Source organism: Amycolatopsis sp. NPDC114484 (genome assembly GCF_055633755.1).
Genome location: NZ_JBVKDQ010000036.1, coordinates 1 through 55,647, shown reverse-complemented (window position 1 = coordinate 55,647; position 55,647 = coordinate 1). Strand labels below are relative to the sequence as shown.

52 protein-coding genes and 1 riboswitch are annotated in these 55,647 nt (G+C 69.2%); of the genes, 25 read left to right on the top strand and 27 right to left on the bottom strand.

All coding sequences use genetic code 11. The features are described 5' to 3' along the window. Nucleotides 1-139 precede the first annotated feature (139 nt). Nucleotides 140-691 (bottom strand): helix-turn-helix domain-containing protein, encoded by a 552-nt coding sequence (locus ACZ7SW_RS42905; protein ID WP_470236116.1) that lies wholly within the window; start codon nt 689-691, stop codon nt 140-142. Nucleotides 692-792: 101 nt separating this feature from the next. Between ACZ7SW_RS42905 and ACZ7SW_RS42900 the strand changes: the two genes are divergently transcribed. After that, nucleotides 793-1,761 (top strand): hypothetical protein, encoded by a 969-nt coding sequence (locus ACZ7SW_RS42900; RefSeq protein ID WP_470236115.1) that lies wholly within the window; start codon nt 793-795, stop codon nt 1,759-1,761. Here ACZ7SW_RS42900 and ACZ7SW_RS42895 read toward each other — a convergent pair. Next, nucleotides 1,727-2,566, bottom strand: coding sequence for a LysR family transcriptional regulator (locus tag ACZ7SW_RS42895; protein WP_470236114.1), 840 nt, complete (start codon nt 2,564-2,566; stop codon nt 1,727-1,729). The two genes, ACZ7SW_RS42900 and ACZ7SW_RS42895, sit on opposite strands and share 35 nt — an antisense overlap. Nucleotides 2,567-2,636: 70 nt before the next feature. Here ACZ7SW_RS42895 and ACZ7SW_RS42890 point away from each other — a divergent pair, with 70 nt between their 5' ends. Beyond that, nucleotides 2,637-2,954 (top strand): hypothetical protein, encoded by a 318-nt coding sequence (locus tag ACZ7SW_RS42890; RefSeq protein ID WP_470236113.1) that lies wholly within the window; start codon nt 2,637-2,639, stop codon nt 2,952-2,954. Beyond that, nucleotides 2,951-3,682 (top strand): SDR family NAD(P)-dependent oxidoreductase, encoded by a 732-nt coding sequence (locus tag ACZ7SW_RS42885; RefSeq protein WP_470236112.1) that lies wholly within the window; start codon nt 2,951-2,953, stop codon nt 3,680-3,682. The genes ACZ7SW_RS42890 and ACZ7SW_RS42885 overlap by 4 nt, the downstream gene beginning before the upstream one ends. Nucleotides 3,683-3,685: 3 nt before the next feature. Here ACZ7SW_RS42885 and ACZ7SW_RS42880 read toward each other — a convergent pair whose 3' ends face one another. The 3 genes from ACZ7SW_RS42880 to ACZ7SW_RS42870 are packed head-to-tail and all read right to left on the bottom strand — an operon-like array spanning nt 3,686 to nt 6,412. Then, complete coding sequence (locus ACZ7SW_RS42880; RefSeq protein ID WP_470236111.1) at nt 3,686-4,456, bottom strand: alpha/beta fold hydrolase; 771 nt, start codon at nt 4,454-4,456, stop codon at nt 3,686-3,688. Between the two features lie 24 nt (nt 4,457-4,480). Then, entirely contained in the window at nt 4,481-5,572 is a 1,092-nt protein-coding gene (locus tag ACZ7SW_RS42875; RefSeq protein ID WP_470236110.1) for an NADH:flavin oxidoreductase/NADH oxidase, read from the bottom strand. A gap of 45 nt (nt 5,573-5,617) precedes the next feature. Further along, nucleotides 5,618-6,412 (bottom strand): IclR family transcriptional regulator, encoded by a 795-nt coding sequence (locus tag ACZ7SW_RS42870; RefSeq protein ID WP_470236109.1) that lies wholly within the window; start codon nt 6,410-6,412, stop codon nt 5,618-5,620. Between the two features lie 56 nt (nt 6,413-6,468). Between ACZ7SW_RS42870 and ACZ7SW_RS42865 the strand changes: the two genes are divergently transcribed. Beyond that, a complete protein-coding gene (locus ACZ7SW_RS42865; protein WP_470236108.1) occupies nt 6,469-7,359 on the top strand; it encodes a polysaccharide deacetylase family protein in 891 nt (296 codons plus the stop codon). On the opposite strand, the gene ACZ7SW_RS42860 is transcribed toward ACZ7SW_RS42865, so the two are convergent. Further along, nucleotides 7,307-8,518, bottom strand: a complete 1,212-nt coding sequence (locus ACZ7SW_RS42860; RefSeq protein WP_470236107.1) for an MFS transporter — start codon at nt 8,516-8,518, stop codon at nt 7,307-7,309. The genes ACZ7SW_RS42865 and ACZ7SW_RS42860 overlap by 53 nt on opposite strands. Nucleotides 8,519-8,662: 144 nt before the next feature. On the opposite strand from ACZ7SW_RS42860, the gene ACZ7SW_RS42855 reads away from it, so the two are divergent. Together ACZ7SW_RS42855 and ACZ7SW_RS42850 are read left to right on the top strand one after the other, a co-directional pair. After that, nucleotides 8,663-9,994, top strand: coding sequence for a sensor histidine kinase (locus ACZ7SW_RS42855; protein ID WP_470236106.1), 1,332 nt, complete (start codon nt 8,663-8,665; stop codon nt 9,992-9,994). An 11-nt stretch (nt 9,995-10,005) separates the two neighbouring features. After that, on the top strand, nt 10,006-10,653 hold the full coding sequence (locus ACZ7SW_RS42850) for a response regulator (RefSeq protein WP_470236129.1): 648 nt from the start codon (nt 10,006-10,008) through the stop codon (nt 10,651-10,653). Between the two features lie 33 nt (nt 10,654-10,686). Here ACZ7SW_RS42850 and ACZ7SW_RS42845 read toward each other — a convergent pair whose 3' ends face one another. Further along, the gene (locus tag ACZ7SW_RS42845) at nt 10,687-11,379 is read right to left on the bottom strand and encodes a response regulator transcription factor (RefSeq protein ID WP_470236105.1); all 693 of its coding nucleotides are present in this window, start codon (nt 11,377-11,379) and stop codon (nt 10,687-10,689) included. Next, nucleotides 11,376-12,578, bottom strand: a complete 1,203-nt coding sequence (locus ACZ7SW_RS42840; RefSeq protein ID WP_470236104.1) for a sensor histidine kinase — start codon at nt 12,576-12,578, stop codon at nt 11,376-11,378. Before ACZ7SW_RS42840 ends, ACZ7SW_RS42845 begins: the two co-directional genes overlap by 4 nt. A 221-nt stretch (nt 12,579-12,799) precedes the next feature. On the opposite strand from ACZ7SW_RS42840, the gene ACZ7SW_RS42835 reads away from it, so the two are divergent. Continuing rightward, nucleotides 12,800-14,998, top strand: a complete 2,199-nt coding sequence (locus ACZ7SW_RS42835; protein ID WP_470236103.1) for an MMPL family transporter — start codon at nt 12,800-12,802, stop codon at nt 14,996-14,998. A gap of 51 nt (nt 14,999-15,049) precedes the next feature. On the opposite strand, the gene ACZ7SW_RS42830 is transcribed toward ACZ7SW_RS42835, so the two are convergent. Beyond that, a complete protein-coding gene (locus tag ACZ7SW_RS42830) occupies nt 15,050-16,738 on the bottom strand; it encodes a 2-isopropylmalate synthase (RefSeq protein WP_470236102.1) in 1,689 nt (562 codons plus the stop codon). Nucleotides 16,739-16,941: 203 nt separating this feature from the next. Here ACZ7SW_RS42830 and ACZ7SW_RS42825 point away from each other — a divergent pair, with 203 nt between their 5' ends. Further along, nucleotides 16,942-17,871, top strand: coding sequence for a LysR family transcriptional regulator (locus ACZ7SW_RS42825; RefSeq protein ID WP_470236101.1), 930 nt, complete (start codon nt 16,942-16,944; stop codon nt 17,869-17,871). 1 nt (nt 17,872) lies between these two features. Here ACZ7SW_RS42825 and ACZ7SW_RS42820 read toward each other — a convergent pair whose 3' ends face one another. Together ACZ7SW_RS42820 and ACZ7SW_RS42815 are read right to left on the bottom strand one after the other, a co-directional pair. Next, a complete protein-coding gene (locus tag ACZ7SW_RS42820) occupies nt 17,873-18,586 on the bottom strand; it encodes a GNAT family N-acetyltransferase (protein WP_470236100.1) in 714 nt (237 codons plus the stop codon). 28 nt (nt 18,587-18,614) lie between these two features. After that, the gene (locus ACZ7SW_RS42815) at nt 18,615-19,346 is read right to left on the bottom strand and encodes a DUF2786 domain-containing protein (protein WP_470236099.1); all 732 of its coding nucleotides are present in this window, start codon (nt 19,344-19,346) and stop codon (nt 18,615-18,617) included. Nucleotides 19,347-19,481: 135 nt separating this feature from the next. Here ACZ7SW_RS42815 and ACZ7SW_RS42810 point away from each other — a divergent pair, with 135 nt between their 5' ends. Further along, nucleotides 19,482-20,915 (top strand): phytoene desaturase family protein, encoded by a 1,434-nt coding sequence (locus ACZ7SW_RS42810; protein ID WP_470236098.1) that lies wholly within the window; start codon nt 19,482-19,484, stop codon nt 20,913-20,915. Here the strand turns inward: ACZ7SW_RS42810 and ACZ7SW_RS42805 are convergent. The 4 genes from ACZ7SW_RS42805 to ACZ7SW_RS42790 form a co-directional block, all read right to left on the bottom strand. Next, on the bottom strand, nt 20,882-21,532 hold the full coding sequence (locus ACZ7SW_RS42805) for a response regulator (protein WP_470236097.1): 651 nt from the start codon (nt 21,530-21,532) through the stop codon (nt 20,882-20,884). The two genes, ACZ7SW_RS42810 and ACZ7SW_RS42805, sit on opposite strands and share 34 nt — an antisense overlap. Beyond that, on the bottom strand, nt 21,529-22,671 hold the full coding sequence (locus ACZ7SW_RS42800) for a sensor histidine kinase (RefSeq protein WP_470236128.1): 1,143 nt from the start codon (nt 22,669-22,671) through the stop codon (nt 21,529-21,531). Before ACZ7SW_RS42800 ends, ACZ7SW_RS42805 begins: the two co-directional genes overlap by 4 nt. A gap of 213 nt (nt 22,672-22,884) precedes the next feature. Further along, nucleotides 22,885-23,454 (bottom strand): TetR/AcrR family transcriptional regulator, encoded by a 570-nt coding sequence (locus ACZ7SW_RS42795; RefSeq protein ID WP_470236096.1) that lies wholly within the window; start codon nt 23,452-23,454, stop codon nt 22,885-22,887. Then, a complete protein-coding gene (locus ACZ7SW_RS42790) occupies nt 23,451-24,236 on the bottom strand; it encodes an SGNH/GDSL hydrolase family protein (RefSeq protein ID WP_470236095.1) in 786 nt (261 codons plus the stop codon). Before ACZ7SW_RS42790 ends, ACZ7SW_RS42795 begins: the two co-directional genes overlap by 4 nt. 73 nt (nt 24,237-24,309) lie before the next feature. On the opposite strand from ACZ7SW_RS42790, the gene ACZ7SW_RS42785 reads away from it, so the two are divergent. Genes ACZ7SW_RS42785 through ACZ7SW_RS42775 form a run of 3 tightly spaced genes read left to right on the top strand, consistent with a single transcriptional unit; the run spans nt 24,310 to nt 26,654 of the window. Continuing rightward, nucleotides 24,310-24,852, top strand: a complete 543-nt coding sequence (locus tag ACZ7SW_RS42785; protein ID WP_470236094.1) for a hypothetical protein — start codon at nt 24,310-24,312, stop codon at nt 24,850-24,852. Continuing rightward, on the top strand, nt 24,849-25,718 hold the full coding sequence (locus ACZ7SW_RS42780) for a YwqG family protein (RefSeq protein ID WP_470236093.1): 870 nt from the start codon (nt 24,849-24,851) through the stop codon (nt 25,716-25,718). The genes ACZ7SW_RS42785 and ACZ7SW_RS42780 overlap by 4 nt, the downstream gene beginning before the upstream one ends. Before the next feature lie 24 nt (nt 25,719-25,742). Then, nucleotides 25,743-26,654 (top strand): NAD-dependent epimerase/dehydratase family protein, encoded by a 912-nt coding sequence (locus tag ACZ7SW_RS42775; RefSeq protein WP_470236092.1) that lies wholly within the window; start codon nt 25,743-25,745, stop codon nt 26,652-26,654. A 4-nt stretch (nt 26,655-26,658) separates the two neighbouring features. Here ACZ7SW_RS42775 and ACZ7SW_RS42770 read toward each other — a convergent pair whose 3' ends face one another. Further along, entirely contained in the window at nt 26,659-28,131 is a 1,473-nt protein-coding gene (locus ACZ7SW_RS42770; protein ID WP_470236091.1) for a helix-turn-helix domain-containing protein, read from the bottom strand. 106 nt (nt 28,132-28,237) lie between these two features. Between ACZ7SW_RS42770 and adh the strand changes: the two genes are divergently transcribed. The 4 genes from adh to ACZ7SW_RS42750 all read left to right on the top strand — a co-directional run bounded on the left by adh (nt 28,238) and on the right by ACZ7SW_RS42750 (nt 31,370). Beyond that, a complete protein-coding gene (adh, locus tag ACZ7SW_RS42765) occupies nt 28,238-29,761 on the top strand; it encodes an aldehyde dehydrogenase (RefSeq protein ID WP_470236090.1) in 1,524 nt (507 codons plus the stop codon). Then, nucleotides 29,761-30,132 (top strand): DUF779 domain-containing protein, encoded by a 372-nt coding sequence (locus ACZ7SW_RS42760; RefSeq protein ID WP_470236089.1) that lies wholly within the window; start codon nt 29,761-29,763, stop codon nt 30,130-30,132. Before adh ends, ACZ7SW_RS42760 begins: the two co-directional genes overlap by 1 nt. Before the next feature lie 165 nt (nt 30,133-30,297). After that, nucleotides 30,298-30,654, top strand: coding sequence for a hypothetical protein (locus ACZ7SW_RS42755; protein WP_470236088.1), 357 nt, complete (start codon nt 30,298-30,300; stop codon nt 30,652-30,654). A 26-nt stretch (nt 30,655-30,680) separates the two neighbouring features. Next, on the top strand, nt 30,681-31,370 hold the full coding sequence (locus ACZ7SW_RS42750) for an MOSC domain-containing protein (protein ID WP_470236087.1): 690 nt from the start codon (nt 30,681-30,683) through the stop codon (nt 31,368-31,370). On the opposite strand, the gene ACZ7SW_RS42745 is transcribed toward ACZ7SW_RS42750, so the two are convergent. Both ACZ7SW_RS42745 and ACZ7SW_RS42740 read right to left on the bottom strand, forming a co-directional pair. After that, entirely contained in the window at nt 31,347-32,921 is a 1,575-nt protein-coding gene (locus tag ACZ7SW_RS42745) for a beta-N-acetylhexosaminidase (protein WP_470236086.1), read from the bottom strand. The two genes, ACZ7SW_RS42750 and ACZ7SW_RS42745, sit on opposite strands and share 24 nt — an antisense overlap. Nucleotides 32,922-33,095: 174 nt before the next feature. After that, on the bottom strand, nt 33,096-34,979 hold the full coding sequence (locus ACZ7SW_RS42740; protein WP_470236085.1) for a propionyl-CoA synthetase: 1,884 nt from the start codon (nt 34,977-34,979) through the stop codon (nt 33,096-33,098). A 217-nt stretch (nt 34,980-35,196) separates the two neighbouring features. On the opposite strand from ACZ7SW_RS42740, the gene ACZ7SW_RS42735 reads away from it, so the two are divergent. Next, nucleotides 35,197-36,912 carry a serine/threonine-protein kinase gene (locus ACZ7SW_RS42735; protein WP_470236084.1) on the top strand — a complete coding sequence of 572 codons (1,716 nt, stop codon included), beginning with the start codon at nt 35,197-35,199 and terminating at the stop codon, nt 36,910-36,912. On the opposite strand, the gene ACZ7SW_RS42730 is transcribed toward ACZ7SW_RS42735, so the two are convergent. Then, nucleotides 36,901-37,473, bottom strand: coding sequence for a class I SAM-dependent methyltransferase (locus ACZ7SW_RS42730; protein WP_470236083.1), 573 nt, complete (start codon nt 37,471-37,473; stop codon nt 36,901-36,903). The genes ACZ7SW_RS42735 and ACZ7SW_RS42730 overlap by 12 nt on opposite strands. Before the next feature lie 55 nt (nt 37,474-37,528). On the opposite strand from ACZ7SW_RS42730, the gene ACZ7SW_RS42725 reads away from it, so the two are divergent. Next, entirely contained in the window at nt 37,529-38,308 is a 780-nt protein-coding gene (locus ACZ7SW_RS42725) for an AraC family transcriptional regulator (protein WP_470236082.1), read from the top strand. On the opposite strand, the gene ACZ7SW_RS42720 is transcribed toward ACZ7SW_RS42725, so the two are convergent. Continuing rightward, nucleotides 38,259-39,827: a dolichyl-phosphate-mannose--protein mannosyltransferase gene (locus ACZ7SW_RS42720; protein ID WP_470236081.1), complete on the bottom strand. Its 1,569-nt coding sequence runs from the start codon at nt 39,825-39,827 to the stop codon at nt 38,259-38,261. The genes ACZ7SW_RS42725 and ACZ7SW_RS42720 overlap by 50 nt on opposite strands. Before the next feature lie 54 nt (nt 39,828-39,881). Here ACZ7SW_RS42720 and rsmI point away from each other — a divergent pair, with 54 nt between their 5' ends. Next, a complete protein-coding gene (gene rsmI / locus ACZ7SW_RS42715; protein ID WP_470236080.1) occupies nt 39,882-40,721 on the top strand; it encodes a 16S rRNA (cytidine(1402)-2'-O)-methyltransferase in 840 nt (279 codons plus the stop codon). A 135-nt stretch (nt 40,722-40,856) separates the two neighbouring features. On the opposite strand, the gene ACZ7SW_RS42710 is transcribed toward rsmI, so the two are convergent. Continuing rightward, on the bottom strand, nt 40,857-41,834 hold the full coding sequence (locus ACZ7SW_RS42710; protein WP_470236079.1) for a TolB-like translocation protein: 978 nt from the start codon (nt 41,832-41,834) through the stop codon (nt 40,857-40,859). A gap of 9 nt (nt 41,835-41,843) precedes the next feature. After that, nucleotides 41,844-42,320, bottom strand: a complete 477-nt coding sequence (locus tag ACZ7SW_RS42705) for a QsdR family transcriptional regulator (RefSeq protein WP_470236078.1) — start codon at nt 42,318-42,320, stop codon at nt 41,844-41,846. Between the two features lie 172 nt (nt 42,321-42,492). Between ACZ7SW_RS42705 and ACZ7SW_RS42700 the strand changes: the two genes are divergently transcribed. Beyond that, nucleotides 42,493-43,452: a quinone oxidoreductase family protein gene (locus ACZ7SW_RS42700; RefSeq protein WP_470236077.1), complete on the top strand. Its 960-nt coding sequence runs from the start codon at nt 42,493-42,495 to the stop codon at nt 43,450-43,452. Nucleotides 43,453-43,486: 34 nt separating this feature from the next. Here ACZ7SW_RS42700 and ACZ7SW_RS42695 read toward each other — a convergent pair whose 3' ends face one another. The 5 genes from ACZ7SW_RS42695 to ACZ7SW_RS42675 all read right to left on the bottom strand — a co-directional run bounded on the left by ACZ7SW_RS42695 (nt 43,487) and on the right by ACZ7SW_RS42675 (nt 47,934). After that, nucleotides 43,487-44,725, bottom strand: a complete 1,239-nt coding sequence (locus ACZ7SW_RS42695; RefSeq protein WP_470236076.1) for an aminodeoxychorismate synthase component I — start codon at nt 44,723-44,725, stop codon at nt 43,487-43,489. 62 nt (nt 44,726-44,787) lie between these two features. After that, on the bottom strand, nt 44,788-45,402 hold the full coding sequence (locus ACZ7SW_RS42690) for a glycoside hydrolase family 25 protein (protein ID WP_470236075.1): 615 nt from the start codon (nt 45,400-45,402) through the stop codon (nt 44,788-44,790). Between the two features lie 97 nt (nt 45,403-45,499). Continuing rightward, entirely contained in the window at nt 45,500-46,264 is a 765-nt protein-coding gene (locus tag ACZ7SW_RS42685; protein ID WP_470236074.1) for an ABC transporter permease, read from the bottom strand. Next, on the bottom strand, nt 46,254-47,252 hold the full coding sequence (locus ACZ7SW_RS42680) for an ATP-binding cassette domain-containing protein (RefSeq protein ID WP_470236073.1): 999 nt from the start codon (nt 47,250-47,252) through the stop codon (nt 46,254-46,256). The genes ACZ7SW_RS42685 and ACZ7SW_RS42680 overlap by 11 nt, the downstream gene beginning before the upstream one ends. A 94-nt stretch (nt 47,253-47,346) precedes the next feature. Beyond that, nucleotides 47,347-47,934: a PadR family transcriptional regulator gene (locus ACZ7SW_RS42675; RefSeq protein ID WP_470236072.1), complete on the bottom strand. Its 588-nt coding sequence runs from the start codon at nt 47,932-47,934 to the stop codon at nt 47,347-47,349. 61 nt (nt 47,935-47,995) lie between these two features. On the opposite strand from ACZ7SW_RS42675, the gene metG reads away from it, so the two are divergent. From metG to ACZ7SW_RS42650, 5 genes are all read left to right on the top strand, one after another. Next, nucleotides 47,996-49,792, top strand: coding sequence for a methionine--tRNA ligase (gene metG / locus ACZ7SW_RS42670; protein ID WP_470236071.1), 1,797 nt, complete (start codon nt 47,996-47,998; stop codon nt 49,790-49,792). A 289-nt stretch (nt 49,793-50,081) separates the two neighbouring features. Then, on the top strand, nt 50,082-50,906 hold the full coding sequence (locus ACZ7SW_RS42665; protein ID WP_470236070.1) for a TatD family hydrolase: 825 nt from the start codon (nt 50,082-50,084) through the stop codon (nt 50,904-50,906). Nucleotides 50,907-51,333: 427 nt separating this feature from the next. Beyond that, nucleotides 51,334-52,716, top strand: coding sequence for a transglycosylase family protein (locus tag ACZ7SW_RS42660; RefSeq protein WP_470236127.1), 1,383 nt, complete (start codon nt 51,334-51,336; stop codon nt 52,714-52,716). Between the two features lie 92 nt (nt 52,717-52,808). Further along, nucleotides 52,809-53,651 carry a 16S rRNA (adenine(1518)-N(6)/adenine(1519)-N(6))-dimethyltransferase RsmA gene (rsmA, locus tag ACZ7SW_RS42655; protein ID WP_470236069.1) on the top strand — a complete coding sequence of 281 codons (843 nt, stop codon included), beginning with the start codon at nt 52,809-52,811 and terminating at the stop codon, nt 53,649-53,651. Nucleotides 53,652-54,219: 568 nt separating this feature from the next. Then, a riboswitch (SAM riboswitch) is annotated at nt 54,220-54,310 on the top strand. A gap of 215 nt (nt 54,311-54,525) precedes the next feature. Next, nucleotides 54,526-55,539 carry a methionine ABC transporter ATP-binding protein gene (locus ACZ7SW_RS42650; RefSeq protein WP_470236068.1) on the top strand — a complete coding sequence of 338 codons (1,014 nt, stop codon included), beginning with the start codon at nt 54,526-54,528 and terminating at the stop codon, nt 55,537-55,539. Nucleotides 55,540-55,647 lie beyond the last annotated feature (108 nt).

Genomic DNA, 55,647 nt, shown 5'->3' with positions numbered 1-55,647 from the left:
GTCCGTCCGCGGGACACGGATGTTAAGTCGGGGTTTTTGTTGCCAGGCACCGACTTTCGACGGTGTGTTCAGATCGGCGCAGGTCAGCGAGGGCATAGGTTTTCCCTCGGGCCGCGGGTTATGCCGCCGGCTGGAGTAATCAGCGCGGCTTTGCCCGGACGCGGAGGCGTTCGCCCTGTTTGCCGAACAGGCTGAGGATTTCGACCGGACCGTCGCCGGTGCTGCCGAACCAATGCGGGATCCGGGTGTCGAATTCGGCGACCTCGCCTGCCTTGAGGATGACGTCGTGCTCGCCGAGCACGAGCCTGCCCTTGCCGCTGAGCACGCAGAACCATTCGTGGCCGGGGTGCGTGCGCGGAGCGGGTTCGCATTGGGCGGCGTCGAAGATCATCTTGAACGACTGCAGCCGGCCGGGTTGCCGGGTGAGCGGCACGACGGTCCGGTCGCCGCGGGTGACCGGTTGCAGCGGGGCGGTGCCGACTAGTTCGTCCAGCGGGACCCGGTGCGCGCGGGAGATGGGGAGCAGGAGTTCGAGGGTGGCCTTGCGCTGGCCGGATTCGAGCCGGGAGAGGGTGCTGATGGAGATGCCGGTCGCGTTCGACAGCTCGTCCAGGGTGCAGTTCCGTTGCCGCCGGAAGTGCCGGAGCCGGGGGCCGATCTCGGCGATGATGTCCTCCACGCAGGCCAGCATGACACTCCTGGCCTCAGGACTGAACGCAATTAGCCCGACGGCTGTTGACGATCGACCGCGGACGGATGTTCCGGCCGATAAGCCGCCCTAGCCTGGTTCGCGTGTTCAGGCAGGCAGTCGCCCTCTTCTTTCTCGCTCCGTTGGTCGGCGAGTACCTGCTGGGCAACACCCCGGTGACCGACGTCGGCTCGCTCTTCCTGTTCGCGCCGATGTACGGCGGCGGCGCGCTGCTGATCCGCGAGGTCGCGCGGCGCACCGGCCGCGGCTGGGCGGCGATCATCCCGTTCGCGGCGGCGTACGCGCTGCTGGAGGAGGGGCCGATCGACACGATGCTGTGGAACCCGGCTTACGGCGGGTTCGACATCGCAGCGGCCTATTCCGAAACGTACGTCCCGGCGCTGGGCACGAGCGTTCAGATGCTTCAGGACGTGCTGACCATGCACACGGTCTGGAGCATCTGCGTGCCGATCGCCATCGTGGAAGCGTTCTCGCGGGACCGCACCCGGCCGTGGCTGGGCAAGGTCGGGCTGGCGGTCGTCGCGGCGGTGTTCGTGGTCGGATCGGCGGCGTTGTGTGCGATGCAGACCGCCTCGACGGGATTCGTCGCTTCGGCCAGCCAGCTGGGCTGGGCGTTCGCGGCCATCGCCGGGTTGGTCGTGCTGGGATTTTGGCTGGGCAGGAGGTCGGTGCGGCCTCGGGACGGCGTCGCTCCCGCACCCGCGGTCGTGGGGGTCGCGGCGTTCGGGACGACGAGTCTGGTGTGGTGCCGGGAATTCCTGCCGGACGGCGTCCCGCAACGGCTGGTCGCGGCCGGGTGGTGCTTGCTGGTCGCGGCGGCGGTCGCGCTGGTGTTCCGGTGGTGCCGGTCTGCTGGATGGGGCGCGCGGCACCGGCTCGCGCTCGCCGCGGGTGCGCTGGTCACCTACGTCTGGGTCGGCTGGCAGCACGCGCGGGACATGGACATTCCGCGAACGACGGCCGTGCTGGGAAACATCGGGTTCGCGATCGCGGTGGCGGCGTTGTTGCTGGTGGCCTTCAGGCGAGCTTCACCGAATCCAGGGCCGCGTTAACGAACGAAGCCACCTGCGGCCGCCGGTCCTGCTCGTTCCAGGCGAGTACCAGTTGGCTCGGCGGAGCGTCTTCGATCGGCACGCAGACGACCCCCGGCGGGACCTGGTCCACCAGCGACCGCGGCAGTACCCCGACCATCCGCTCCAGCGAGATGAGGTGCAGCAGCTGAACCACGTCGGCGACCTCCGGTCCGGTTCCCTCGACCCCGGGAACCCCTTTCCACGACGGCATCGTCTCTCCGTCCAAATCGGACAGTCGGACGGCCGGTTGCTGGGCCAGCCGGTGTGTGCTGGGGACGATGGCGACGCGGTCCTCGGCGTGCAGGGTCTCGTAGGCGAGCCCGGTCAGGTCGTCGAACGGGATGAACAGGAGGCCGACGTCCGCGCGTCCGCTGAGGAGGAAGTCGGTGCGGTCGGCGGGGCCGCTGAACAGGATGTCGACCTGGTGGGCGTCGGGATGGCGGGAGTACTCGGCGAGGATCCCGGACAGCAGCCCGGCGTCGCCGCCCGGTTTGAGCACCAGGCGCAGGTGGCTCTCCCCGGCACGGCGGGCGTTGCGGGCGGCGGCGCTGACCGCGTTGAGCGCGTGCCGTCCGTGTTCCTGCAGCGCCTCGCCGGCCGCGGTCAGTTCCACGTGGCGGCTGGAGCGGGCGAACAATTGCACGCCGAGCCGGGTTTCGATGCGCTGGATCGCCTTCGACAGCGCGGGCTGGGCGATCGACAGCCGCACGGCGGCGCGGCCGAAGTGCAGCTCGCTGGCGACGGCCAGGAAGTACTCGAGTTCGCGCGTCTCTAGCTCAGCCATGCCTCCAGGTTATCGCCAAATAGCGAATCGGTCTTGGACGTCCGGCCGAAACTCGGGCAAAACTTGAAGCATGATCACGCACACGATGATTGTTTCGTTCGACCAGCCGGTGCCCGACGCCGAGCTGGATCAGTACCTCGGCGATATCGAACAAGCCATGCTGGCGACCGGGTACGCCGAGTCGGTGCAGACCCGCAAGCACCTGCCGATCCCTGGCGAGGACGCTATCCCGGCGCTCATCGCGACGGCGATCGTCCAGGTCACCCTCGCCGACCTCGACGCGCTGGCCAAGAGTTTCACCGCGCCCGAATTGCACGAGGTGATCGAACGGTGGCAGGCGCGGCATTCGTACCGCGTGGCCTGGGCGAATCACGAGTCGCTGGCATGACCCGGCGGAATGGGCTCGTCACCGGCGCGGGCAGCGGGATCGGCCGGGCGGCGGCGATCGAGTTCGCGCGCGGCGGGGCGGCGGTGGCTGTGCTGGACATCGACGAGACCGCGGCGGCGGAGACCGTCGAGCTGATCAAGAAAGACGGCGGGGAGGCTCTGGCCGTCCGGGTCGACATCGGCGACGAGCCGTCGGTGCGGGCGGCGATCAAGCAGACGGTCGAGGCGTACGGCGGGCTCGACTTCGCGGTGAACAACGCTGGGCTGTCGTCGCACAAACGCGTTGACCAGCTGACCCTCGCCGAGTTCGAGCGCGTGGTGCAGGTGAACCTGTCCGGGACCTTCCTCTGCATGAAGTACGAACTGCCGCATCTGAAGGGCGGCGCGATCGTGAACGTCGCGTCCAACGGCGGGCTGTACGCGATCCCGAACTCTCCGGCTTACGTCGCGGCCAAGCACGGAATCGTCGGACTGACCAAGGTCGCGGCGGTGGACTACGCGGCGGAAGGCATCCGCGTCAACGCGGTGTGCCCGGGGCCGACGCGGACTCCGGGGTTCGACAAATGGGCTGGCGACCCCGACCTGATCGCCCGGCAGGAGGCGATCACTCCGCTCGGCAGGCTGGCCACGCCGGAAGAAGCCGCCGCGGCCGTCGTCTGGCTCTGCTCGGACGCCGCGTCGTACGTCACCGGGACCACGTTGTCGGTCGATGGCGGACGACGGGCGTAGTTCCTAGAGTTCGCCCGCCAGGAGCTGGGCGGTCTCGGCGGGGGATTCGACGTGGAAGTGGTGGCTGCCGAGGTCGACCAGCTCGATCCGGATCCGGTCGCCGTAGCGGTCGATCGCCTCCTGGGCGATGATCGAGCGCACGGCGAACAGCACGACCGGCTGGGCGACTTCGCGCAGCGCCGCGTCCATGTCCCAGCGCGCCAAGCCTTCGAGCGAGCGCAGACCGGCAGGTTGGCGTACCGCACCCATCTTCTTGGTATATGAGTCCACTAAGGACGGATTGGTGCCTTCGGGCGAGCCGCCCTCGACCATGCCGCGCATCGCGCCGGCGAAGTCCTCCTGGAACGGCTTCAACAACGCTTGGACGTCGTCCTCGCTCTGCGCGGGGAACAGACCCAAGTAGTGCAACGCGTCGAGGGCGATCACCTGGGTGACCGTGTCCGGAAGCTGGCGCGCGGTCTCGATCGCGACCGCCCCGCCGAGCGAATGCCCTGCTATGACGGCGGAATCGACCGGCTCGGCGGCTAGTACGGCTGCTACGTCACGAGCGAATTCCTCCATGGTCCAAGTGTCGCGATCCGACCGCGAGTCGCCGTGCTCGGCGAGATCGACGGCCAGCACCCGGGTCTCGGACGGGAGGTGCTTGACGATCGTGTCGAAGTCCCCGCGGTCGCAGCCCCATCCGTGGATGAGCGTCAGCGCGGTCCCGTCGGCGGGACCTGTTGCGGTGTAATGGATTCTCGTGCCGTCCGGACGACGGGTTTCGCGGTTCATCGTGATCTTCCTTTTCCGGTGGTCTCAGAAGGCGCGGTGGTAGCGGACGGGCCAGGCTCGCGTGGACTGGTTTCGCAAGGCGAGGTACGGATCACGCAGCAGCGAGCGTCCCATCAGGACTGCGTCGGCCTTGCTCTCGCGGATGATCCGGCCCGCCGCGGCCAGATCGGTGATCTGGCCGACTGGCGCGACAGCCAGTCCGGACGCTTCCTTGAGCGCGGCGGCGAACTCGACGTTCACGCCTTCGCGGGCCGGCGGCCGGGCACCTCGATCGCGCACGAGCACGCCGGAAGTGACGTCGAGAAGGTCGATCCCGATGGCCGCCAGTTCCTTGGCGAACTCGGCGGCGTCGTCGAGGGCGATGCTGTGCTCGACCCAATCGGTGGCGGTGATGCGGACGAACACCGGCTTGTCCTCCGGGAACGCCTCCCGCACGGCGCGGGCCACGCGCAGCGGGAAACGCATCCGGTTCTGCGTGCTCCCGCCGTACTCGTCGGTGCGCTGATTGGACAGCGGGGACAGGAACTGGTGCAGCAGATAGCCGTGCGAGGCATGGATTTCGACAGCCTGGTAACCGGCCAGTTCAGCCATCCGCGTCGCGTGCGCGAACTCCTCGACGACCTGGTCCAGATCGGCCTCAGCGGCCGGGCGGGGCATCGCCAGGTCGCCGAACGGGATCGCCGACGGCGCGATCAGCTCCCAGCCGCCGTCGGCGACCGGAACTGGTCCGTTCTGCCCGTCGCCGACCCACGGGACCTGGTGCGATCCCTTGCGGCCCACGGCGTTCAGCTGCACCGCGGGCATCGCGCCGTGACTGGAGACGAACGCCGTCAGCTTCCGGTGCGCGAGCGCCTGTTCCTCGTTCCAGAGCCCGAGATCAGCCACGGTGCACCGGTTGTCCGGGCTGATCGCGGTGGCCTCGACCATGACCAGCCCGACGCCGCCGATCGCGCGGGAGCCGTAATGCGCCAGATGCCATTCGGTCGGCAGACCGTCCGGACCGGCCGCGTACTGCGCCATCGGGGACATCCAGACGCGGTTGCGGAAGGTGACGTCGCGCAAGCGCAACGGGGCGGTCTCCGGGAACTCCGCGCTGGACGCGCTGAACTCACTCATGCCGCCATACGGTACGCCTCATTCCGCAATGCGGCACAAGTGGTGTCAGCTGGCGGCAAGCAGGCGGCTGACCTCGGCTGCCGCGGCCACGACCAGCGGCGCGAAGGTCTTTTCCTGTGCGCGGGTGTAGCGCATGTCGGGAACGGCGAGGGTGATCGTCGCCACCGGCTTGCCGACCGGGTCCGTGATGGCCGCGCCGATCGACGACACCTGCGGGCGGTACCACGACGAGGACCCGTTGAGCGCGTACCCGCGCTTCGCGGTCTGGGCGATGTCACGGCGGAGCGCGGCGAGATCCGGCGCCGGGGTCTGGGCGAACTCGGGGAGTTCGTGGGTGATCAGCTCCTCGACCTCGGATTCGTCGAGCAGCGCCATGATCGCCGTGCCGCCGGAGGTGGCGAGCAACGGCACCCGCGTGCCGACCTCCAGCACGACCCGCACGATCTGGTCGGTGTCCTGACTGGCGACGACGACGAGACTGTCGCCGTCGCGTTCGGCCAGCATGACGGTCTCGTTCGTCTCGGCCGCGAGCCGCTTGACGACCGGGTCGGCGACCTCTTTGAGGTCCGGCTTCCCGCAGTCGCGCAACCCGAGCGCCAGCACCCGCGGCGCGATACCCCAGCGCGCGCGTTCCTCGTCCACGACCTTCAGCCACCCCGCCTGCTGAAGCGTGATCAGACCGCGCTGGACGGTGCTCTTCGGGATCTCCGTGCAGCGCGCCAATTCGGAGACGCCGACCGGCTGTCGCTGGGCGACTTCCTCGAAGACTCGCAGCGTGCTGAGGACGCTGTTCATCGACCGGACGCCGCTGGCCGGTTTGTCGGCTTCTTCGTCGTGCATGTGCCTCATCGTGGCACAGCGATACGATAAGGACGCGCGTCGACGGGGGAGGAAGCATGACCGAACCGTGGCAGTGGAGCGAGCAAACCTGGCGGGACCACGTCGCTCGGGTGCGTGCCGGGCGGCCGTTGCGACCGGAGAGCTGGCCGGGCGGGGCAAGAGTGGCGGTGGCCCTGTCGTTCGATTCGGACCACGAGACGCTGGCGCTGCGCGACGGTCAGATGCTGCCGGGCAAGCTGTCGCAGGGGGAGTACGGCTCGCGGGCCGGCGTGCCGCGGGTGTTGAAGCTGCTTGAGCGGTTCGGGGCGCCTTCGACGTTCTTCGTGCCCGCGGTGTCGGCGTTGCTGCACGATGGCGAGGTGCAGTCCTATGTGGACGCCGGACACGAGGTCGCGCTGCACGGCTGGATCCACGAAAGCAACGCGCAACTGCCGCCCTCGGCTGAACGTGAGCTCACCTTCCGGGCCGCGGACACCTTGGAGCGGCTCACCGGCACGCGTCCAGTCGGTATCCGCACCCCGTCCTGGGATTTTTCCGAAACCACCCTTCCGATCATCCGCGAACTGGGCTTGGCGTACGACTCGTCACTGATGGCGGACGACGACTGTTACGAGATCCTCGCAGACGGCGAACCGACCGGCATTGTCGAGCTTCCGGTCGAATGGATTCGCGACGACGCGCCGTATTTCACGATGAATCGCTTCGGTTCGCAGCGCCCGTACACCCCGCCGAGGGGAGTGCTGCCGATCTGGCGTGATGAGTTCGATCTCGCCTTGGCCGAGGGTGGACTCTTCCAGCTCACCATGCATCCGCATGTCATCGGACATCGTTCCCGCATCGCGATTCTCACCGAACTGCTGGAGCACATCGCTTCGCAGGACGGGGTTTGGTTCGCTACGCACGCTCAAGTCGCGGGCTATGTTTCGGAACTCGCCGCCAGTGGATGATCGCCACGGCGACGCCGACGACCGCCGCTAACGCTCCGGAAAGGACAAACGTCGTTCCCATCCCGACGGCGTCGATCACCGGTTGCGCGATCAGCGGCGACGAGAATTGGCCGAGGAACAACGCGGACGTCAGCAATCCCAGCGACCTCGTCCGCACGCCGGGGGCCGCCGTCGAGACCAGCCAACCGTTCACGGTCGGGTTTTGCAGCCCGATCCCAAGCCCGACCACGACCATGCCCAGCGCGGCGGTCCACAATGCGCCCGCGGTGCCGAGCACGACCAGCCCGACGGCGAACGCGGCGAACATCGTGACGGCCAGCGCCGGGAAGGACCAGCGGGCGCGCAAGCGGCGGAAGTTCAAGCCCACCAAGGTCATCACCAGATTGACCGCGGCGATCAAGGCTCCCGCGACGGCCGGTCCCGCGCCGCCGACTTCGGCCAGCCAGAACGGGGCCTGCGTCGGAACGGTGTAGAAGACCACGACGCCGATGAAAATCAGCGCGTACAACCCGAGCAGCCGTGGCTGCCACGGCGACGCGGCCGCGGTGGTGTCTTTCGGATCGGCTGGCTGGACGGGCGCGTCCGGCACGAATCGCAGCACGAGCGCCAGCATCGGAATCGCCAGCAGGTAAATAGCGAACGGTCCTCGCCAGTCCACGGCAGCCAGCAAGCCGCCGAGCAACAGGGCGACAACCCCGCCGAAACCCATTGCCGCGCCTTGCAATCCGAGCACCCGGCCGTGCTCGTCGGCGTGGTGGTGGTCAGCGATCAACGCGGTCGAGGTGGTCATGATCCCGGCGATGCCGATCCCGAGCACGGCCCGTCCGACGAGCAACGCGGGGAGGGAATCCAGCAGCAGGCCGGATCCGCCGCCGACGGTGTAAAGGGCGAGGCAGGCGAGCAGCACCGGCACGCGTCCGGTCCGGCCGCTCAGCTTGGCCAGCAACGGCGCGGACACCATGATCGCCAGCCCGGGCAGCGTGAGAACCAGCCGGACGAGAAGTTCCGCGTGCGGTTCGGCGGCGAAGTGCTGTTGCATGCCTGGCAGCGCTGGCGTGATGGTGGCGCTGGCCATGATGGTCATGGTGCTGACGCCGAGCAGCGTCGCCAGCAAGGACTTCGGTGGGCGCCGCACTCCGGCGTCAGTCGTTTCGGTCACGAAGCCGAAGGTAGAACTTCGACCTAACTTGAAGTCAACGGTGTACGCCCCGGAAGTCAGCCGCCGGGGGTATGCCTAGCCCTACCTCCGAGACTACGGGCAAACCGATCGAGCCCGGACAGCCCGCTGGCTAATCTGGACCTCGTGGCTACCGTTTCTCCGATCGCGAAACCGCGCACCGTGTTCGATGCCTTGTCGCGCCGGACATTCCTGATTTCCTCCTGGCCGTGGCGGGCGTTGCTGTACGGGCTCAGCACCGGCCCGATGACATTGCTGTTCGGGCTTCCGTTCGGGTTCTGCCTGCTGCCGCTCGCGGTGCTGGTCCACCGGGTGGTGCAAGGGCAGACCTCCGATCTGGGGCTCGTCGCGGTGTTCTCGGTGTTCGGGATGCTGCTGTTCCTGAGCGCGGGTCCGGCGTGGGCGGCGGTGGTGGCCGGGGTCGAACGGCAGCGGCTGCGCATGGTCGACCTCAATCCGGTGACTGTCCCCTTTGGACCGAGCAGCGAACCGGGCTGGTGGCCCCGAATGCGCGCGCGGTACACCGAACCGGCGTCGTGGCGCGAGCTCGGGTACGCGGTTCTGTTGTGCACCGCGATTCCCGCGTTGTACGCGGTGGCCGGCATGGCCGCGTTGTTCTCGGTGGTTTTGGTGTTCAGTCCGCTGCTCGTCAGCGCGAACGACACGATTTCCCTTGGCTTCGCTGAGGTTTCCACTCCGGAAGGGACTGTGCCGTTCGCGCTGGCCGGGGTGGTGTTGCTCGTGCTGTCGGGCTACCTGCTCTCCGGATGTGCCGGCCTGCACGCGATGCTGGCCCGTTCGCTGCTCACCGACGGCGCGGCCGAGAAGCTCCGCGGCGAGTTGACCGAGGTGTCGCAATCCCGCACGAGGCTGCTGTCGGCGTTCGACGCGGAACGCAAGCGCATCGAACGCGATCTGCACGACGGGGCGCAGCAACGGCTGGTCGGGCTGAGCCTGCAACTGGGGCTCGCGAAGGTCGATCTGCCGCCGGATTCGGCGGCGGCGAAGGCGGTGTCGGACGCGCATGATCAGGCCAAGAAACTGATGGTCGAACTGCGCGAGCTGATCAATGGGATCCACCCGCGGGCATTGGCCGAACTCGGTTTGCCCGCGGCATTGGAGGAGCTCGCTGACGGCTGCGCGGTGCCGGTCACCGTTGATGTCACCGTGCCTTCGCGGTTGCCGGAGTCGGTCGAATCCACTGCGTACTTCGTGGTGGCCGAGTCGCTGACCAATGTCGCCAAGCATTCCGCGGCCAGCTGCGCCTCGGTGACCGCCAAAATTGTCGGTCAGCTCCTTACTATTGAGGTATGGGACAACGGAGCTGGTGGTGCTGATCCGACGCGCGGTACGGGAATCACTGGGTTGAGCGACCGTGTCGCCGTGCTGGGCGGCCGGATGTGGGTGCGCAGTCCGGTCGGCGGGCCGACCGTCGTGCGAGCGGAGCTGCCGTGCTGATGGGAGAGCCGATGCGGGTCGTCCTCGCCGAAGACGAGGTGCTGCTGCGCGAGGGATTGTGCGGCTTGCTGGAACGGTTCGGCTTCGAGGTCGTCGCCGCGGTCGGCGATGCCGAGGGCCTGCACGCCGCGGTGCGGGAGCACGATCCGGACCTCGTGCTCACCGACATCCGGATGCCGCCCGGACATTCGGACGAGGGCCTGCGCGCGGCTGTCGAACTGCGGCGCACCCAGCCGGAGCTGGCCGTCGTGGTGCTGAGCCAGTACGTCGAACACCACCACGCGGCCGAGCTGCTCGACTCCGCCGAGGGGCGCGGGGTCGGCTACCTGCTCAAAGACCGGGTGGTCGACGTCGAGGAATTCATCGCGACGCTGCGCCAGGTCGTCGACGGCGGGACGGTGGTGGATCCGCAGGTGGTGCGGCAGTTGCTGCGCCGAAGGGCCGATCCGCTGGCCCGGTTGTCGGCGCGGGAGCGGGAAGTCCTGTCGCTGATCGCCGAGGGACACTCCAACGCCTCGATCGCCCGGCGGCTGGTGGTGTCCGACGCGGCGGTGGGCAAGCACGTCGGGAGCATCCTGGCGAAACTCGACCTCCCGCCGACCGACGACGGGAACCGCCGGGTGCTGGCGGTGCTGGCGTTTCTCCGCGGGGGCGGCTGATTCCCGGCACGGCGATCGCCGAGGACCGCACGATCACGTCAGGCGCTGGTCCGTGGTCGCCGTGCGGGCGGTGACGAGCCCCGATTCGTAAGCCGCGATGACCGCTTGCGCGCGGTCGCGGACGGCGAGCTTGTCGAAGAGGCCGGTGATGTGGTTCTTCACCGTGGAGAGGCTGATTTCCAGCGCGCGGGAAATCTCGGCGTTGCCGAGGCCGGTGGCCATCAGCCGCCACACCTCGACCTCGCGGGGAGTGAGGCCGTCGACGTCGATGGGGGTTTGCGGAGCGGCGGAACGCGGTCGTACGTAGGCGGCGATCAGGCGGGTGAGCAGGCGCGGCGCGACCGCCGCGTCGCCGGCGTGGACAGTGCGGATCGCCGCGGCCAGCTCTTCCGGGGAGCTGTCCTTGGGCAGGAATCCGCAGGCCCCGGCGCGCAGGGCGCCGACGACGTATTCGTCGAGGTCGAAGGTGCTCAGCGCCAGTACCCGGCAGCCGGGCACGGCGGCGGCGAGTTCCCTCGTGGCGCTGATCCCGTCGAGGACCGGCATCCGGACGTCCATCACCACGACGTCCGGGCGCGTCTGCCGGGCGAGGGCGACTGCCCGCGCGCCGTCCTCGGCCTCGCCCACCACCTCGAAGGAGGGGTCGGGGGAGAGGATCAGCGACAGGCCGCGGCGGACGAGCGGCTGGTCGTCCGCGATCAGCACCCTGATCACCGGCCCGGTCATCGCGTGGTCCCTTCGTGCTGGACGGCCGCGTCGACGGCCTGGTCCGTGGTCAGCGGCAGGTCGGCCACCACGGCGAATCCTCCGTCGGCTCGGGGGCCGACGGAGAGGGTCCCGTGGTGCAAGGCGACGCGCTCGCGCATGCCGATCAAGCCGAATCCGCCTGAACTCGCTGCGGTGTCCTGCGACGAGGTTCCTCCGCCGTCGTCTCGCACCTCGACGGTGACACTGTCTTGACGGTAGGTCAGCTCTACGGACGCGCGCGCCTGCCCCGCGTGTTTCCGGGCGTTGGTGAGGGCTTCCTGGACAATCCTGAACACCGTGAGGCCGATCGTCGGCGGCAACGTACGCGGCGATCCGTGGACACTGAGCTCGGCGGGCAGTCCGGCGAGACCGGACTCGGCCACGAGACGGTCGAGCCCGTCGACGCCGGGCTGGGGCAGCGAGGGCGAGTCCTGCGGTTCGTCGTCCGCCCGCAGCACATCGAGAAGCTGGCGCATCTCGCTCAGTGCGAGCCGCCCGGAAGACTCCAGAGCAGTAAGCGCCTCCCGGACGACTTCTGGTTCGGCGAGGTTGGCCCGGGCCCCGCCCGCCATCAGCTGCATCGTGGTGATGTGGTGCGCCACGATGTCGTGCAGTTCCCTGGCGATGCGGCGGCGTTCGTCGGCCACCGCGCGGTCGGCGAGGAGCTGGCGATTGGCTGCCACCTCCCGTTGCCAGCGGTTGATCACCAGCGCGGTGCCGACGACGAGCAGCGCGGTGAGGAGCGGGGTGACGACGTCTCGCCACGGCGGAATCCGGCCGTCGCTCTGGCTCAGCAGCGTCAGCGACACCGTCGCGATAGCCGCGGCCGCGGTCACCCAGCCGGTGCGTGTCCGGGCGACCGAGTACAGAGCGACTATCAGTACCGCGCCGAAATGGCCCGGCAGCGGAACGACCAAAGTGGCCGTCACGTCGAGGGCCAGCACCGCGGCGAGCACTGTGACCGGGTGAGTGCGCCGGGCGAGCAGCGGTACCGCTGCGAGTGCGACGAGGAGGAATCCGGTGGCACGCACGTCGTATCGGCCGTCGGGGGAGCTGAAGAACACGTAGCTGAGCAGGTTCATCACGCAGGCGCCGCCGGCCACGAGCGCGTCGTTGCGGGTCCACGGCGGCTCGGCGCCGCGCGGATGCGACGGCACCGCTGGCCGGCTCCTGGACATGTCTGTTCTCCCCGCGTCCGGCCTTCCGGCCCCGGGACAGGGTCGCACGGCGCCCGCGGCGGTCCGGGACTAGGACCAGGGTCCTAGTCCCGAGGCAGGGGAGGGACGGCGGACCCTGTCCCGGATCATCCGCCGCGACGACGCCTGCCGGCCCCGCGGGGTGCTGGACTGAAAACCGGCCGGGAATCCCCGGCGGACAAGCACTTCTGCCGGAGGACCTCGTGATCCGCGCCCTGACCGGATACTCCACCCGACGACCGTGGCGGGTGCTCGCCGCCTGGGTGCTGCTCGGCGCCGCGCTGATCGCACTGACCCCGACCCTGCTCGCCCGAGTCACCCAGCACCAGTCGGCGGACTTCCTTCCCAGCGGCTACGACTCGGCCGCCGCGCAGCGGATCGCCGAGGAGAGGTTCGGGGCGAACCCGGACGCCACCACGGTGACGGTGCTGGTCGCCCGCGCCGACGGCAAGGCGCTCGGGAACGCGGACCAGCAGCGGATCGAGACCGAGGCGGCGAAACTGGCTCGGCGCCAAGTGCTCATGCCCAACGAGGACGACCTGCCGCGGTTCCTCGTCCCGGACCGTTCGCAGACGCCCCGGATCGTCCCGGCCATGACGGCGCCCGACCGGAGTTTCGCGCTGCTTTCCGTGCAGTTGACGGGAAATCCCTCGGACAAGGGGGTCCAGGGGGTCTACCGGACCTTCCGGGACGCCGCCCGGACCGAGTTCGCCGAGGCGGGGATGCGGACCGGTTTCACCGGGAGTCTCGCCGAGCGCGTCGACACGACCGATGCGCACGCGTTCGCCGCGAAGGTGGGCAGTGCCTTGGTCATGGTCTTCATCATCCTGCTCAACGTGCTGGTGTTCCGCAGCGTGCTGGCGGCCTTGCTGCCGCTGCTGGCGGTCGCCCTGATCGGCGGTGCGGCGGCGGGAGCCGTGGCAGGCGCCGCCCTGCTCACCGGGCACAAGCTCGACGCGGGCACTCCGGACCTGATCTCCGTCGTCCTGCTCGGCATCGGCATCGACTACCTGCTGTTCCTGCTGTTCCGGTTCCGCGAGCACCTGCGCGACCGGCCCGAGCAGCCCGCCCGCGAGGCCGCCGCGCAGGTGTCCGCCCGGGTGGGCACCGCGATCGCTTCGGCGGCGCTGACCATCGTCGCCGCGTTCGCGACGCTGGGCGCGGCGACCTTCGGACAGTTCCGCTCGCTGGGGCCGGCGATCGCGGTCGCGGTACTGGTGATGCTGCTCGGCAGTCTTACCCTGATGCCCGCGCTGCTCGCGGTCGCCGGACGCAAGATGTTCTGGCCCTCCGCCGCGTTGGGCCGCCAGCCCGCGGAAGGCCGCGCCGCCCGGCTGGCCTCGCTGGTCACGCGACGGCCGCTGATGATGGCAGCCGCTTCCGTCGCGCTACTCGGCGCGTTGTCCGTGGGATTGACTGGAATCCGGATGGACTACGGCCGGGGCGGCTCCGGCGACTCGACTCCCGCGGCGGCCACCGCGGCTGAGATCTCTCGCGCGCTGCCAGCCGGAGTTTCCGATCCGACGAGCGTTTTCGTCACCGCCAAGGACGGCTCGACCCTGACCGTCGAACGGCTCGACGGTCTCGCCCAAGGGCTTTCCCGGGTCAGCGGGGTGGGCCAGGTCGCGCCGACGGTCCTGAGCGAGGATCACCGTGCGGCCCGGATCGACCTCTACCTGACTGCCGGTTCGCAGAGCCAGCAGGCCCGCGACCTCGCCGCTGGACCGGTCCGGGCGGCCGTCGCCCAGAACACGCCCGGCGGTACGACGGCGCACGTGGGCGGGACGGCGGCGATCTTCGCCGACATCTCCACCGCCGTCGACCACGACCTGAAGATCGTGTTCCCGGTCGCGGCCGTGCTCATCGCGCTGATTCTGCTGCTGCTCCTGCGCAGCCTGCTCGCGCCGGTGATCCTGATGCTGTCGGTCGGGCTCGGCTTCGCCGCCACCCTCGGCACCGCCACGCTGCTGTTCCAGCACGTCGCAGGCGATCCCGGCGTCAACTTCACGCTTCCGCTGGTGCTGTTCCTGTTCGTCGTGGCACTGGGCACCGACTACAACATCCTCATCACCGACCGGATCCGGGAGGAGACGCGACGACCGGGCCCGGCGCGGGACGCGGTGGCCCGCGCGGTCCGGCACACCGCACCGGCCATCGCGACCGCGGGCATGGTGCTCGCCGGTTCCTTCGCCACGCTCGCCACCAGCCCCGGCAACGAACAGGTCGCCTTCGCGATGGCCCTCGGCATCATGCTCTCCGCGCTCGTCCTTTCGCTGGTGCTGGTCCCAGCTCTCGCCGCGCTCTTCGGCAAGGCACTCTGGTGGCCGCTTCGCCCGCGACCGGCCGGGCACCGCCACGCGACCGCATCCACATCGGAACCCAGTCAGTTCACGAACCGCTGAGACACGGCGGGATACGCTCGCGTGGCTGCGCGAAGCCCGGATTTCCCCTACCTAGGCGGCATTCACCACTGCGGTCAGGCTGGCCGCAAGCACCGAACGATCCCGGCCAGCTGTCCATTGTGTACCGCTGTCGGTGTGATATTCCAGCAGTGTCAACGCTTCGCTGTCGTTGCCGGAGCCGATGCTCGTTTGGTGCAGCGCCACGATGTCGACCTTTCGCCCGTGCTCGCCGAGCGCCGCGGTGAGCGCTTCGACCGGGCCGGTTCCGGTGCGCGTGGTGGTGTGCTCGGTCCCGTCGACACGCAAGGTGATGCTGGTGTGTTCATCGGCCGAGTTTTCGAAGCGGGACAACGTGATCGCCGGATTCGGCTGGAGGTAAGCCGCCGCGAAGAGCTGCCACAGTTCGGTCGCGGTCACCTCCTGGCCGGAGCCGTCGGTGTGGTCCTGGACGCGGCGCGCGAAGTCGATCTGCAGCCGGCGAGGCAGCGTGATGCCGTACTCGCTTTCCAGCAGATAGGCGATTCCGCCCTTGCCGGACTGCGAGTTCACCCGGATCACGGCGGCGTAGTCGCGGCCGAGGTCGGCTGGGTCGATCGGCAGGTACGGGACGCGCCAGTCCAGTTCATGGGCGGGCACGCCGGTTTCCGCGGCGCGGGCGTGGTGTTCGGCGAAACCCTTCTTGATCGCGTCCTGATGGGTGCCGCTGAACGCGGTGTGCACGAGGTCGCCGACGTACGGATGCCGCGCGTGGACCTCGATCCGGTTGCAGTACTCGACGGTGCGGCGGATCTCGTCGATGTCCGAGAAGTCGATCATCGGGTCGACGCCCTGCGCGTGCAGGTTCAGCGCGAGCGTCGCCAGGTCGACGTTGCCGGTGCGCTCGCCGTTGCCGAAAATGCAGCCCTCGACGCGCTCGGCTCCGGCCAGCACGGCGAGTTCGGCGCAGGCGACGCCGGTACCGCGGTCGTTGTGCGGGTGCACGGACAGGATCACCGAATCTCGGCGCGCGAGGTTGCGGTGCATGTACTCGATCTGATCGGCGTACACGTTGGGCGTCGCGATCTCGACGGTCGCCGGCAGGTTCAGGATCACCGGGCGGTCCGGGCTCGCCTGCCACGTCTCGGTGACCGCGTCGCACACCTCCAGCACGTAGTCGGGTTCGGTCAGGTTGAAGACCTCGGGGGAGAACTCGAAGCGGACGTTCGGCAGGTCGCCGGCCGCACGCAGAACGTCGCGGGCACCGTCGAGGATCAGTTCTTTCAGCGACGCCTGATCGTGGCCGAGGACCACCGTGCGCCAGGTCGGCGCGGTGGCGGTGTACAGGTGGATCACGACGTCGTTGCGGATGCCGCGAATGGACTCCACGGTGCGCTCGATCAGATCGCGCCGCGCCGGGGTGAACACGACGATGGTGACGTCTTCCGGGGCCAGATCGGTGTCCGCGAGCAGCCGGACGAAGTCGTAGTCGGTCTGCGAGGCGGACGGGTAGCCGACCTCGATTTCCTTGTACCCCATGGTGATCATCAGCTCGAAGAACCGGCGTTTGCGCGCCGGGTCCATCGGCTCGGCCAGCGCCTGGTTGCCGTCGCGCAGGTCGACCGGCACCCAGAGCGGGGCGTGGGTGATCCGGTTGCCGGGCCAGGCGCGGCCGGTGTTGGGGACGTCGACGCGCTGGTAGACGTCGCGGTAGCGGTGCGACGGCAGGCGGGAGGCTCGCTGCCGGTTCCAGACGGTGTTCATCTGCGGTCCTTCAGGTGGTCGGAAGCCGACCGGCGCACGTGCTCGCCCCACGGCGGGGGGCCGGTCCGGTCAGGCCCCGCCGTGGCGGCGAAGGAGAAGGAAGCGCGTGAACATCGAGGCGGAGCGTAACACAACTCCTCAGACAAGTAGCGGGGTTGGGGCAGCTGCCCGCAGCCGGCGGCGGGAGCGCTTAGGATTGGCCCGTGGAGCTGGAATTCGTGCGGACCTTCGTCGCCGTCGTGGACGGAGGGCAGTTCCAGGAAGCGGCCGCGGAACTGGGGATCACGCAGCAAGCCGTGTCGAAGCGCGTCGGTGCGCTGGAGCGCGAGCTGGGGGTGCAGTTGTTCACCCGGACCGCGCGAGGTGCCCGGTTGAGCAGCGACGGCGAGGCGTTCCTGCCGCACGCGCGGGTGCTGCTCGACGCGGAGAAACTCGCGCTTGCCGCGGTGCGTCCGGAGAAGCGTCCGCTGCGAGTGGACGTCCTGAATCGACGGACCAAGTCGGCGCATCTGGCGCTGAGTTTCCACCGGGCGTTCCCGGAGGTGGCGCTGGAGGTCGTGACCACCGGTGCCGAGCTGAGCTTCGACGCCGCCGTGGCCGCGGTCGCCTCCGGTTCGGTCGACGCGGCGTTCCGCGGGGTGCCCAAGCGCGACCTCCCGGGCGGCGTGACGAGCGGAGTGGTGGACTACGACGCCCACGAGCTGCTGGTCGGCCCGCGCCACCCGTTCGCCGACCTGCCGTCGGTGCCGATCGGGAAGCTGGTCGGCCACCGGATCTGGATGCCCGGGCTGTCGGCGAGCACGGAATGGGGCGCGTACTACGCGGAGCTGTCCGAGGCTTTCGACCTGACCATCGACGTGTCCGGTCCGGTCTTCGGCAATGAGACGATGCTGGACGAACTGGCGACGTCACCGGATTTGTCGACCTTCGTGGGCGCCGGCTCGCGCTACTTCTGGCCGGATGAGTACGACCTCCGCCGGGTGCTGGTGGTCGACCCGACGCCGGTGTACCCGATGTCACTGCTGTGGCGGCGGGAGCCTGCGCATCCGGATGTGCTGAAGCTGCGGGACTATCTGGTGACGGGGCAGGAGCCGGGGGATGGGGTTTGGCTGCCTAGCTGGGAGCAGGCGTAGTTCAGAGCGGGTGTTCGTACCAGACGTTCGGCTCGACATGCACGCCTAGATCCTGCTCCGTTGACCCCAGTACCGGCGCGATCCCGCCGGGCACGACGGTGTTGCCGTCGTCGGGGCGGACACCGGACCACTGTTCCCACTGCGCGAGCGTGCCGGTGACTGTCATCGCGAACGGCGCGATCTTCCGGAACTCCGCGCCGAGCCGCTCGTGACTGCGCAGCCACGGATCGGTACCCCGGTCCAGGTAGTCCACAATGGACTCCAGGGGCGGTTTGCCGGTCGGTCGCACCGGCACGACCAGCCGGGAAAGCCCGGCCCGGCGCGCCCGGTTCTTCAGCTCGACGAGCGCTTGCGCGGCAATCCCTTGCCCGCGCGCGGATTCCGCGACGTACACCTCCAGCGCGACAAGCGTAGTGGGTTTCCGCCCGTCGAGGTGATCTTCGGCGGCCCAGACGAGCGCCCCGTCCCAGCCGTGGTCGGGCAGCTCGGGTCGCTCCTCGGTCGGGAAGGCGACCGGGATCGCCGCCGCTCGCGCGACGGGGACCTGGTCCTCGAGGAGGACCAGGAAGAACTCGGGCCAGTGTGCGGCGATTCGCTTGGAGCTGGCCAGTCCGGCGGTGAGGCCGTGGCCGAGGAACTCTCCGCCGACGAATCCCAGGTGGAGCGCGGGAACGCGCAGTTCGGGCCGAGTGACAAGGTCTTCGAAGCGAAGCACAACGTCCTCCAGCGGATTGCGGCTCGAATCACCGCACCGGAAGCGCTGACCTCCGCCTGCCCAACGCCGCCGGGTCGAGATTCGCCCGGGTTCCGGCCCGGTGCCCCTCCCGGTATCCCGACCCCGACAACCGGCGCGGGGCCGCTGAGCGCAGGTCTCCGTACTCCTGGTCGAAAGCCTGCTGCACCAACGCAGTCCGGTCCCGTACCACCAGCTCCGCCGACTTCCCGCCGGCGACATCGGAATACGTCCGCGCGGCGTTCTCTTCCGCCACGCTCAGCCGCTCGTGCACCGCGCGCGCGAAACCGTGCAGCCACGTCCGTCGATACGCCGCCAGCGATTCGCGGAATACTCGTTCCTCGGGACGCACCCGGGTCAGCTGCGTGCTCGCCTGCAGCAACAGGCTGGTGTACAGCAACTCGACCCGCGCGAGGTCGGTGCGGAAGCCGAACACCGTGACCTCTTCGACCCCCTGGCCGACTCGGTGCAGCAGGGTCCGGCAGCGCAACGGGTAGGCGATGCTGGTGAGCAGGCTGGCCTTGTCGCGGCTGTACGGATTGGCGATCGGCAGCCTCAGCACGGTGATGTCGTCGCCGCTTTGGCCGGACGCGGCCAGCATCGCGTTGTCGATCCCGTGCCGCGCGATCAGTTGCGCCGCTTTGGTGTTGTACAGCTCGGCTTCGGCGGGCGTGACGGCCGGGTCCTCGGCCTTGGCCAGCAGCTTCCGCACGCGCTCCAGCAACGTGTCGTGGTCGGGCATGACCCCCCTCTCCAGCAGGCGCGGCCCGTGCGGACCGGCATGGGGTGCACGGTAGGCGTGGGGTACGACAATATTCGATCAGGTGTTCGGGAGTGACACTGGGCGCCCGGTTCGTCGCAGCCGTAGGCTCGGGACGTGTCTCCGCCCGTCACGCTGGACGTCGCGGTCGTCGGCTCGGGGCCGAACGGCCTGGCCGCGGCCGTGGTGCTCGCGCGGGCCGGGTTGTCGGTCGAGGTGTACGAGGCGGCGGGCGAACCGGGCGGCGGGGCGCGGTCCCAGCGATTGTTCGACTCCGGCGTTATCCATGACATCTGCTCGGCGGTCCATCCGATGGCGGCGGCTTCGCCGTTTCTCCAGCAGTTCGATCTCGACCTCTGCCATCCCGAAATCCCGTACGCGCAGCCGATCGACGAGAAGACCACAGCCATCGCGTACGCGGATCTCGAGCGCACGTGTGCGCGGCTAGGAACCGACGGTGCGAGATGGCGTCGCTTCATGGCACCACTGATCGAGCACAGCGCTGAGATCGCCGAAGTGCTCCTCGGCGACCTTCGGCACCCACCGAATCCGCGCACGGCGGCGTACATCGCGACGCGCGCTCTCGCGGCGACAGTGAACCCCTTCAAGGGCAAGGAAGCGTCAGCGCTCATAGCGGGTATCGAGGCACACGCACTTGGCAAACTGCCCTCACTCATCGGCGGCGGTATCACGGTCCTGCTCAGCCATCTCGCGCACACCACAGGCTGGCCGATTCCCCGCGGTGGTTCGCAACGCATCACCGACGCCCTTGTCGCCGACATCGAGGCTCACGGTGGTCGCGTACGCACCAACGCGCGCGTCACCGACGTACGCGAGTTAGCGCACGCGCGTGCCGTGCTGCTGGACTTAGCACCGAAGGGCGTACTAGACCTAGCGGGGCCGTTGCTGCCCCAGCAGTACCGCAGGGCGCTGGAGAAAGTCCGTTACGGACCGGCCGCGGCGAAGGTCGACTTCCTGGTCTCCGAAGCAATCCCCTGGCGGGAAAAGGAACTCGCCCGAGCCGGAACTGTCCACATCGGAGGGACAAGAGCCGAGGTGCACGCGGCGGAAAACACGGTAGCTGCCGGGAAGCGGGCGCGGGATCCGTTCGTCCTCCTCTCCCAGCCGATGGCCGCCGATCCGTCCCGTGGTCTCCCCGGCAAACAGCCGATCTGGGCGTACGCCCATGTCCCGCAAGGAGATCCGCTCGATCCGACCGCCGCGATCATCCGGCGCATCGAACGCTTCGCACCCGGCTTCCGCGACACGATCCTCGCCTCGCGCGCGATCCCGGCCAGCGATTTCGAGGCGTACAACGCGAATTACGTCGGTGGCGACATCGCGGCCGCCGCGGTCACGATGCGCCAGGTGCTGGGTCGGCCGGTCCTGCGCTGGGACCCGTACCGGACCCCGTTGCGCGGCGTCTACCTGTGCTCGGCCGCGACGCCCCCTGGGCCGGGCGTGCACGGAATGGCCGGTCAGCACGCCGCGGAACGCGTGCTGCGCAACGAATTCGGCTACCGTCCGGGCCGGACCAACCCGGTTTCGTAAGCGACCACGACCGCTTGCGCCCGGCTGGAGATGCCGAGTTTGGGCATCAGCCGGTTGAGGTGCGTCTTCACCGTGGCCTCGCTGACCAGCAGCTGAGCCGCGATCTCCCCGTTCGGCATCCCGGTGCCGACCAGCCGGAGCACCTCGCGTTCGCGCTCGGTCAGTCCGCTCAGCTCCGGTGCGGGCTCGGCGGGCGGCGCGCTCGTGTACGCCTCGACCAGCCGCCGCGTGATGGTCGGGCCGAACAGCATGTCTCCGTGCGCGACCGCCTGGATGCCGGAGATCAGCGTCTCCGGCGGACTGTCCTTGAGCAGGAACCCGGCCGCACCGGCCCGCAGCGCGCGGTACACGTATTCGTCGAGGTCGAAGACGGTCAGGATCAGCACGCGCGGGTTCTCCGGCCCGGCGAGGATGCGGGCGGTGGCCGACACACCGTCGAGGCCGGGCAGCCGGATGTCCATCAGGATCACCTCGGGCCGCAGCCGCGACGCCTCGCGCACGGCTTCCAGCCCGTCGCGTGCCTCGCCGACCACCTCGACGCCCGGCGCGGCGTTGAGCAGCGCGACGAGGCCGGCGCGGACGAGGTCCTGGTCGTCCACCACGAGCACACTGGTCACTTCGGTTCTCCGGAGGTCCGGCCCGGGTACGGGAGGGTCAGCACAACCTCGAACCCCGCCGGTTCGCGAGGCCCGATTTCGATTTCGCCACCGTACATACGCGCCCGCTCGCGCATGCCGACGAGGCCGTGACCGGCGGGATTGCCGTCGGCGCGCGGTCCGCCGCCGGAGTCGGCCACGCTCAGCCGCAGCGCGTCGGCCAGGTACTCGACCTCCAGCGAGGCGAACGAATCCGGCGCGTGCTTCAGCACGTTCGTCAGCGCTTCCTGCGCGACCCGGTACGCGCACAGTTGCTGGCCCGACGGCAACGTCCGCGGCGTTCCGGTGACCCGCAGCCGCACCGTCAGCCCAGCCTCGCGGACCCGGCTGACCAGCGCGGGAATCTCCTCCAGGCCCGGCTGCGGACGGTATTTGCCCGGCTCGTGGTGCGGCGGCCGCAGCACGCTGAGCAGGCGGCGGAGTTCGTCCAGCGCCTCGGTGGTCGTACCGGTGATCGTGTCGAGCGCGCCGCGCGCGGTGTCCGGCGCGGACTCGAAGACGTACCGCGCGAGGTTGGCCTGCACGGAGATCACGGACAGATGGTGCGAGACGACGTCGTGCAGCTCGCGTGCGATGCGCAGCCGTTCCTCCACGACCGCGAGTTCGGCGCGGTCGGCCCGTTCCGCGGTCGCGTGCAGGGCGAGCCCACGGAGGTAGATCGAGTGTCCAATGAGGACGGTCGCGGACGTCTGCAGGAGGGCGATCACCGTGTCGCCGATCGGGTTCGAGCTGTCGCCGACGAGCATCGTCACCTCGAAGCCGGCCACCGCGAACAGCGACGGCGGCCACGCTCGCCGCACCGGATAGCGCGCCCACACCGTGTACGCGGCGATCAGCACGTCGGGGCGGCCGAGCGTGGCGCGGTACCCGGCCAGTGCGAACGCGCCGACGAGCACGGTGACCGCGATCAGCACGCCGATCGGGTAGCGCCGCCGGACCGCCAGCGGCACCGCGCCCGCCGCGCCGAGCAGCAGCCCGGGCAGCCCCGGCCGGTCGCCGAGCGAGCCGTGGTGGACCGCCGCGCCGGCGAGGAGGAAGAGTGCGACGGCGGCGGCCAGCAGCGAATCCGCGAGGAGCGGCCGCGCCCGCAAGATCCGCATCACGCGCCCGAAGCTACCTTCCTGACCGGCGGTTTCCCAATCCGCTACCGCAGCCGCGGCAGGCCGCCTACCGCCAGGGTTTACCGGCGGATGCGGCGAGAGGTGGATCCCGGGGCCGGGGCGAGCGGTTACGGTCGGTGCTGAATGGTCATCCATTCCCGCTGTTCGGCGGAGAGCCAGGGGTGGGGAGGATTCCGGGCTCTCCGCTGAGCTTCACCCCAGATACGCGTCCAGCGTCACCGCCAACGCCGATTCCGGCGAAGGCGCGAAGCTCGCTCCCGCCAGTCCGCCCCACAGCCACAGTTGCGCGAGACCGTGCAACGCGCCCCACAGCGACGCTGCGACGAGCCGAGGATCTGTACCCGGACGCAGTCGGTCGTCATCCGCTTCAGCGCGGTCGAGGCGCACTAACTCCGCGAAGGTGTCGAAGACGGCACTGCTGGCCGCGACCAGCCCTGGTTCCTCCGGGTCGATGAGGTCGCGACGGAACATCAGCTCGAACATGGCCGGGTTCGTAACCGCGAAGTCGACGTACGCGTGACAGGCGGCCGTGACGCGTTCGCGCGGGGTGCCGTCGGGCAACTGTGCGCCCCGCTCGAGCAGCTGTGTGAAGCCAAGCGTCGCTACGGCCGACAGCAGCTCCGCGCGCCCCGAGAAGTGGCGAAGCGGCGCACCGTGCGACACACCAGCCGCCTTCGCGATCCCGCGCAACGTCACGGCCTCGACGCCGGAGCCGACGAGCAAGTCCGCGGCAGTGCGGATCAACCGCTGACGCGCGCTCATACCTGGGCTTCGGAGAAGGCCACGGGCAGCAGTTCCGGACGCTTCGGCAGGAAGCCGTCGCCAGGAGACCGGCCGATGAGCCGGTTGCGCAGCCGTGTGATCCCGACCGGCAGCACCTCCTGCCACAGCCAGCGCAGGTCGGCGATCGCACTGCCCTGGGCCGGAACGCCGGGCAACGGCTGGAGCCAGCTGCCGTCGTGCGCGACGCCGAGCCGGTCGAGCACGTGGCCGGCGACGCGGAGGTGCCCGGCCTGCGACAGATGCAGCCGGTCCGGTCCGAAGTAGCGCGAATCGTGCGCGGCCTGGTCCGGCCACAGGTCGACGAGCGTCGCGCCGTAGCTGACCGAAGCCTCGCGGATGGCGTCGTTGAGCGCGGTGACCCGCGGCCGCATCCGCCCGCCCAGCGGCATGCGATGCGCGATGTCGCTCAAGGTGAAGGTGACGACGTTGGGCGCGATCTGCGTGCACTGCCGGATCGCGGTGTCCACGCGACGCGCGACCGTGCGGGCGTCCCAGCCGCGGCTCATCACGTCATTGCCGCCGCCGAACAACGCGATCAGGTCCGGTTCGTGCCGCTCGGCCGCGGGCAGCTGCTCCGCGGTGATCTGGTCGAGCCGCCGTCCGCGAACGGCCAGATTGGCGTAACGGAACGCGGTTTCGTCGCGCGCGAGCCGCCCGGCGACGTAATCCGCCCAGCCGCGGTACTGGCTGTGATCCGGGTAGGGATCGTCCAGCCCCTCCGCGCAGCTGTCGCCGACGGCGACGAACGTGTGGAAACCCATTCCGCTCTCCGTAACCCCTGGTTCATCTTGTAGACACTGTCTATCAAAGTATGTAGACGGTGTCTACCCGGGGGTGCCGCCGGGTTGGCGCGTCGGCGGGACGGGGTGGATCTCGAAGACCGCGACCCGCCGCTTCCAGCTCATCGAGCGGCATCCGGAATTGCGCGCCCGTGGCGCCGCGAAGATGCGGCAGTTCGCCGACAAGCTGGGCGACCTGCTCATTGATCGCGGATCCGGCGAGGCCACCGCCCGCTTTGCCGCGCAGACCGCCAAACGCCTGGGCGACAACCCTTATGCCCGGGTGGACGAGATCCGAGCACTCGCACCGGGGACCGGTGTCACCGAGCCCTCAAGCCGAACCGCCCGATCCGGCACCGGGAGTCCACAATGGACGGAACGCTCGCCCTCGGGTAGGCAACGGGAAGGCATCGAGGACTTCGCCGCCAGCCCGACATCCTCAATTCGGCATATGGTTCAGACCTCTCGACCCAGCCATCTCTCGTCGTCGAATCCTCAGGTCAGCGCCTCGGCAACCGTCAAGTTCGCCCGGACAGGACAGGGGTTGGTGCGCCGCTCACGCGTTTTGTCGGTGGCTCGCGCCATCATGTGGGCGTGACCACATGGAGAGATCGACTCGCCACTCTCGCGCAAGACCGACTGCCCGCCGAGGTGGCGGCGAAATGGATCGAGCTGTTCCAACCCGGGATCCGGCTCGCTGCCCAGGGCACGGGTCCGCGCGTGGGGCAGCTCGGCGGAAACCCGGCGCTGCCGGACGCGGTGGAATGGCCGACCTGGGAGGAGCGGGGGCCGCTCACCTTCGTCGCTGCGGTGGACTGCGCGGCGCTGCCGCGCGAGTCCGCGACCATCCCGCTGCCGGCGGCGGGCACGCTGTTGTTCTTCAGATTCGACGGACGCTACTCACCCGATAACTACCGACACGTGCTGCCCGACAACGCCGACGGCTATCGAGTGATCTTCGTGCCCGCGGACACTCCGGTCGCCGAACGAACACCCCCGTCCGGCCTCGAGCCCTATCCGCGCCGTGACGTTTTCGCGGAGATCGTGGCCACCGCTCCGGAGCGAGAGCACGTCCTGCTCGACCGCACCATGACCGTGAGCGGAGTGTCCCTGGCCGAAGCCGTCGAGGCGGTGCTTAGTTCTGAGCGGGTGGGCGCCGGGGTGTTCGGCGAGCTCGTCTGGGAAGTCAACGGGGACAAGCCGCAACATCAGATCGGCGGTTTCGCCTCACCGGTCCAGGACGCCGTGGAGAACGAGATCGCGGCGGAAGTGCTGGAGGGCGGGTGGAAAGATCCGCGGCTCAACGAAGAAGCGGCTCGCTGGGTGCTGCTCGCGCAGTTCGACAGTGACGAACAAGCCGACATGATGTGGGGCGACGTCGGGATGCTGTACTGGCTCATCCGGACCGACGATCTCAAGCAAGGCCGGTTCGACGCGCCCCGCTGCGTGATGCAGTGCGGTTGACGATAAGCCCGAATGGAATGAGCCATGAAGATCTTGGTGGTGGGCGGCAGCGGCCTGTTGGGCCAGCACGTCCTTGATGAGCTGCGGCAACGCGGGCACGAGACGACAGCTGTCGCGCGTACGGCGCGTGCGGGAGTCTACAAGACGCTCGACGTCTCGAAGGCTTCGCACGACGAACTGTGCTCAGTGCTGGACGGACACGACGGCGTCGTCTTCGCTGGCGGCATGGACGACCGTGCTGTCGGACGCGGGCCGGTCGAGCCTCGGTTGCGCGCGGGCAACGTCGCACCCGTCGCCGCGTTGTTGCGCGCGGCGCGCGAAGCGGGCTGTACGCGGGCTGCGGTGCTCGGGTCGTATTACACGTACTTCGACCGCGTACGCCCGGAGTGGGGGTTGGCGGCGAAGCATCCGTACGTGCGCAGTCGGCTGGAGCAAGCCCGCGTCGCGCGCGAAACGGCGGGGCCGGGGTTGCCGGTGGCGGTGCTCGAAGTGCCGTTCGTCTTCGGTGTCGCGGAGGATCGGGTGCCGCAGTGGTCGGTGCCGATCGTGAAGTGGGTTCACTCCAACTCGCCGCTCTTCGCGCCACCCGGCGGGACCGCTGCGACGAGTGCGCACGGGGTTGGCGTCGCGACCGTGGATGCCCTCGAACAGGCGTCGGGCGCGGATGTTCCGGTGGCGGAGGAAAATCTGCAGTGGACGGACATGTTCGCTCGGCTGGCCGCGGCGGCCGGACGACCGCGCCGGGTGCGGTCGATGCCGTCCTGGCCGGTGCGCGGTGCGTTCAAGCTTGGCGGATTTCTCAACGGGCTGAGCGGGAAGCAGCCGGGATTGACGGTGCAGCACATGGACGGGTTGCTGTTGCGGGAGTTGTATCTGGAGCTGAACTACTCGGCTCCGGTCGACGCCGCGATCCGGGAAACCGTCGCCGCCGGGTAAGCGCTCAGCCCAACCGGGCGCGGTGAGTCCGCACCGCCGCCAGCCGCCGATCGGACGGCGGCAGCACCGCGGACAACGCGTCCAGAACCGCCAGATCATCTGCCCCGCAGGAGGTTTCCCAGAAAGCGAACAACGTGTCCGCGTCCCCGCTGTTCAACGCCAGTTGCCGGACCTGCGCGCTGATCGACTCGCGTTCCTCCCGGATCGCGGGCGATTCCGACTCCGCGAGCAGCGGGCCCTGGAACGACCGGACCGCCGCCGCGGCGTCGCCAGTTCGCAGGGCGGCTTTGGTGCGCAGGAAATCCGCGTCCACGGTGGCCGCGAGACGGTACGGACGCGTCTGCAACACCCCAGTGCCGAGCTGGGTGCGCAACCGGTGGATCTCGGCGCGCACGGTCACCGGGTTGCCCGCCTCGCCGTACAGCTGCAGCGCCAGCTTCTCCGCCGACAACCCGCGCGGCTGAAGCGCCAGCAAGGTCAGCAATTCGGCGTGCCGCAAGGTGAACGGGATGTCTCGACCGTCCACAGTGGTCGATCCGGGGCCGTCGGTGAGGTATTCGAGCGACAACCGGCGCCGGGGCGCGGTGCCGGACGTGGCTATCCGCAGGAGATAGCCCTCTTCGAGCGGGTCGACGGTGGCGATCCGGCCGTCCGGCAGGGTGACCGTGCCACCGCCTTTCCGTACCTCCACAGTGGACGGAAGAGTGCACGCCTCGGCGGCCAGCACCCGGCCGCCCGCGGAAAGGAGCGCGCCAGGGCGGCCGTGCAACGACGCCAGGTGCGGCATGTTCGCTTGCCGCACCTTCTCGTCGCGGACCGCCAGCTGGGCTCGCAAGCGTCCCTCGGCAAGCTGCGCGGTAGCGGTGACCAGCGACAACATCGCCGGATGCACCGTGCGGAGCGGGCCGCTGACGTCGATCGAGCCGAGCAGCGCGCCGGTGTCCGGGTCGCGCACCGGGGCCGCCGCGCAGGTCCAGGTGTGATAGCGGCGCACGAGGTGTTCGGCGGAGTAGATCTGCACCGGCTTCCCGGTCGCGAGCGTCGTGCCCATCGCGTTCGTGCCGATCGCCTCTTCGCTCCACCGCGTGCCCTCGGTGAGCGCGACCTGGTCCGCGCGCAGCAGCACGCCGGTCGCGCCCTCGCGCCACAGGATCAGCCCGTTCGCGTCGGTCACGATCATCATGTGCTCGGCGTCGTCGGCGATGCTCACCAGCATCTCGCGCAGCAGCGGCAGCACCGGGGCCAGCGGATGCTCCGCGCGCAGGTCGGTGAGTTCGTCCGCCTCGAAGATCAGCGGAGCCTCGCCCGCGTCCGGGTCGACGTGCGCGGCCAGCGAGCGTTCCCACGACGCCGACACCACCGAACGTGGCGAGCGCGGCGCGGTGGCCCCGGAAAGCACTGCTTCGCGGACATGCCGCAACAGCCGCGCGTACGACTCCGGATCGCGCAGCAGGTCGGGTTCGGGCAGCTCCGCCACGAGAACGAGAGTAGAGACCCTGGTCACAAGGCTGCAACGTTGGCGCAACGTTGCCCGGCCTACGGTCGCCGCCGACCGTCACCGACCAGCAACGAGGCAGGGCAAGATGGCCGTATACGCCGCACCGAACACCGACGGCGCCGTCGTCGACTACGAGACCCGCTACGACCACTACATCGGCGGCGAATACGTCGCGCCGGCGGGCGGGCAGTACTTCGAGAACCCGACGCCGGTCACCGGGAAGACCTTCACCGAGATCGCCCGCGGGACGGCGGCCGACATCGACCGGGCGCTCGACGCGGCCGAGGGCGCCGCACCCGCGTGGGGCCGCACCTCGACCGAGGAACGCGCGAACATCCTGCTCAAGATCGCCGACCGGATGGAACAGAACCTCGAGAAGATCGCGGTCGCCGAGGCATGGGAGAACGGCAAGCCGGTCCGCGAGACCCTCGCCGCCGACATCCCGCTCGCGATCGACCACTTCCGCTACTTCGCCGGCGCGCTGCGCGCCCAGGAGGGCGGCATCTCGCAGATCGACGACAACACCGTCGCCTACCACTTCCACGAGCCGCTCGGCGTCGTCGGCCAGATCATCCCGTGGAACTTCCCGCTGCTGATGGCCGTCTGGAAGCTCGCCCCGGCGCTGGCCGCGGGCAACGCGATCGTGCTGAAGCCCGCCGAGCAGACCCCGGCGTCGATCCACCTGCTGCTGTCGATCATCGGCGACCTGATCCCGCCTGGCGTGCTGAACATCGTCAACGGATTCGGCGTCGAGGCGGGCAAACCGCTCGCGTCGAGCAACCGCGTGCGCAAGGTCGCGTTCACCGGCGAGACCACCACCGGGCGGCTGATCCTGCAGTACGCCAGTGAAAACATCATCCCGGTGACCGTCGAACTCGGCGGCAAGAGCCCGAACATCTTCTTCGACGACGTCGCCGCGGCCAACGACGCGTTCTACGACAAGGCGCAGGAAGGTTTCGCGCTCTTCGCGCTGAACCAGGGCGAGGTCTGCACCTGCCCGTCGCGCGCGCTGATCCAGTCCGGCATCTACGACCGGTTCCTCGGCGACGCGGTCGAGCGCGTGAAGAAGATCAAACAGGGCAACCCGCTCGACACCGAGACGATGATCGGCGCGCAGGCCTCGAACGACCAGCTCGAGAAGATCCTGTCCTACATCGACATCGGCAAGCAGGAGGGCGCGAAGGTGCTCACCGGCGGCGAGCAGTCCGACCTCGGCGGCGACCTGTCCGGCGGCTACTACGTGCAGCCGACGGTGTTCGAGGGCGACAACAAGATGCGCATCTTCCAGGAGGAGATCTTCGGTCCGGTCGTGTCCGTGGCGAAGTTCGACGACTACGACGACGCGCTCAAGATCGCCAACGACACCCTGTACGGCCTCGGCGCCGGCGTCTGGTCGCGCGACGGGAACACCGCCTACCGCGCGGGCCGCGACATCCAGGCCGGCCGCGTGTGGGTGAACAACTACCACGCCTACCCGGCACACGCGGCCTTCGGCGGCTACAAGGCGTCCGGCATCGGCCGCGAGAACCACAAGATGATGCTGGACCACTACCAGCAGACGAAGAACCTGCTGGTCTCCTACTCCGACCAGGCGCTGGGCTTCTTCTGATGCCCCAGCGGGTCGACCTGACCCCGGCCGCCGCCGACCTGCTGCGGCGGCTGGTGCCAGTCCACGGGCCGGTGATGTTCCACCAGTCCGGCGGATGCTGCGACGGCAGCGCCCCGATGTGTTACCCGGCGGGCGAATTCCGGGTCGGGGCGCACGATGTGCACCTGGGCGACCTGTCGGTGGACGGCATCGACGCGGTGCCGGTGTGGATGTCCGGGCCGCAGTTCGAGTACTGGAGGCATACGCATCTGACCATCGACGTGGTGCCTGGGCGGGGGAGCGGGTTCTCGCTGGAGGCGCCGGAGGGGGTGCGGTTCCTGATCCGGTCGCGGCTGCTCAGCGATGAGGAGTCGGCGGAGCTGAACGGTTGAGCACGGTGCCCGGTGGGCGTTTCCCGCTCACCGGGCACTGCGGTTCGGCCGTTGGCGGGGCGAAAATCCTTGGAAGCCTTGGGTGCGGCGTTGCTAGGTTTACTCCATGGTGGCGCGGATTTTTGCGGTGGTCGCTGCGCTCTGTGCCGCAGTCACGGTGGCCGGATGCGGCGGCCCGCCGGATCCGAGGTCAAGGGTTTCCGGCTCGATGTCCAGCCTCGGCTCACCGACCGGCTCGCCTTCGCCTTCGTCGCGCCGAAGTCCTGTGTGGACGATTTTCTGGAGCAGTACGGCGCGGACCCGGCGAAGCCGGCCCGCAAGTGGCCGATCGGCGATCCCAGCCATCCACTGCCGCCGTTCAACTTGAACGAGATGCGGCAGTTCGGCTGGACCTACGGCCCCAAGGCGAAGGCTTACCTCTATACCCACCTCGAGACGCCGTATCACGCGGACGTTCTCGGTGTTCGTGAAACCCGGCACCGAGGAGACGGTCTATGCGCGAAGCCGGACCCGTCCAAATAGCCCAGCGCACTTGCTAGGTTCACTCCATGCTGTCGCTGAAAGACGTCTATGTAGGCGAGCCGACCGTGCTCGGCCACCAGCGGGACCAGCCGGTCCTGAGCGCCATCCGGAAAACCCGCGTCGAAGCCGAAGAACTGGCGCTGTCCGAGCTGAACCTGGCCGGTGACCGGCAAGCCGACCTCTCCGTGCACGGCGGGCCCGACAAAGCCGTCTACGTCTACCCGGTCGAGCACTATCCGGTGTGGGCTGCGGAGGGCTACTCCGTGGCGCACGGCGACTTCGGCGAGAACCTCTCCGTGCACGGCGCGCTGGAGAGCGACGCGCGGATCGGTGACGTCTGGGCCTGGGGCGACGCGCTCGTGCAGATCGCGCAGCCGCGGCATCCGTGCTTCAAGCTCGCGATGCGGACCGGGCGCAAGGACGTCGTGCCCGCGATGATCGACACCAATCGCTGCGGGTGGTATCTGCGCGTGCTGCGGCCGGGCACGGTCCCGACGGCCGGGCCGCTCGACCTCGTGGAGCGGGCCGAGGGGCCGACCGTCGGGGAGACGTTCCTGGTCGCGTCGGCGAATTACGCACGGCTGCCCGAGCCGGGGCCGGTGCTGGAACTGGCCGGGCGAGTGCTTGCTTCCGACGCGTTGCCGGAGGGCTATCGCAAGGGTATCCAGTCCAAAGTGGACCGGGCTAGGGAATCACTTCCAGTCGACCTGGGGTGAGCGGTAGAAGTCGATTCCCTGGGCTTCCCAGCGCGGCGCTTGCTTGGCGATCCGGTCTCGGTAGCCGTCCCAGGTCCGGGATGACTTGGGCGACCAGCCGATTTCCGCGACGCCGGGCAGGCGCGGGAAGGCCATGTACTCGATGTCGTCGTTGGTCCGGATGGTCTCCGTCCACAGTGGAGCCTCGACCCCGGCGACGGACTTCTCCCCGACGCCGGGAACGAGCGTCGCCGGGTCCCATTCGTAGGCGTCGCGGACTTCGACCAGACCAGCCCAATCCTGGCCCAGCTTGGTCGATTCCGTGTACTTCATGTCGAGGTAGGCGTGATTGGCGGGCGACATGATGAACTTGTTCCCACGCGCCGCCGTGGCGGCCACGTCCGCGTTCGGGCCGCCCTGATCCCAGTACTGCGGCACGGCGGACGTCGGCAGCGGCGTCTTCGCCATCTCGTGCCAGCCGGTGATCAGCTTGCCGTACTTGGCGACCATCGGGGTTACCTTCTCGTAGAAGGTTTTGTAGTCCTCGGCGGGAGTCGAATGTGCTTCGTCGCCGCCGATGCCGATGTATTTGCCGGGCGTGATCGCGGCTAGTTCGCGGATCACGTCCTCTACGAATCGGTACGTGGTGGGCGAATTGATGCACAGCGAGCTGTAGCCGACCTCGATATCGGTGCGCGGCGGGACTGCCTTGCCGTCGCAGTTGAGTTCGGCGTACACCGACTGTGCGGAGTTCGTGTGCCCGGGCATGTCGATTTCCGGCACGACCGTGATGTGCCGGCTCGCGGCGTACGCGACGATGTCGCTGTACTGCTCCTGCGTGTAGTAACCGCCCGGATCGCCGTAGGCCGCGGTCTTGCCGCCTTCGGTCGCCAGCCGCGGCCAGCTCTTGATTTCGATGCGCCAGCCCTGGTCGTCGCTGAGGTGCAGGTGCAGGGTGTTGATCTTGTACTGGACGATCTGGTCGATGTACTTCTTCACCTGCGTTGGCGTGAAGAAATGCCGCGCGACGTCGAGCATCGCGCCGCGGTGGGCGAAACGCGGGTAGTCGAGCACGTTGCCGCCGGCGATCGTCCACGTCCGGTGCTGCACCGTCTTCGCCTCGATGGCCGAGGGCAGCAGCTGCCGCAGCGACTGGACGCCCACGAACAGCCCGGTAGCGGTGTTGGCGCGCAGCCGGACGCCGTTCTTCGTGACGTCGAGCTGATACCCCTCGTCGCCGACGCGCGGGTCGGCGTGGCCGAGGTCGAGCGAGATCGCGGACAATCCCGGGCTCACCGGGACGACCGGCAGCGGGAAGCCGGTCGCGGGCCGCAGCAGCCCGCGCAGGTAGGAAGCGACGTCGCCGGTGCCGTGCCCCGCCCGGATCACCGTGAGCGGGGTGAGCCGGAAGGTGGCGTCCGCCTTCGCCACGGCGTGCACCGGCACCGGCACGAGGTCGGTGACCTGCCGTTCGCTGGGCGCGGGACTCGCCGCGGCCGGCCCGGGCACTCCCACCGCGGCGAGCCCGAGCACGGTCACCCCAAGCACGGCCCTGGACAGGGTCTTCCTCACGGCATACCTCCGGTCGCGTCGCGGAGAAGGCGGACTTCAAGAGGTATAGACCACTACGGGGGACGCTGACAACGTCCGAAAGGGTCGGCTGACGCTGGATGTCCCGTTCGCCGGGATGCCGGCAGAGGTCCGTGAGGGGAACCCTGAGGGAATCTGATTCCCTCAGGGTTCCCCTCACGGACGTCCAGGCCGCAGGATCGCCCGCAACGCGTCGAGCACAGACGGGTCCTCGATGGTCGACGGAACCGCCTCGTCGCGGCCGTCGGCGATCCCGCGCATCGTCTTGCGCAGGATCTTCCCCGAGCGCGTCTTCGGCAGCGCGTTGACCACCGAGACGTCCCGGAACGCCGCCACCGGCCCGATATCGCGACGGACCAGCGCGACCAGCTCGTCCCGCAACTGCTCCTCGGGCACCTCCACGCCGGACTTCAGCACCACGAAACCGCGCGGCACCTGGCCCTTCAGCTGGTCCGCGACCCCGATCACGGCACACTCCGCGACTGCTGGATGCGAGGCCAGCACGGCCTCCATCGAACCGGTCGACAGCCGGTGTCCGGCCACGTTGATCACGTCGTCGGTGCGGCCCATGACGAAGAGGTAACCGTCCTCGTCGAGGTAGCCCGAGTCGCCGGTCAGGTAGTAGCCGGGGTAGCGCGACAGGTACGCCTCGCGGTAGCGCTCGTCGTCGCCCCACAGCGTCGGCAGCGAACCCGGTGGCAGCGGCAGTTTCAGCGTGATCGCGCCCTCGCGACCGGCCGGAAGTTCCTCGCCGGACTGGTCGAGGATGCGCACGTCCCAGCCGGGCACCGGTTTCGTCGCCGACCCGGGTTTGACCGGCATCGGTTCGAGACCGCGCGGGTTGGCCGCGATCGGCCAGCCGGTTTCGGTCTGCCACCAGTGGTCGATGACCGGCGTGCCGAGGATGTCGTGCGCCCAGTGATAGGTCTCCGGGTCGAGCCGCTCGCCGGCCAGGAACAGGGTGCGGAACTGGGACAGGTCGTACTTTTTGAGCTCGTCCGCGTCCGGGTCCACCTTCTTCACCGCGCGCAACGCCGTCGGCGCGGTGAAGAGCGCCTGCACGCCGTGCTCGGAGATGACCCGCCAGAACGCGCCTGCGTCCGGTGTTCCGACGGGTTTTCCTTCGTAGAGCACCGTTGTCGCGCCGACCAGCAGCGGCGCGTAGACGATGTACGAATGCCCGACGACCCAGCCGACGTCGGAAGCCGTCCACCACACATCACCGGCGTGGATGTCGTACAGCGCGCCCATCGACCACGCCAGCGCGACCGCGTGCCCGCCGGCGTCGCGGACGACGCCCTTCGGCCGCCCGGTGGTGCCGGACGTGTAGAGGATGTACAGCGGGTCGGTCGCCTTCACCGGAACCGGATCCACCGGGTCGGCGTCGGCGACGAGGTCGGTCCAGTCGAGGTCGGTGCCGGACAGCTCCGCGCGCGCCTGCTCGCGCTGGAACACCACGACGTGGTCCGGCTGGTGCTCGGTGGTCTCGAGAGCGGCGTCGATGATCGGCTTGTACTCGACGATCCGCGTCGGCTCGATCCCGCACGACGCGGCGAGGATCAGCTTCGGCTTGGCGTCCTCGATCCGCGCGGCCAGTTCCTTCGGCGCGAACCCGCCGAACACCACGGAGTGCACCGCGCCGATCCGCGCGCAGGCGAGCATCGCGATGACGGCCTGCGGAATCATCGGCAGATAAAGGATCACGCGATCGCCGCGGGTGACGCCGAGCGACGTGAGCGCACCGGCGAAGGTCGCGACCTCGTCCCGCAGTTCGGCGTAGGTGTAGCGGCGTTTGCGCCCGCTGACCGGCGAATCCCAGATCAGCGCGTCCTGCGCGCCGCGGCCGCCGTCGGCGTGCCGGTCGAGTGCGTTGTAGGAGGTGTTCAGCTCGCCGCCGGGATACCAGCGGTAGAACGGCGCGGCGGACGAATCGAGCGCGCGGGTGGGCCGCTGCGTCCAGTCGATCGCCCGGGCGGCTTCGAGCCAGAAGTGCTCCGGGTCGTCCAGACTGCGCCGATACGTCTCGGTGTACGCGCCCACGAGGTCTCCTCTGACTTCAGACGGCCGAATCTGCCCTCATGATGGCCTTTCCCCCGGCGGGTCGCAGGTCAGCCGGGTCTGGCGAGATCGATGCAGTGGATCACGTTCCCCGCGCGACCCGGCAACCCCGCGCAGGCCGTGTGCGTCCTAAGCTGGACCGTGGGGAATGGCCGCGCAGCGGCAGGAAGACAACACTGACAGTGAGGGGAACCAGCCGGTGAGCGGAATCGCGAGCGCGCTGCTCTCGCTCGCGCACACCTTGTTCGGACCGGAGTTCTGCCCCGGCGACTGGGTGTGGGCGACGACCACAGCGGGTGCGCTCGTCGCGCTCTTCCCGGCGGCCGGGGCGCTGATCGTGGCGATCGTCCGCAAGGGGACCGGCAACCGGTACGACGCGACCACGCTCACCGTGTTCGGCCTTATCGGCGTGGTCAGCGTGCTGGTGCTGCCGTGGCTGATTTCGTCGGGCATCTCGGAAACCTTCCGCGCGGCCAACGCGGGCCAGTCGAGCGGACTGTCCGGGGCGGCCACGCTGAGCAAGGACTACTGCTCGTTCATCGGCACGCAGAAGACCTACCTCGGCGGCGGGTCGAACGTCTTCGAGACGCTCTTCTACCCGCGCGGCCTCAAGCTCTCCTACGCGCTGTACCTGCTCGCCTTCACCGTGCTGCCGGTCGGTTCGCTGCTGTTCGTGATGCTGCAGGCGCGCACTGCCTTCCGTCGCGGGCCGAAGTGGCCGTCGCGGTTCTTCTGGATTCCCTTCGTGGTCATGGCGGTCGCGTCGGCGGGCATGTCGGCCAACACCGCGGTGCACTTCTGGCTCGGGTTCCTGCCGTTCAGCGTTCTGGGGCTGATCCCGGTCGCACTGGTCGGCCCGCCGCCGTGGTCGGTGATCAACCGGCCGGAGCCGCGCCGCGACGAACCGCCGGCCGCGCAGCCTCCGCCGCGTCGTGAGCAGCTTCCGCCGCCTCCGCCGCCGCAGAACAAGCCGTACCCGGCCACCGCGCTGGCGTCCGCTCCGGAGCCGCCGCCCGCCGGGGCGCTGGCCGCCGCGCCGGGCATGATTCCGCCGCCGCCCGGCTCGCGCAACGCGGGCAGCAGCCGGTACCGGCGCGTCCGCCAGCTCGGGACCGGCGGGTTCGGCACGGTCTGGGAAGCCGTCGACACGCAGCTCAACCGCACTGTCGCGCTGAAGATCGCGCACGCGCCCGACCGCGACACCGAGGAGCGCATGCAGCGCGAGGCGCGTGCGCTGGCCGTGGTGAACCACCCCAACTGCGTCCGCGTGTACGACCTGGTCGAGGAGCCGGACGGGCTCGCCCTCGTCATGGAGTACCTGCAGGGCCGCCCGCTCGCCGAGGTGGTCGACGGACAGGGTCCGATCGACGACGTCGCCGCCGGCCGGCTGTGGTCGACGATGGCGGGCGCGCTGGTCGCGGCGCACGAGCGGGGCGTGCTGCACCGCGACGTGAAGCCGTCCAACGTCATCCTCGACCCGGCGGGCATCGCGCACCTCATCGACTTCGGCATCGCCCGCAGCCAGGGCGATTCCAAGATGACCGCCACCGGGATGATGATCGGCACGCCCGACTTCGTCGCTCCGGAACAGGCGATGGGTTCCCCGGCGAGCCCGGCGTCGGACGCCTGGCAGCTCGCCGCCACGGTCAGCTACGCGCTGTCCGGCCAGCCTCCGCGCGGGACCCGCGAGACGCCGATGGCCGCGTTGATGGCAGCGGCGCGCGCCGATCCGGTCACGCACATGCCGCAGCGTTCGGTGCACGCGCGGATCCTGGCGGCCTCGCTGGATCCGGAACCGCGCCGTCGTCCGACGCTGAACTCGGTGCGCCGCGAGGTCGACGGCTGGCTGAGCCGGGCCGGCAAGGCGCTGGACGGGCCGGTCACGCAGATCGTGCCGCGCCGCTCACCCCGCTGACGGCTTCACCGCGGAAAACTCCAGCCGCTTCCGCTCCACCCCCACGCGCACCTGCGCAAACCCGGCCGCCGCCAACCGGCTGGGCAGGGTGTCCGCGTCGAGGACGTTCATCGTGTCCCCGATATGCAGCAGCCGGAAGCCGAAGCTGAGCTGGCTGTCCACGCCGCAGTAGGTGCCGCCGGGCCGCAGCACCCGGAACGCCTCCGCGAAGATCCGGTCCTGCAGTTCGTCGGTCGGGACGTGGTGCAGCATCGTGAAGCACACGACGCCGGAGAACCGGCCGTCCTCGAACGGCATTTCCGCGCCGCTGCCCTCGACGATGTCCGCCCGGTCGCCGTATTTCCCCTGCAACAGCCGGGTCGACGCCGGATCGATTTCCAGCGCGGTCAGCCGAGGCAAAGCGTCGACCAGCACCCGCGTGGTGGCCCCGAAGCCAGGCCCGATTTCCAGCACGTCGTCGCCCAGTTCGAAGCGGGAGAGCCAGTCCGGCAGCACCTCGGCCACCGCGGTGGCCCACTTTTCCGAGCTGCAGAGCTTCCGGTGCATCAGGTTCATCGGCATGGTCCCGACGCTAGGGACGAGCCGCACTGACTGGAAGACGATAGGCTGTCACTTCATGTCGCAGTACGGTCAAGCCGGCGCGATGCTGCTCGGCGACCTGCCGATCGCGGCCGGAGCCTGGTTCCCCTGGCACGACCATCCCGCGCACCAGCTCGTCTGGGCCGCGCGCGGAGTCGCCGCGGTGATGGTCGGCGACGCGCAATGGGTGCTGCCGTCCACGCGCGCGCTCTGGATCCCGGTCGGCGTCTGGCATCGCACGGGCGCGGTCGGGAACGCCGAACTGCGCGGCATCTACGCCTACCCGGAGCAGTGCCCGGTCGACTGGCCCATTCCGCGAATCGTCATCGTCCGACCGCTGCTGCGGGAGCTGCTTGAGCACCTGTCCTCAGACGGCATCAGCGAGGACGCCCGCCGCCGCGCCGAGGCAGTCGCGTTCGACCTGCTGGAGCCGATGGACGTGGCACCGATCGTCGTACCCGCGCCCGCCGATCCACGAGCACGAGACGTCGCCGACGCGGTGCTCGCCGACCCCGTGGACTCGCGCAGCCTGGCTGAGCTGGGCCGGGAAGTCGGCGCGAGCGAGCGAACGCTGGCGCGCGCGTTCGTCCGCGACTGCCGGATGACGTTCGGCACCTGGCGGACGCAAGCGCGGCTGCGCGCGGCATTGCCGTTGCTGGCACAGGGTTTGCCGATGACGACCGTCGCGCACCGCGTCGGGTACGCGACGGCCAGTGCGTTCGTCGCCGCCTTCCGCCGGGCGGTCGGGGTGCCGCCGGGCGCTTACTTCAGCGCCACGAAGGCAGCCACATCTCCGCCTGCCAATGGTCGTTCGTGATCGGGATTCCGTTGAGAATCGGCCACAGCCAGGCGAAGTTCGCGACCACCAGCCCGACGTAGAGCGACACGACGAGCAGACCGGTGCCCCGGCGTTCGAACCCGCGTTTGGCGCTGCCGAGGATCTGCCCGAGCGCCAGCACCAGCCCGAGCACCAGGAACGGGGCCATCGGCGTGGCGTAGAAGAAGTACATCTGCCGGTCGATGTTGGTGAACCAGGGCAGGTAGCCGGCGAAATAACCGGTCAGCACGGCGGCGTAGCGCCAGTCCGCGCGGAAGAACCAGCGCCACAGGCCCCAGCCGAGCATCGGGACGGCCAGCCACCACATCGCGGGCGTGCCGATCAGCATCGTCGCGCCGAGGCAGCGCGATTCGCCGCAGCCGGTGACGTTGCCGTCGTAGTAGTAGAGCATCGGCCGCAGGCCCATCGGCCACGTCCACGGCTTCGACTCCCACGGGTGCGGATTGTCCTTGGGCGTCAGCAGGGTTTCGTGGAAATGCAGCACGTTGGCGGTGTAGCTGCCGAGCGAGCGCAGCGCGGGCGGGAGCCAGCCGAACATGCCCGGGTCGAGGTTCTTGATCTCGGTGTAGTGCCGGTCGGTCGCGGTTTCGCTGGCGAACCACGCCCAGTACGCCGCCAGGTACATCAGCACCGGCACGACGACGATCGCCCAGAGCGCGGGCGCGACGTCGCGGCGGATCGTGCCGACCCACGGCCGCTGAACGCCCGCCGCCCGCCGGGCCGCGACGTCGAAGAACACGGTGAGCAGGCCGAACGCCGCGATGTAGTACAGCGCCGACCATTTGACGCCGAAGGTCAGGCCGATCATCAGCCCGGCCGCGAACCGCCACCAGCGGAAGCCGAGCTTCGGTCCCCACTGCGATTCGCCTATCCAGCCCTCGCGCACCGCGACGGCCAGCCGCTGCCGCACCTGGTCGCGGTCGCAGAGCACGCAGGCGAACGCGGCGAGCACGAAGAAGGCGATGAAGATGTCGAGCATCCCCATCCGCGACTGCAGATGCAGCACGCCGTCGCAGATCACCAGCACGCCCGCGATGCCGCCGAGCAGCGTCGAGCGGGTCAGCCGGCGCGCGACGCGCACGGTGAGCAGCACGATCAGCGTGCCGGCCACGGCGGACATGAACCGCCAGCCCCAGCCGTTGTAGCCGAAGAGCCACTCGCCGAACGCGATGAAGTCCTTGGCCAGCGGCGGGTGCACGATCAGCTCGTACCCGGCGTTGTCCTCGTACCCGCCGTTGCGCAGCATCTGCGCGGCCTGGGGCACGTAGTGCTTCTCGTCGAAGACGGGACTGTTGTGGTCAGTGGGAAGGCCCAGATTCTGCATCCGGACGACGCCGCCGATCACGGTCAGCACGATCGTGACGATCCAGCCGCGCAGCCGGTCGGCGGGCATGGCCCGGCCGAGCAGGGTGGCTTCGCGGTCGGTCGGGGGGCGGCGCGCGTCGACCGGGTCCGGCCGCACGCTCTCGTCGTCGGCACGGGTCAGCAGCGCGGTCACGGGGCCCGATAGTACGGCCTGATCCACTGATGGCGTCTGGTTAGGCTGACTGCCATGACTTCTGCCTCCGGACGGCTCGTGCTCGCCGCCACCCCGCTGGGCGATCCCGGCGACGCGTCCGCCCGGCTGATCGAGGCGCTGGGCTCGGCAGATGTGATCGCCGCCGAGGACACCAGACGCCTTCGCGGCCTCGCTTCCGCGCTCGGCGTGTCGCCCTCCGGCCGGGTGGTCAGCTTCTACGAGGACGTCGAGACTGCCCGGTTGCCGAAGCTGTTGGAGGCACTGCACGGCGGCGAGACAGTGCTGGTCGTGACCGATGCGGGGATGCCGAGTGTGTCCGATCCGGGCTTCCGTCTCGTGGCTGCCTGTGTGGAGGAGGACCTGCCGATCACCTGCCTCCCCGGCCCCTCGGCGGTGACGACCGCGCTCGCGTTGTCCGGGCTGCCGTGCGACCGGTTCTGCTTCGAGGGCTTCGCGCCGCGCAAGCCTGGCGAGCGGTCGAAGTGGTTCGCGGAGTTGGTGAGCGAGCGTCGGACTGTCGTGTTCTTCGAATCGCCGCACCGGATCGCTTCGCTGCTGTCGGACGCCGCTGCGGCGTTGGGCGGCACGCGCCGAGCCGCAGTGTGCCGGGAGCTGACGAAGACGTACGAAGAGGTCAAACGCGGCACGCTCGCGGAGCTGGCCGAGTGGGCGGCGGACGGGGTTCGCGGCGAGATCTCGGTGGTACTGGAGGGGGCGGTGCCTCGGCAGATATCGGTGTCGGACCTCGTGTCGGAGGTGGCCGACCGGGTTGCCTCGGGGGAACGGCTGAAGACCGTCGCGGCCGAGGTGGCCGGTGCGGCTGGGGTGTCTACGAAGGAGCTTTACGCGGCGGTTCTCGCGGCTCGGAAGTGAGTCAGCTCCTCCGGGCGTTGTCTTCGGCTAGGAACTGCAGCCACTTCGGGTCGCTAGGTGCGGTTTTGGTGATCATGGCCAGTTCCTCCGGCCGCCAAGTGCCGACACCGTCGGTGTGCACGACGTGGTCTTCCGTCAGGCCGTCGTCGGGAATTTCCTTGGTGCTGGCAAGGAACTCGGCGACGGTGGCCGGATCCGCGACGGTGCGGGGAGAAGGAACGGGCACCAGCGTGAGTTCGCAGTCTCCGGCGACCACGAGGTCACTGCCGAGCGGAGCAGTTTGTGCTTCGTGGTTCGGTCGCGCTCGACGACGAACTCCAGCAGGGTGCCGGACGGCGTCCCGATCCACAGTGCGCCGGGCCGCGCGCCGAACGCGACGTTGTCCCAGGACCAGGAGGCATGCCGGTTGAGCCGTTTCGGGTCGCTGAGCGAGATCTTCCTGACCCGGCGCAACGAAGGGAACTCGAACACCAGGACCTGGTGTTCGTAGGTGTTGCCGCGAATCGCCAGGTACCGCCCGTCGGAGCTGAATACTGGAAGCCCCCAGCCGTTGGCGTCCAGAATCAGTGCCCGGTCGAGGAACCGCAGCCGGTCGCCTGGACGGGAGAAGAGCACAAAGCTCGCGCCCTGGTCGCTTTGCTTCGTGGCGATCAGCCCTCCCGCCGGATGCGCGACGATGCCGCCGTCCCACGCCGGGGCAGGCGTGACGGCCCCGGTGTGGAGATCGATCGCATCCGAACGGTCGTAGCGTTCGGGTGGGGTCGGCGACGTCCACAGTGACTGGCCGTCGGGGCTGAAGGCCACGTCGAAGGAGACGGCGACATCCAGCACGGAGGTGCCGTTGCGGGTCCAGCACACCGTTTCCCCGCTGCCGGACACGACCAGTTCCGGCCGTTTCGGATGCCAAGCGACGACGGGCCAGCGGTCGAACTTCCCGTACTCTGCGGAATCCGCGCCCACCGCGCCGATTTCGCGAAGCACTCGCTCGGTGTAGTAGATATGCACCGCGGGCCGGTCCCGATCGATCGCGGCGACGAGCGGCAGTTTCGGATGGCACACCAGCTTGCCGATCGAAGCGGTGGGGATCCGGGCGATAGCCTGGACAGCAGTCACTAGAAGACTTTAGCGACTGCGCAACAGCATTTTCGCCGCTATTAAGGCCTTCTCCGCGTCCGGCTCCTCGCCGGTGATGGCATCGGTATAGATAAACGACTCGCCGACCCGCACGAGCAGATACGCCAGATCCGCCACCGGCAGCGGTGACTCCAGCCGTCCCGCCGCCACTTCGTCCGACAGCAAACCGCACACCTTCTCGATGGTCCGCGACTGCACCAAACTCGCCTTAGTCGTCAACAACCGCAGCGCGCGTTCCGGCTCTCGGCGCAGGAAAGCACGAAACGGCGAGGACGCGTTGACCGTCCGCACGAACGCCCCGATCGCCTCCGCGACGCCATCCCCGCCGCGGCCCGCATAACTGACGTTATCCAGCACCGACGACGTCTCCGCCCACAGGATTTCGCTCAGCAGGTGGTCTCGGCTGCCGACCCAGCGGTGCAGCGTCGCGCGGCTGACGCCGAGGTCAGCGGCCAGGTCGCGCATGTCGACGCGGTCTCCGGCGAGGAACCGGGCGCGGGCGAGGCGGAAGGCCGCGACGGCGTCGGGTCGCGAGGTACGGGCGGACAGTGGCGTTTCGATGGGTGAGACGTTAGCAGAGAGTGTCCCGTGAATGAGACATGTGGCAGAATGTCTCACGACGAGAGGAGCCGCGAAGATGCGTGCTGTGCAGGTGACCGAATTCGGTGGTCCCGAGGTGCTGAAGCCGGTCGAGCTGCCCGATCCGGTGGCCGGGCCGGGGCAGGTGCTGATCGAGGTCGACCGCGTCGGGCTGAACTACGCGGACACGCACCAGGCGGAAAACTCGTATCTCGCCCCGAGCAAGCTGCCGCTCGTGCCGGGCGGCGAGGTCGTCGGGCGCACGGCGGACGGCAAGCGCGTGGTCGCGTTGCTGAACGACGGCGGCGGTTACGCCGAGCGCGTCGCGGCCGACGAGGCCATGACGTTCCCGGTTCCGGACGGCGTCGACGACTTGAACGCGCTGTCGATGCTGGTCCAGGGCGCGACCGCGTGGATCATGCTGCGCAAGAACGCTCATCTCGAGCCCGGCGAGTCCGTGGTCGTGCACGCCGCGGCGGGCGGGGTCGGGTCGATCGCGGTGCAGCTGGCGAACGCGTGGGGCGCGGGCCGCGTGATCGCGACCGCGAGCAGCGAGGAAAAGCGCGCGCTGGCGATCGAACTCGGCGCGGACGTCGCGGTCGATTCCCGCGCGGAGAACATGACCGAAGTGCTGAGGGAAGCCAACGGCGGCAAGCGGGTCGACGTCGTCCTCGACATGGTCGGCGGCCCGACGACCGACCAGAGCATCGCCGCGCTGGCCCCGTTCGGCCGTCTGGTGTTCTACGGGATGGCCGGCCGCCGCTCGCCCAAGCCGATCGAATTGCGCAATCTGCTCGGCCACAGCACGACCGTGGCCGGGATGTGGCTGCCGCACGTGTTCCGCTTGCCGGGCAACGTTTTCGGCACCGCGCTGTCCGACCTGTTCACGATGGTGCTGGACGGGAAACTCCGTGCGATCGCCGGCGGCGAGTACGCGCTGGAGGACGCCAGGAAGGCCCACGAGGCGCTGCGTTCCCGTGGCACGACGGGCAAGTTGCTGCTCGACCCGCGTAGGTGAGTCTCGTGGGTGCTGATTACGGTTCTCACCGCGATCAGCACCCACGAGGCCTAGCCAGCAAAGCTTCCAGCGGCGCCGCTTTGTGCAGGCACTCCTGCCATTCCGCGGCGCTGTCCGAGTCCGCCGTGATCCCGCCGCCGACCCCCAGCGCGATCCGGTCCCCGGCGATCTCGAACGTCCGGATCGCCACGTTCAGCTCCAGCCCCGCCAGCGGTGACACCATCCCGACCGCGCCGGTGTACACCCCGCGCGCGGCCGGTTCCAGTTCGGCGATCAGGTCCAGCGCCCGGATCTTCGGCGCGCCGGTGACCGAACCGGGCGGGAACGTCGCGGCCAGCAGCCCGGAGTCGGTCACGCCGTCCGCCAGCACACCCTCCACGGTGGACGCCAGATGCCACACCCCCGGCGCCGGACGCACCGCGAGCAGCTCCGGCACCACGACGCTGCCGACCTCGCACACCCGGCCGAGGTCGTTGCGCACCAGGTCGGTGATCATCACGTTCTCCGCGACGTCCTTCGCCGACTGCCGCAGCCGGAGTGCGTTGCCGTCGTCCGCCGGACCGCGCCGGGGCAGCGTTCCCTTGATCGGCGACGACCGCACCCGTCGGCCGTGGCGTGCCAAAAACAGTTCCGGCGACAGCGAAACCACCGAACCCCAGTCACCGGCGACGTAAGCCGATCGCTGCGGAGCCAGCCGTCGCACTCCCTCGGCGAACAGTGCGGCCGGTGAGCCCTCGAACGTCCCGGTGAACCGCGAGCAGACGTTCGCCTGGAACAGTTCGCCCGCCTCGATCTCGTGCACGCACGCCTTCACCGCCTGCTCGTGCCCGGATGGCCGGTCCAACGGACTGGCCGACCACGACAATTCCGCGGACCCGGACAGCGCCCGCTCCACCACGGCAAGCTGCGCGTCGGCGTCGCCTTCGAGCGATTCGAACCAGCACACTCCCGCCGCGTCCCAGCGCAGCACGTGATCCGCCCAGCCCCAGGCCGACGCCGGAACGCCGGTCGAGCGCCCGGACGGATCCGCCTGGTCGTAAGCCAGAAACCCGAACCATCCGCCGCCTACCCGTTCCGAAGGGCCCGCATCGGCAGGCAACGCGGGGAACGGCCGCGGAGTCACCGCCAGGAACGGTGCCACCACCGCCCGCGACCCGAACCAGTCCCCGCACACTGCGGCCGGTTCGGGCAGACCGTGCGCCTGGGCGTACGCGGACAGCAGGACGAGCACCCGCGAAGGTGACAGACCGGTCCGCAGCCGCTGGAAGCGCATCGCGCCATTGTGCCGGAAACCGGCGGTGACCAGCGGAAAAGGTGATCAGAGCAGCACCGTGATCAGAGCAGCACATCGGACAGGGCGAAGGGATACACCACCGCGTCCTGCGCCACCGGCCCGTCGACCCCGGGCACGTCCGGCGCGAACGCGTGCTGGTGCAGCCCGAGCCGCGAATGGAACCAGCCGGGCCGCCCGGGAATGCCGTTGTGCCGCACGAGCCACAGCACCACCTCGGAATCGGCCCAGCGGTCCGGATGCAGCCGGTGCGCCCAGCAGTCGTGCCCGGCATACACGAGCACCCGGCTGATCTTCGCGGCGTGCCGCACGTGCTTGATCCACGCCTTCACGAACCGGTCGTCGACGCTCTGCGCGTCCACCTCGAGCGCGGGGGCGAGCGAACCGGGCGCGAACGCCCCGAGCCTGCTCGCCGTCCGGACGAAGTGGTCGGCCTGGTCGTGCACCGCGCCAGGCCGCGCGTAGTGCCGGGCCCCGGTGTGGATACCCGCGTGCTGGGCCGCGGCTAGCGTCCGCTCCGCGCCGGGATCGCTCCAGTTGACGTTCTCGCTGATCGTCACCGAAGCGAAGCGCACGTCGGCACCGCGCACCGCCGCCCAATCGAGCACTTGCTCGCGATGAGTGAGCGTGAGTCCGCGCCCACTCTCCGGTTCCGCCACCACGCACCCCTGACAAGCCCCACGCCGGGTGAAAGGCCACCCTACGTCCGGAGTTCCGGAGCGGGGTGACCTTTCCCGGCGTGTCGATACGCTTTGATCAGGCGTTTTCCCGTTGGAAGGTGCGCGTTCCCCACCACACGGCCACAACGGCCATGACCAGCACGACCACGCTGCCGGTGAACAGCGCGTCCATCGAGAAGTCGCCGCGGAAGCTGTTGCGCTCCACGTCGACCACGTGCCGGAACGGGTTGATCTGCGAGATCGTGTACAGCCACTTCGGAGCCAGCCCGGACGTGATCGGGATGAGGATCCCGGACAGCAGCAGCAACGGCATGAGCACCGCGTTGAGCAGCGCCGGGAACGCCTCCTCGCTCTTGAGCGTGAGCGCCAGCGCGTAGGAGCACGACGCCAGCGTCAGCGCGAGCAGGAACACGATCGCCAGGCTCAGCAGCACGCCGCCGAACGGTGCGTTCAGGTCGAACACCAGGTAGGCGAGCAGAATGATCAGTACCGCCTGCACGGTCGCCTGCAACGCGTTCGCCAGCACCTTCCCGAGCAGCAGCGCGGCCCGGTGCACCGGGGTGACGCGCAGCCGCTCGACCACGCCGGACCGGAATTCGGCCAGCAGCCCGAAGCCCACGAACGAACTGCCGAACAGCGCCAGCTGCGCGATCAGCGCGGGCGTGAGCACCATCCAGCCGTCGACCTCGGACATCCCCTGCGCGCCGAGCGATTTCACCAGCAGCGGGCCGAAGAAGAACAAATACAGCAGCGGCTGAGCGAGCCCGATCAGCAGCCACGCCGGATTTCGCAGTGCGCCCGCCATGTCGCGGCGGAAAATCAGCCAGGTGTCATGCAACACCGGATACCTCCGGTTCCGCCGGCGCGGGCTGCTCGGCTTCGCGCAGCGACCGGCCGGTGAGAGTAAGGAATACGTCGTCCAGGGTCGGCCGCGTGACCTGCATGGCGGTCGTCGAGATGTCCTTGGCGTCGAGCGCGCGCAGCAGTTCCGGCATCGCGGTGTCGCCGCGCGGCACCCGGAACCGGATCGACCCTTCGGACACCGCGAACTCGTGCGCGCCGGGCAGTTGCCGGGCCAGGTCCGCGGCGGCCGCGGTGGATTCGGGATCCACTTCGATCGTCACGCCGTCGCCGGAGACCTGGGCTTTCAGCGTGTCCGGATGACCCTCGGCGACGATCCGTCCGTCGTCGATGACGATCAGCCGGTCGGCCAGCGCGTCCGCCTCGTCGAGGTAGTGCGTCGTCAGGAAGATCGTCACGCCTTGTTCGGCGCGCAGTCGCCGGATGTGTTCCCACAGGTTCGCGCGGCTCTGCGGGTCGAGCCCGGTGGACGGCTCGTCGAGAAAGACCAGCCCCGGCGAATGGATCAGCCCCATCGCGATGTCGAGCCGCCGCCGCTGACCCCCGGACAGCGTCTTCGTGGCCCGCTGCTCAAGCCCGGCCAGATCGAGCTGGTCGGCGAGCACCTTGCCGCGCGCGATCGCGTCGGCCTTGCTCATCCGGTACAGCCTGCCCTGCAGTTCCAGCTCCTCGTCCACGCGAGCTTCGGGCGAGGTGCCTCCGCCCTGTGCGACGTATCCGATGTTGCGGCGCACCCCCGCCGCGTCGGCGAGCAGGTCGTGCCCGCCCACGGTCGCCGTGCCCGCGGTGGGTTTCAGCAGGGTGGTGAGCATGCGCAGCGTGGTGGTCTTGCCCGCCCCGTTCGGGCCGAGGAACCCCACGAGCTCGCCCGCCTCGACGTCGAGATCGACCCCCTTCACCGCGTGCACCTCGCCACCGGCTCGGCCCTTGCGGCGGAACCGCCGCTCGAGTCCGCGTGCCGTGATCATGGACAACCCTCTCCTCCCAAGAAGATCAACTAGTCAAGCTTGACTAGTTGACGCGCACACTGTGCCCGAGGGAGGACAGGTTAGTCAAATTTGATTACTCGGGGGCGGGCGGCTCGACCGCCGAGCCCGGGTCGTCGGCCATCACGTACTCGCCCGCTTCCAGTCGCTCGATCAGCCCGGCGAGCCATTCCCGGCTCGCGCTGGCGATCCCGCCCCACAAGCGGAACAGCTCGGACACGTGCGGCGGTTTGCCCCAGGTGTCGTCCTCGAGGCTCAGCCGCGACCGGCGTTCCTCCGCCTCGAAGTGGATCAGGTTCTGCCGGAGCAGGCTGATCGCGTACTTCCGGGGGAGCGCGGGCATCAGGCTCACCGCCGCGCACAGCTCCGCGTTGGTCGCGACCGGATCGGACAACCCCTTCGCGATGAGCACCTGGAACTCCTGCTCGCCCGCGGGCGAAAGCCGGTAGGCGATCCGGTCCGGACCGCCGTCGCCCGGTTCGACGTCGATCTTCTCCAGCAGGTCCTCGGCGGTCATCTTCTTGAGCGCGTGGTAGATCGAACCGGGCTGGACGTGCGCCCACTTGTCCGCGGACCACGACAGCAGTTCGCGGCGCACCTGGTAGCCGTGCGCGCGGCCGAACATCCGCACGACCCCGAGCACCAGCAGACGCGTCGCCGACACCGGCTCTCCCTTCCCCGACCACCACGAAACGCACTGGAGCGCATCCGTAGGCTAAACAGGTATGAGCACCCCTGTGTTGACCGCGGTGGCCTGGCCCTACGCCAACGGCCCCCGCCACATCGGCCACGTGTCCGGATTCGGCGTCCCGTCCGACGTCTTCTCCCGCTACCAGCGAATGGCCGGCAACCGGGTGCTCATGGTGTCCGGGACCGACGAGCACGGCACGCCGATCACCGTCCAGGCGGACAAAGAGGGGATGACCCCGCAGCAGACCGCGGACAAGTACACCCGTCAGATCGACGAGGACCTCCAGGGCCTCGGGCTCTCCTACGACCTGTTCACCCGCACCACCACCGGCAACCACGCCGCGGTGACGCAGGAAATCTTCCTCGCGCTCAACCGCAACGGCTACGTGGTCCCGAAGACCACCCGCGGCGCGATCAGCCCGTCCACCGGACGCACGCTGCCCGACCGCTACATCGAGGGCACCTGCCCGATCTGCGGCTACGACGGCGCGCGCGGCGACCAGTGCGACAACTGCGGCAACCAGCTCGACGCCGCCGAGCTGATCAACCCGAAGTCGCGGATCAACGGCGAGACGCCGAAGTTCGTCGAGACCGAGCACTACTTCCTCGACCTGCCGGCGTTCACCAAAACCCTCGGCGACTGGCTGGGCACCAAGACCGACTGGCGGCCGAACGTCCTCAACTTCACCCGCAACCTGATCGACGACATGCGGCCGCGGCCGATCACCCGCGACCTCGACTGGGGCGTGAAGATCCCGCTGGACGGCTGGCGCGACCAGCCGCTCAAGCGGTTCTACGTCTGGTTCGACGCGGTCATCGGCTACTTCTCCGCCAGCGTCGAATGGGCGCGCCGCAACGGCACGCCGGACGCGTGGCAGGAGTGGTGGGCCAACGCCGACGCGCGCGCCTATTACTTCATGGGCAAGGACAACATCACCTTCCACGCCCAGATCTGGCCCGCGCTGCTGCTCGGCCAGAACGGCGACGGCGATCGCGGGGGCGAGGCGGGCAAGTACGGCAAGCTGCACCTGCCGGACGAGATCGTGTCCAGCGAGTTCCTCACCATGAGCGGGTCGAAGTTCTCCACCTCGCGCGGCACGGTCATCTACGTGCACGACTTCCTGCGCGAGTTCGGGCCGGACGCGTTGCGGTACTTCATCTCGGTGGCCGGTCCGGAGACTCAGGACACGGACTTCACCTGGGACGAGTTCGTTCGGCGGACCAACTTCGAGCTGGCGAACGAGTGGGGCAATCTCGTCAACCGGTCGATCTCGATGGCGCACAAGAACAATGGGGCGATTCCGGCTCCGACTGCGCCCGCGCCGGTGGACGAGGAGCTGAAGGCGCTGTCGCGGCAGGCGTTTGAGACCGCTGGTGGGCACCTTGCGCGGTCGCGGTTCAAGTTGGCTGCGGCTGAGGCGATGCGGGTGGTCACGGCGGCTAACCGGTATCTGTCGGATCAGGAGCCGTGGAAGCTCAAGGACGATCCGGATCGGCGGGATGCGGTGCTGCATACGGCGTTGCAGGTGGTCAGTGACGCCAATACGTTGCTGACGCCGTTCTTGCCGCATTCGGCGCAGAAGGTGCATGAGGCGCTTGGCGGGACTGGGGTTTGGGCTGCGCAGCCGGAGCTTCAGGAGGTTGAGGATCTTGACCTGCCGGGGCGGGTCAATCCGATTCTCACCGGGGATTACGCGGGTGAGCAGGCTAAGTGGGAGTCGAAGCCGGTCGAGGTCGGGCGGCCGTTGGAGAAGCCGACGCCGTTGTTCACGAAGCTGGACCCGAAGCTCGGCGAGACCGGGCCGGAGTGGGCTCCGATTGTGACTGACTGAGGTCTGCTCGTCGCCTGGCGGCGACATTGCGCGTGGGTGGGCTGGGGCACCCCGAAGCCCATTGTGATGACGGACGGCGGGTGCTTGTCAAGGCGGGAAAGATGCCTTGACAAGCACCCGCCGTCCGCATTTTTGGCTTCGTATCGGGGTGCTGGGGTGGTGTGGCTGCCTGGCTGGGTTGGGTGCGCCGGTGGCGGTTTAGGGCTGTGAGGGGAACCCTGGGGGAATCTGAGTCCGTCAGGGTTCCCCTCACGGACTTCGGGGGAGGGGGCGCAGTAGCTTGGGGGTTATGGGTGACGAAAAGCGCGAACTTCCCCCGATTCCTGACCGGCTGCCGGTGACGGTGGTCGACGCGCACACTCATCTCGACGCATGCGGCGCGAAGACTGCGGCTGATGTCGCGGAGATGGTCGACCGGGCGGAGCGGGCTGGCGTCGCGCGTGTTGTCACGGTCGCGGACGATCTCGCCGCCGCTCGTTGGGCCACCGAAGCGTCCACCTGGGACTCGCGGGTGTTCGCCGCGGTGGCCATCCATCCCACGCGCACCAAGGAATTCGGGCCCGCCGAACAGTCCGAAGTGGAGCGTCTGGCGCAGGGGGACCGGGTGGTCGCGGTCGGCGAGACCGGTCTCGATTACTACTGGGACTACTCGCCGCACGATGCGCAGCAGGTTGCCTTCCGCTGGCACATCGACCTCGCGAAGCGGCTCGGCAAGGCGCTGATGATCCACGACCGCGACGCGCACGAGGACGTGCTTCGCATCCTCGACGAGGAAGGCGCGCCCGAGACGGTCGTCTTCCACTGCTTCTCCGGCGACGAGCACATCGCGCGCCGCTGTATCGACAAGGGCTACATCCTGTCCTTCGCGGGCACAGTCACCTTTAAGAACGCGCGCGGTCTGCACGAAGCCGCGCGCATCGTGCCGCGCGGGCAGTTCCTCGCTGAGACGGACGCGCCGTTTCTGACGCCTCATCCCTACCGTGGGCGGCCGAACGAGCCGTATTGCACCGCTTACACCGTCCGCTTCCTCGCCCAGCTGCGCGGCGAGGCGGTCCACGAGGTGGCCGAAGCGGTCCGGACCACTGCCGAACGCGCATACCGGCTGCCTTCCTGATTCCATAGTGTCACAACGGGTTGCACGGATTGCGACATTCGAGACCGCGCATTCGTCCACCTGATGAGTGACGCAAGTCACGACACTCCGGGGGGTGTTTGCGCAACCTGCCAACACCCGTTACTGTCCCGTGATCGTGCCGGTCGGTACCGCGCAGCGGAGCCGGCTGATACGCCCACCAGTCACGTCAGTGCACGTCGGGGAAGCGGAACCGGGGTTGGTACGACTCGGGACCGTGACGATGGCGCTGGCTGGGGGTGTCGGACTTGAGAGGCGCGCCCGAGGGCGCGTCGCGAACGAAGGACGACGCGCGAGGTACGCGCGATGTCTTGGGAAAGGGAACGACCCGGTGACTGGTAGTCGGCAGGATGACTCGCGTCTTGACGCGGGTTCGGCGTATTTCTCCTCCCCCGCCTCTTCGGTGGCCGTGCTCGACCGCGAGCTCGAGGACACCGCCTACGGGCAGATCGACTTCTCCGACGAGCTCCGCGTGACCGAGCAGGACGTGCTCGCCGCGCTCGGCCCGGACGCCGACCTGTTGATGTCGGAGATCGACGTCGACGTCGACGAGCTGATCCGGCTCATCAACGCCGAGACCACGATGCTTCCGCCGCTCGTCCTCCCGGACGAGGTCGAGCAGGACCGCACCGCCTCCCCGCAGGCCAAGAAGGCCGCGGTCGAGGAAGGGCTGCGCGAGGCGACGAAGACCTGGAAGCGCCGCTTCCTCAAGGGCGCGGTGCTTTCGCTGCTGGTCACCGTCGGCGGTGGCGGCGCGGCGGCGCTCGCGATGAACAAGAGCATCACCGTCGACGTCGACGGCCACCAGCAGACCGTGCACAGCTTCGGCGGCACCGTCGGCGACGTGCTCAAGGACGCGGGCCTCTCGGTCGGCGAGCACGACGCGCTTTCGCCCTCGCCGCAGGCGGCGGTCGGCGACGGCGGCGTCATCAAGCTCGAGCGCGGCCGTCAGCTGAACCTCGTCGTGGACGGCGTGTCGCGGCCCTCCTGGGTCCGGGCGACCACGCTCGGCGAGGCGATGAACCAGCTCGGCATGGGCAGCATGCTTTCCCAGGGCGCGTGGACGTCGCTGCCGCAGTCCGGCGAACTGCCGCTCGAGGGTTCGACCGTCCAGGTCAAGACCCTCAAGCACATCACGCTTTTCGACGGCACCAACGCGCCCCGCCAGGTGAGCACCAACTCGGTGACCACCAAGGAGCTCGTCTCGGACCTGAAGCTGAACCTCGGCCCGGACGACGCGATCGACGGCGGCCTCGACGTCAGCCTCAAGAACGGCGCCGAGGTCCACGTCAGCCGCATGGGCGTGTCGATGGTCAACCAGGAAGAGACCATCGACCCCGAGGTGCAGAAGGTCGACGACCCGACGCAGCTGCAGGGCCAGCAGAGCGTCGAGGACCCGGGCACGCCGGGCAAGAAGCTGGTGACCTACAAGGTCACGAAGAAGAACGGCGAAGAGATCTCGCGCGAGCAGGTCTCGGAGAAGACCCTGGTCGAGGCCAAGGCCAAGATCATCAAGGTCGGCACCAAGAAGCCGCCGGCCCCGGCCATCGGCGACACCGGCGCGTGGGACCGCATCGCGCAGTGCGAGTCGGGCGGCAACTGGTCCATCAACACCGGCAACGGCTACTACGGCGGCCTCCAGTTCGACAAGCAGACCTGGAACGCCTACGGCGGCAGCCAGTACGCCCCGACGGCCGACAAGGCCACCCGGGAGCAGCAGATCGCGATCGCCGAGAAGGTGCGCGACGCGCGCGGCGGCTACAGCGCCTGGGGCTGCGGCTACAAGGCCTGAGCGGCATCAGTCTTTCCAGCAGGCGGCCGGGAGCTTCGCGCTCCCGGCCGCCTGTTTTTCGTCCGCCCCGCGGCGCTGGGTAGGCTCGTCCGGTGGTGGAACTGCTGGGGCCTGCCGAAATCCGCGGGCTGGCCGACGAACTCGACGTCCGGCCCACGAAGAAGCTCGGGCAGAACTTCGTGCACGACCCCAACACGGTCCGCCGCATCGTCGAACTCGGCGGCGTGCGGCCGGGGGAGGTCGTGCTGGAGGTCGGGCCCGGTCTCGGGTCGCTGACGCTGGGCCTGCTCGCCGCGGGCGCTCAGGTCGTCGCGGTGGAGATCGATCCGGTGCTGGCCGCCCGCCTGCCGCGCACGGTGGCCGAGCGCGCCCCGGAGGCAGCGGACCGGCTGACCGTGGTCGGCGCCGACGCGCTGCGGGTGCGGGCCGCCGATCTCCCGGCTGAGCCGGTGTCGATCGTGGCGAACCTGCCGTACAACGTCGCGGTGCCGGTGGTGCTGCATCTGCTGGCTGAGTTGCCGTCGCTGCGCAGCGGGCTCGTGATGGTCCAGACCGAGGTCGCCGATCGGATGGCGGCCGGGCCGGGCAGCCGGACTTACGGCGTGCCGAGCGTGAAGCTCGCTTGGTACGGTCCCGCGCGCAAGGTGGCCGCGGTACCGCGCGCGGTGTTCTGGCCGGTGCCGAACGTCGATTCCGCGCTGGTTTCGTTCACCCGGACCGACCCGGTGTCCGGAGTGGATCGCGCACGGTTGTTCGCGGTCGTCGACGCGGCGTTTTCGCAGCGGCGCAAGACTTTGCGGGCCGCGCTGGCCGGGTGGGCCGGTTCCGCCGACCGGGCTGGCGAGTTGCTCGCCGAGGCGGGAATCGACCCGAAGACGCGTGGGGAGCAGCTGGACGTGCACGCGTTCGCGCGCATCGCGGCGGCCGGAAACTGACCCCCTCCCACGGCGCTCGCTTGTGACGTCCAACGGCGGCTTCGCGGCGAGTATTCCGCTAGTGGGTTCTGATTTCGTTGCGTGCCCTGATGATCTTGCGTCGTCGCTGATCGTGGGACGTGCTAGCTACTCTCGGTCATGGTGCGAGTGCGGCTGACTTGGCCGTTTCCCTGTGACGAGCGGCTCGTCAAGGCCTTGGCATTCGGGGGAGCCCGATTGCTCCGCGGCCCGGATTGTTCAGCCGCGCCGGTGCGTGGTGCTTCGCTTCGCTGACCTATCTCGGCCCGGTCGCGGACCCGACGGGCCGGGTGTCGAGGCCCGCGACCGCCCGCGACTTGACAACGGGAAAACTCTTGTTCCGCAAAGACTCTTGATCGTCCACAGTGGAACGAACTGGTTCGCGACCGGAGGCCGGGCCGAGGGTCGCGCAGGTCGGGGCACTGTTCGGCGACCGAGGTTCCGGGTTTCCGGGTCCTGGACGCGGTGTTCCGGTATGCGGGCACCACCAGACGTGTGATCTGCACCAACGCGCTTGCGTTCAGCCAATGGGATCGGCTTTACTCGAAAGCGTCCATCCCGAGCGACTGAGAGACCTGGCTCGCCGAAGTCGCAGCAACCACCCTCCGCAGGGCAGGTGCTACCGCCAGGACCGATGGAGGCTGTTTTCGATGAAGAGGGTCACCCGCCCGCTCCTGCTGACCCGCCGGCGCGTAGTCGACGAAGGTCGCCGCTCGGTATGTGCGTGTCAACGCTCCATGGTCATCGCCTGATCGTTTTTTCCGCAGTTTCTTGCGCCGTCCACTGTGGACGGTAATTCGATGACGCCTGGCGCGCCCGGAATCGGCGCCGCGCCTCGTTTGCCTGGAGCCCTTTCGTGATCACTGTCGAAAACGTGTCCAAGTCCTTTCCCTTCCACGGAAATCGTGTCGCCGCGCTGCGCGACGTGAGCGTTGACGTGCAAGCCGGCTCGCTGTTCGGAATCGTGGGTCCCTCCGGTTCCGGCAAGTCGACCCTCGCCCGCTGCATCGCGCTGCAGGAGCGTCCCGACCGCGGCGTCGTGCGGCTCGACGGCCTCAACACCGCGACGCTCGACGGCAAGCGGCTGCGGGAGATCCGCCGCCAGCTCGGTGTCGTCGGGACCAAACCGGAACTGCTCGCCGAGCGCACCATCGCGGGCAACATCGCCAGCCCGCTGGAGCAGCTCGGCGTCGACGGCCCGCAGCGGCGCAGCCGGGTCGGCTCGCTGCTCGACCTGGTCGGCCTCACCGCGCGCGCCGCGCAGAAGCCGGAAGAACTCACCGACGGCCAGCTCCGCCGGGTCGCGGTCGCCAAGGCGCTCGCCGCCGGACCGGCCGTGCTGCTCGCCGACGACCCGACCGCCGGGGTTTCGGCGGAGGACGCCGGCGCGGTGCTCGCCGTGCTCGACCGGGCGCGCGCCGAACTGGGCGTGACGGTCGTCGTCACCACGCCGGACGCCGACGTCGTCCGCCGGGTCTGCGACGACGTCGCGGTGCTTGACAACGGCGCGATCGTCGAGCGCGGCACGGTGCTCGACCTGATCTCGACGCCGGACAGCTGGACCGCGCAGGCGGTGCTGCCGTCGATCGACACCTCGCGCGCCCAGTCGGCGAAGTACGACCGCGCGGTGGACGTCGTGCTGATCGGGTTCGCGTCGGTGGGCGCTTTGCTGCCCGAGGCGGCCAGCCGCTTCGACGTGGAGCTCGCCACCATCGGCGGCGGCCTCACCCGCATCGGGGACACCCCGATCGCCCGGTTCCGCCTCGGCGTCCGCGGCGAGCGGGCCGACGCCGCGCTGTCCTGGATCTCCGACCGGGGCGCGCACGTGAGCCAGGCGGCTCGCGGGCCGCAGAGTGTAGTGGCTGCTTGAGTTTGATGGCGCTGTGTTTGATGGCGCCGGCTTCGCCGTCGCGGCGGGATCGCCTTTAAGTCGGCGTGTCGAGGAGCAGCGAGCCCGGCCCGGGGGGCCGTGCACGCT

What these genes read in the sequence shown, in the direction of transcription:
- ACZ7SW_RS42905 (WP_470236116.1), bottom strand. Translation starts at nt 691, where the DNA reads ATGCTGGCCTGCGTGGAGGACATCATCGCCGAGATCGGCCCCCGGCTC.
- ACZ7SW_RS42895 (WP_470236114.1), bottom strand. Translation starts at nt 2,566, where the DNA reads ATGGCTGAGCTAGAGACGCGCGAACTCGAGTACTTCCTGGCCGTCGCC.
- ACZ7SW_RS42890 (WP_470236113.1), top strand. Translation starts at nt 2,637, where the DNA reads ATGATCACGCACACGATGATTGTTTCGTTCGACCAGCCGGTGCCCGAC.
- ACZ7SW_RS42885 (WP_470236112.1), top strand. Translation starts at nt 2,951, where the DNA reads ATGACCCGGCGGAATGGGCTCGTCACCGGCGCGGGCAGCGGGATCGGC.
- ACZ7SW_RS42880 (WP_470236111.1), bottom strand. Translation starts at nt 4,456, where the DNA reads ATGAACCGCGAAACCCGTCGTCCGGACGGCACGAGAATCCATTACACC.
- ACZ7SW_RS42875 (WP_470236110.1), bottom strand. Translation starts at nt 5,572, where the DNA reads ATGAGTGAGTTCAGCGCGTCCAGCGCGGAGTTCCCGGAGACCGCCCCG.
- ACZ7SW_RS42870 (WP_470236109.1), bottom strand. Translation starts at nt 6,412, where the DNA reads ATGCACGACGAAGAAGCCGACAAACCGGCCAGCGGCGTCCGGTCGATG.
- ACZ7SW_RS42865 (WP_470236108.1), top strand. Translation starts at nt 6,469, where the DNA reads ATGACCGAACCGTGGCAGTGGAGCGAGCAAACCTGGCGGGACCACGTC.
- ACZ7SW_RS42850 (WP_470236129.1), top strand. Translation starts at nt 10,006, where the DNA reads ATGCGGGTCGTCCTCGCCGAAGACGAGGTGCTGCTGCGCGAGGGATTG.
- ACZ7SW_RS42845 (WP_470236105.1), bottom strand. Translation starts at nt 11,379, where the DNA reads ATGACCGGGCCGGTGATCAGGGTGCTGATCGCGGACGACCAGCCGCTC.
- ACZ7SW_RS42840 (WP_470236104.1), bottom strand. Translation starts at nt 12,578, where the DNA reads ATGTCCAGGAGCCGGCCAGCGGTGCCGTCGCATCCGCGCGGCGCCGAG.
- ACZ7SW_RS42830 (WP_470236102.1), bottom strand. Translation starts at nt 16,738, where the DNA reads ATGAACACCGTCTGGAACCGGCAGCGAGCCTCCCGCCTGCCGTCGCAC.
- ACZ7SW_RS42815 (WP_470236099.1), bottom strand. Translation starts at nt 19,346, where the DNA reads ATGCCCGACCACGACACGTTGCTGGAGCGCGTGCGGAAGCTGCTGGCC.
- ACZ7SW_RS42800 (WP_470236128.1), bottom strand. Translation starts at nt 22,671, where the DNA reads ATGCGGATCTTGCGGGCGCGGCCGCTCCTCGCGGATTCGCTGCTGGCC.
- ACZ7SW_RS42795 (WP_470236096.1), bottom strand. Translation starts at nt 23,454, where the DNA reads ATGAGCGCGCGTCAGCGGTTGATCCGCACTGCCGCGGACTTGCTCGTC.
- ACZ7SW_RS42790 (WP_470236095.1), bottom strand. Translation starts at nt 24,236, where the DNA reads ATGGGTTTCCACACGTTCGTCGCCGTCGGCGACAGCTGCGCGGAGGGG.
- ACZ7SW_RS42775 (WP_470236092.1), top strand. Translation starts at nt 25,743, where the DNA reads ATGAAGATCTTGGTGGTGGGCGGCAGCGGCCTGTTGGGCCAGCACGTC.
- adh (WP_470236090.1), top strand. Translation starts at nt 28,238, where the DNA reads ATGGCCGTATACGCCGCACCGAACACCGACGGCGCCGTCGTCGACTAC.
- ACZ7SW_RS42760 (WP_470236089.1), top strand. Translation starts at nt 29,761, where the DNA reads ATGCCCCAGCGGGTCGACCTGACCCCGGCCGCCGCCGACCTGCTGCGG.
- ACZ7SW_RS42755 (WP_470236088.1), top strand. Translation starts at nt 30,298, where the DNA reads ATGCGGCGGCCCGCCGGATCCGAGGTCAAGGGTTTCCGGCTCGATGTC.
- ACZ7SW_RS42750 (WP_470236087.1), top strand. Translation starts at nt 30,681, where the DNA reads ATGCTGTCGCTGAAAGACGTCTATGTAGGCGAGCCGACCGTGCTCGGC.
- ACZ7SW_RS42730 (WP_470236083.1), bottom strand. Translation starts at nt 37,473, where the DNA reads ATGCCGATGAACCTGATGCACCGGAAGCTCTGCAGCTCGGAAAAGTGG.
- ACZ7SW_RS42725 (WP_470236082.1), top strand. Translation starts at nt 37,529, where the DNA reads ATGTCGCAGTACGGTCAAGCCGGCGCGATGCTGCTCGGCGACCTGCCG.
- rsmI (WP_470236080.1), top strand. Translation starts at nt 39,882, where the DNA reads ATGACTTCTGCCTCCGGACGGCTCGTGCTCGCCGCCACCCCGCTGGGC.
- ACZ7SW_RS42705 (WP_470236078.1), bottom strand. Translation starts at nt 42,320, where the DNA reads ATGCGCGACCTGGCCGCTGACCTCGGCGTCAGCCGCGCGACGCTGCAC.
- ACZ7SW_RS42700 (WP_470236077.1), top strand. Translation starts at nt 42,493, where the DNA reads ATGCGTGCTGTGCAGGTGACCGAATTCGGTGGTCCCGAGGTGCTGAAG.
- ACZ7SW_RS42695 (WP_470236076.1), bottom strand. Translation starts at nt 44,725, where the DNA reads ATGCGCTTCCAGCGGCTGCGGACCGGTCTGTCACCTTCGCGGGTGCTC.
- ACZ7SW_RS42680 (WP_470236073.1), bottom strand. Translation starts at nt 47,252, where the DNA reads ATGATCACGGCACGCGGACTCGAGCGGCGGTTCCGCCGCAAGGGCCGA.
- metG (WP_470236071.1), top strand. Translation starts at nt 47,996, where the DNA reads ATGAGCACCCCTGTGTTGACCGCGGTGGCCTGGCCCTACGCCAACGGC.
- ACZ7SW_RS42665 (WP_470236070.1), top strand. Translation starts at nt 50,082, where the DNA reads ATGGGTGACGAAAAGCGCGAACTTCCCCCGATTCCTGACCGGCTGCCG.